The organism is Methylocella tundrae (assembly GCF_901905185.1).
Taxonomy (GTDB): domain Bacteria; phylum Pseudomonadota; class Alphaproteobacteria; order Rhizobiales; family Beijerinckiaceae; genus Methylocapsa; species Methylocapsa tundrae.
This window is the reverse complement of sequence record NZ_CABFMQ020000109.1, coordinates 1-57,159: the sequence shown is the minus strand read 5'-3', so window position 1 is coordinate 57,159 and position 57,159 is coordinate 1. Positions and strand designations below refer to the sequence as shown.

Annotated in this window: 49 protein-coding genes, 3 tRNA genes and 3 pseudogenes (1 of these 55 only partly in view); 28 read left to right on the top strand and 27 right to left on the bottom strand. The window is 61.8% G+C overall.

The window, feature by feature from the left end; all coding sequences use genetic code 11:
- The 3 genes from MPC4_RS16550 to MPC4_RS16540 all read left to right on the top strand — a co-directional run.
- A protein-coding gene (locus tag MPC4_RS16550; RefSeq protein WP_174513483.1) for a competence/damage-inducible protein A crosses the window boundary here: on the top strand, nt 1-145 show its end. It extends 602 nt beyond the left edge of the window; only the last 145 of its 747 coding nucleotides appear in the window; the start codon falls outside the window, past its left edge; its stop codon occupies nt 143-145.
- A 6-nt stretch (nt 146-151) separates the two neighbouring features.
- Nucleotides 152-661 carry a xanthine phosphoribosyltransferase gene (gpt, locus tag MPC4_RS16545; RefSeq protein WP_244629067.1) on the top strand — a complete coding sequence of 170 codons (510 nt, stop codon included), beginning with the start codon at nt 152-154 and terminating at the stop codon, nt 659-661.
- A 64-nt stretch (nt 662-725) separates the two neighbouring features.
- A tRNA-Leu gene (locus MPC4_RS16540) sits at nt 726-810 on the top strand.
- A gap of 139 nt (nt 811-949) precedes the next feature.
- On the opposite strand, the pseudogene MPC4_RS16535 reads toward MPC4_RS16540, so the two are convergent.
- From MPC4_RS16535 to MPC4_RS16525, 3 genes and pseudogenes are all read right to left on the bottom strand, one after another.
- Nucleotides 950-1,090 (bottom strand): annotated as a pseudogene (locus MPC4_RS16535) (transposase domain-containing protein); the annotation flags it as partial.
- A 177-nt stretch (nt 1,091-1,267) separates the two neighbouring features.
- Complete coding sequence (locus MPC4_RS16530; RefSeq protein WP_174513482.1) at nt 1,268-1,594, bottom strand: hypothetical protein; 327 nt, start codon at nt 1,592-1,594, stop codon at nt 1,268-1,270.
- A gap of 130 nt (nt 1,595-1,724) precedes the next feature.
- Entirely contained in the window at nt 1,725-2,960 is a 1,236-nt protein-coding gene (locus tag MPC4_RS16525) for an alpha/beta hydrolase family protein (RefSeq protein ID WP_174513481.1), read from the bottom strand.
- Nucleotides 2,961-3,276: 316 nt separating this feature from the next.
- On the opposite strand from MPC4_RS16525, the pseudogene MPC4_RS21375 reads away from it, so the two are divergent.
- Nucleotides 3,277-3,514 (top strand): annotated as a pseudogene (locus tag MPC4_RS21375) (IS6 family transposase); the annotation flags it as partial.
- Nucleotides 3,515-3,862: 348 nt separating this feature from the next.
- Here the strand turns inward: MPC4_RS21375 and MPC4_RS16520 are convergent.
- Nucleotides 3,863-4,264, bottom strand: a complete 402-nt coding sequence (locus MPC4_RS16520; protein ID WP_174513480.1) for a hypothetical protein — start codon at nt 4,262-4,264, stop codon at nt 3,863-3,865.
- Between the two features lie 785 nt (nt 4,265-5,049).
- Here MPC4_RS16520 and MPC4_RS16515 point away from each other — a divergent pair.
- The 8 genes from MPC4_RS16515 to MPC4_RS16480 all read left to right on the top strand — a co-directional run bounded on the left by MPC4_RS16515 (nt 5,050) and on the right by MPC4_RS16480 (nt 16,107).
- Nucleotides 5,050-7,812: a right-handed parallel beta-helix repeat-containing protein gene (locus MPC4_RS16515; RefSeq protein WP_174513479.1), complete on the top strand. Its 2,763-nt coding sequence runs from the start codon at nt 5,050-5,052 to the stop codon at nt 7,810-7,812.
- A 117-nt stretch (nt 7,813-7,929) separates the two neighbouring features.
- Nucleotides 7,930-8,685, top strand: a complete 756-nt coding sequence (locus MPC4_RS16510; protein ID WP_174513478.1) for an acetoacetate decarboxylase — start codon at nt 7,930-7,932, stop codon at nt 8,683-8,685.
- An 868-nt stretch (nt 8,686-9,553) separates the two neighbouring features.
- Nucleotides 9,554-10,066, top strand: a complete 513-nt coding sequence (ldtR, locus tag MPC4_RS16505; RefSeq protein ID WP_134489050.1) for a transcriptional regulator LdtR — start codon at nt 9,554-9,556, stop codon at nt 10,064-10,066.
- A 723-nt stretch (nt 10,067-10,789) separates the two neighbouring features.
- Complete coding sequence (locus MPC4_RS16500) at nt 10,790-12,085, top strand: L,D-transpeptidase family protein (protein ID WP_244629077.1); 1,296 nt, start codon at nt 10,790-10,792, stop codon at nt 12,083-12,085.
- Nucleotides 12,086-12,485: 400 nt separating this feature from the next.
- Entirely contained in the window at nt 12,486-13,787 is a 1,302-nt protein-coding gene (gene glyA, locus MPC4_RS16495; protein ID WP_134489048.1) for a serine hydroxymethyltransferase, read from the top strand.
- Nucleotides 13,788-13,799: 12 nt separating this feature from the next.
- Nucleotides 13,800-14,348 (top strand): transcriptional regulator NrdR, encoded by a 549-nt coding sequence (nrdR, locus tag MPC4_RS16490; protein ID WP_174513477.1) that lies wholly within the window; start codon nt 13,800-13,802, stop codon nt 14,346-14,348.
- On the top strand, nt 14,345-15,460 hold the full coding sequence (gene ribD / locus MPC4_RS16485; protein WP_174513476.1) for a bifunctional diaminohydroxyphosphoribosylaminopyrimidine deaminase/5-amino-6-(5-phosphoribosylamino)uracil reductase RibD: 1,116 nt from the start codon (nt 14,345-14,347) through the stop codon (nt 15,458-15,460). The genes nrdR and ribD overlap by 4 nt, the downstream gene beginning before the upstream one ends.
- A 2-nt stretch (nt 15,461-15,462) precedes the next feature.
- Nucleotides 15,463-16,107 carry a riboflavin synthase gene (locus tag MPC4_RS16480; RefSeq protein ID WP_174513475.1) on the top strand — a complete coding sequence of 215 codons (645 nt, stop codon included), beginning with the start codon at nt 15,463-15,465 and terminating at the stop codon, nt 16,105-16,107.
- Nucleotides 16,108-16,227: 120 nt separating this feature from the next.
- Here the strand turns inward: MPC4_RS16480 and MPC4_RS16475 are convergent, their stop codons facing one another.
- Nucleotides 16,228-16,512 (bottom strand): hypothetical protein, encoded by a 285-nt coding sequence (locus tag MPC4_RS16475; protein ID WP_174513474.1) that lies wholly within the window; start codon nt 16,510-16,512, stop codon nt 16,228-16,230.
- Between the two features lie 380 nt (nt 16,513-16,892).
- Between MPC4_RS16475 and MPC4_RS16470 the strand changes: the two genes are divergently transcribed.
- Nucleotides 16,893-19,034 (top strand): TonB-dependent receptor, encoded by a 2,142-nt coding sequence (locus MPC4_RS16470; RefSeq protein WP_174513473.1) that lies wholly within the window; start codon nt 16,893-16,895, stop codon nt 19,032-19,034.
- Nucleotides 19,035-19,058: 24 nt separating this feature from the next.
- Here the strand turns inward: MPC4_RS16470 and MPC4_RS16465 are convergent, their stop codons facing one another.
- The 6 genes from MPC4_RS16465 to MPC4_RS16440 form a co-directional block, all read right to left on the bottom strand.
- Nucleotides 19,059-19,568, bottom strand: a complete 510-nt coding sequence (locus MPC4_RS16465; RefSeq protein WP_174513472.1) for a copper chaperone PCu(A)C — start codon at nt 19,566-19,568, stop codon at nt 19,059-19,061.
- Between the two features lie 66 nt (nt 19,569-19,634).
- The gene (locus tag MPC4_RS16460; protein ID WP_174513471.1) at nt 19,635-20,021 is read right to left on the bottom strand and encodes a DUF2946 family protein; all 387 of its coding nucleotides are present in this window, start codon (nt 20,019-20,021) and stop codon (nt 19,635-19,637) included.
- Nucleotides 20,022-20,086: 65 nt separating this feature from the next.
- Entirely contained in the window at nt 20,087-20,920 is an 834-nt protein-coding gene (locus tag MPC4_RS16455; protein ID WP_174513470.1) for an ATP12 family chaperone protein, read from the bottom strand.
- A complete protein-coding gene (locus MPC4_RS16450) occupies nt 20,904-21,563 on the bottom strand; it encodes an HAD-IA family hydrolase (RefSeq protein WP_174513469.1) in 660 nt (219 codons plus the stop codon). The genes MPC4_RS16455 and MPC4_RS16450 overlap by 17 nt, the downstream gene beginning before the upstream one ends.
- Nucleotides 21,564-21,696: 133 nt before the next feature.
- On the bottom strand, nt 21,697-22,680 hold the full coding sequence (locus MPC4_RS16445; protein WP_174513468.1) for a catalase family peroxidase: 984 nt from the start codon (nt 22,678-22,680) through the stop codon (nt 21,697-21,699).
- Nucleotides 22,681-22,802: 122 nt separating this feature from the next.
- Nucleotides 22,803-23,138 carry a hypothetical protein gene (locus tag MPC4_RS16440; RefSeq protein WP_174513467.1) on the bottom strand — a complete coding sequence of 112 codons (336 nt, stop codon included), beginning with the start codon at nt 23,136-23,138 and terminating at the stop codon, nt 22,803-22,805.
- Nucleotides 23,139-23,356: 218 nt separating this feature from the next.
- Here MPC4_RS16440 and MPC4_RS16435 point away from each other — a divergent pair, with 218 nt between their 5' ends.
- On the top strand, nt 23,357-24,274 hold the full coding sequence (locus MPC4_RS16435) for a 50S ribosomal protein L11 methyltransferase (protein WP_174513466.1): 918 nt from the start codon (nt 23,357-23,359) through the stop codon (nt 24,272-24,274).
- A gap of 15 nt (nt 24,275-24,289) precedes the next feature.
- Here MPC4_RS16435 and MPC4_RS16430 read toward each other — a convergent pair whose 3' ends face one another.
- Nucleotides 24,290-25,729 carry a lipopolysaccharide biosynthesis protein gene (locus MPC4_RS16430; protein WP_174513465.1) on the bottom strand — a complete coding sequence of 480 codons (1,440 nt, stop codon included), beginning with the start codon at nt 25,727-25,729 and terminating at the stop codon, nt 24,290-24,292.
- Nucleotides 25,730-26,106: 377 nt separating this feature from the next.
- Between MPC4_RS16430 and MPC4_RS16425 the strand changes: the two genes are divergently transcribed.
- Nucleotides 26,107-26,838: a cytochrome c biogenesis CcdA family protein gene (locus MPC4_RS16425; protein ID WP_174513464.1), complete on the top strand. Its 732-nt coding sequence runs from the start codon at nt 26,107-26,109 to the stop codon at nt 26,836-26,838.
- Nucleotides 26,839-26,864: 26 nt separating this feature from the next.
- On the opposite strand, the gene MPC4_RS16420 is transcribed toward MPC4_RS16425, so the two are convergent.
- The 6 genes from MPC4_RS16420 to MPC4_RS16395 are packed head-to-tail and all read right to left on the bottom strand — an operon-like array spanning nt 26,865 to nt 32,312.
- Nucleotides 26,865-28,019 carry a branched-chain amino acid ABC transporter substrate-binding protein gene (locus tag MPC4_RS16420; protein WP_244629066.1) on the bottom strand — a complete coding sequence of 385 codons (1,155 nt, stop codon included), beginning with the start codon at nt 28,017-28,019 and terminating at the stop codon, nt 26,865-26,867.
- Nucleotides 28,016-28,381, bottom strand: a complete 366-nt coding sequence (locus MPC4_RS16415; RefSeq protein ID WP_174513463.1) for a DUF6867 family protein — start codon at nt 28,379-28,381, stop codon at nt 28,016-28,018. Before MPC4_RS16415 ends, MPC4_RS16420 begins: the two co-directional genes overlap by 4 nt.
- A complete protein-coding gene (locus MPC4_RS16410; protein WP_174513462.1) occupies nt 28,378-29,112 on the bottom strand; it encodes an ABC transporter ATP-binding protein in 735 nt (244 codons plus the stop codon). Before MPC4_RS16410 ends, MPC4_RS16415 begins: the two co-directional genes overlap by 4 nt.
- On the bottom strand, nt 29,109-30,008 hold the full coding sequence (locus MPC4_RS16405; protein WP_280514826.1) for an ABC transporter ATP-binding protein: 900 nt from the start codon (nt 30,006-30,008) through the stop codon (nt 29,109-29,111). Before MPC4_RS16405 ends, MPC4_RS16410 begins: the two co-directional genes overlap by 4 nt.
- Nucleotides 30,008-31,387, bottom strand: a complete 1,380-nt coding sequence (livM, locus tag MPC4_RS16400) for a high-affinity branched-chain amino acid ABC transporter permease LivM (protein ID WP_174513461.1) — start codon at nt 31,385-31,387, stop codon at nt 30,008-30,010. Before livM ends, MPC4_RS16405 begins: the two co-directional genes overlap by 1 nt.
- 7 nt (nt 31,388-31,394) lie before the next feature.
- Nucleotides 31,395-32,312: a branched-chain amino acid ABC transporter permease gene (locus MPC4_RS16395; RefSeq protein WP_174513460.1), complete on the bottom strand. Its 918-nt coding sequence runs from the start codon at nt 32,310-32,312 to the stop codon at nt 31,395-31,397.
- Nucleotides 32,313-32,643: 331 nt separating this feature from the next.
- On the opposite strand from MPC4_RS16395, the gene MPC4_RS16390 reads away from it, so the two are divergent.
- A complete protein-coding gene (locus MPC4_RS16390; RefSeq protein ID WP_134489012.1) occupies nt 32,644-33,174 on the top strand; it encodes a flavin reductase family protein in 531 nt (176 codons plus the stop codon).
- Nucleotides 33,175-33,189: 15 nt separating this feature from the next.
- Here the strand turns inward: MPC4_RS16390 and MPC4_RS16385 are convergent, their stop codons facing one another.
- Nucleotides 33,190-34,473, bottom strand: a complete 1,284-nt coding sequence (locus tag MPC4_RS16385; protein WP_174513459.1) for an alpha/beta fold hydrolase — start codon at nt 34,471-34,473, stop codon at nt 33,190-33,192.
- Between the two features lie 286 nt (nt 34,474-34,759).
- Here MPC4_RS16385 and MPC4_RS16380 point away from each other — a divergent pair, with 286 nt between their 5' ends.
- Nucleotides 34,760-35,056, top strand: a complete 297-nt coding sequence (locus tag MPC4_RS16380; RefSeq protein ID WP_174513458.1) for an usg protein — start codon at nt 34,760-34,762, stop codon at nt 35,054-35,056.
- A 9-nt stretch (nt 35,057-35,065) separates the two neighbouring features.
- Here MPC4_RS16380 and radC read toward each other — a convergent pair whose 3' ends face one another.
- A complete protein-coding gene (gene radC / locus MPC4_RS16375) occupies nt 35,066-35,788 on the bottom strand; it encodes a RadC family protein (protein WP_174513457.1) in 723 nt (240 codons plus the stop codon).
- The gene (gene map / locus MPC4_RS16370; RefSeq protein WP_174513456.1) at nt 35,785-36,627 is read right to left on the bottom strand and encodes a type I methionyl aminopeptidase; all 843 of its coding nucleotides are present in this window, start codon (nt 36,625-36,627) and stop codon (nt 35,785-35,787) included. The genes radC and map overlap by 4 nt, the downstream gene beginning before the upstream one ends.
- A gap of 431 nt (nt 36,628-37,058) precedes the next feature.
- Between map and MPC4_RS16365 the strand changes: the two genes are divergently transcribed.
- The 6 genes from MPC4_RS16365 (at nt 37,059) to MPC4_RS16340 (ending at nt 42,866) form a co-directional block, all read left to right on the top strand.
- Nucleotides 37,059-38,366, top strand: coding sequence for a homoserine dehydrogenase (locus MPC4_RS16365; RefSeq protein WP_174513455.1), 1,308 nt, complete (start codon nt 37,059-37,061; stop codon nt 38,364-38,366).
- 66 nt (nt 38,367-38,432) lie between these two features.
- Nucleotides 38,433-38,930 (top strand): hypothetical protein, encoded by a 498-nt coding sequence (locus tag MPC4_RS16360; RefSeq protein WP_174513454.1) that lies wholly within the window; start codon nt 38,433-38,435, stop codon nt 38,928-38,930.
- A 112-nt stretch (nt 38,931-39,042) separates the two neighbouring features.
- Nucleotides 39,043-39,117: transfer RNA gene (locus MPC4_RS16355), tRNA-Gln, on the top strand.
- 662 nt (nt 39,118-39,779) lie between these two features.
- Complete coding sequence (locus MPC4_RS16350; protein ID WP_174513453.1) at nt 39,780-40,805, top strand: helix-turn-helix transcriptional regulator; 1,026 nt, start codon at nt 39,780-39,782, stop codon at nt 40,803-40,805.
- Nucleotides 40,806-41,088: 283 nt separating this feature from the next.
- A complete protein-coding gene (locus MPC4_RS16345) occupies nt 41,089-42,015 on the top strand; it encodes an ADP-ribosylglycohydrolase family protein (RefSeq protein ID WP_244629065.1) in 927 nt (308 codons plus the stop codon).
- Nucleotides 42,016-42,620: 605 nt separating this feature from the next.
- On the top strand, nt 42,621-42,866 hold the full coding sequence (locus MPC4_RS16340) for a hypothetical protein (RefSeq protein ID WP_174513452.1): 246 nt from the start codon (nt 42,621-42,623) through the stop codon (nt 42,864-42,866).
- Nucleotides 42,867-43,070: 204 nt separating this feature from the next.
- Here MPC4_RS16340 and MPC4_RS16335 read toward each other — a convergent pair whose 3' ends face one another.
- A complete protein-coding gene (locus tag MPC4_RS16335; protein WP_174513451.1) occupies nt 43,071-44,078 on the bottom strand; it encodes a zinc-dependent alcohol dehydrogenase family protein in 1,008 nt (335 codons plus the stop codon).
- Nucleotides 44,079-44,680: 602 nt separating this feature from the next.
- Here MPC4_RS16335 and fdnG point away from each other — a divergent pair.
- The 4 genes from fdnG to fdhE are packed head-to-tail and all read left to right on the top strand — an operon-like array spanning nt 44,681 to nt 50,289.
- A complete protein-coding gene (gene fdnG / locus MPC4_RS16330) occupies nt 44,681-47,752 on the top strand; it encodes a formate dehydrogenase-N subunit alpha (protein WP_174513450.1) in 3,072 nt (1,023 codons plus the stop codon).
- 14 nt (nt 47,753-47,766) lie between these two features.
- Nucleotides 47,767-48,678: a formate dehydrogenase subunit beta gene (gene fdxH, locus MPC4_RS16325; RefSeq protein WP_174513449.1), complete on the top strand. Its 912-nt coding sequence runs from the start codon at nt 47,767-47,769 to the stop codon at nt 48,676-48,678.
- Nucleotides 48,675-49,346, top strand: a complete 672-nt coding sequence (locus MPC4_RS16320; RefSeq protein WP_174513448.1) for a formate dehydrogenase subunit gamma — start codon at nt 48,675-48,677, stop codon at nt 49,344-49,346. The genes fdxH and MPC4_RS16320 overlap by 4 nt, the downstream gene beginning before the upstream one ends.
- A 19-nt stretch (nt 49,347-49,365) precedes the next feature.
- On the top strand, nt 49,366-50,289 hold the full coding sequence (gene fdhE, locus MPC4_RS16315; RefSeq protein ID WP_174513447.1) for a formate dehydrogenase accessory protein FdhE: 924 nt from the start codon (nt 49,366-49,368) through the stop codon (nt 50,287-50,289).
- Nucleotides 50,290-50,299: 10 nt separating this feature from the next.
- On the opposite strand, the gene MPC4_RS16310 is transcribed toward fdhE, so the two are convergent.
- On the bottom strand, nt 50,300-51,352 hold the full coding sequence (locus MPC4_RS16310; RefSeq protein ID WP_174513446.1) for a permease: 1,053 nt from the start codon (nt 51,350-51,352) through the stop codon (nt 50,300-50,302).
- 290 nt (nt 51,353-51,642) lie between these two features.
- Here MPC4_RS16310 and selD point away from each other — a divergent pair, with 290 nt between their 5' ends.
- Nucleotides 51,643-52,689 carry a selenide, water dikinase SelD gene (gene selD / locus MPC4_RS16305; protein WP_174513445.1) on the top strand — a complete coding sequence of 349 codons (1,047 nt, stop codon included), beginning with the start codon at nt 51,643-51,645 and terminating at the stop codon, nt 52,687-52,689.
- Nucleotides 52,690-52,759: 70 nt separating this feature from the next.
- On the opposite strand, the gene MPC4_RS16300 is transcribed toward selD, so the two are convergent.
- The 4 genes and pseudogenes from MPC4_RS16300 to selA form a co-directional block, all read right to left on the bottom strand.
- On the bottom strand, nt 52,760-53,140 hold the full coding sequence (locus MPC4_RS16300) for a hypothetical protein (RefSeq protein ID WP_174513444.1): 381 nt from the start codon (nt 53,138-53,140) through the stop codon (nt 52,760-52,762).
- Between the two features lie 26 nt (nt 53,141-53,166).
- Nucleotides 53,167-53,259 (bottom strand) — tRNA-Sec (locus tag MPC4_RS16295).
- Between the two features lie 120 nt (nt 53,260-53,379).
- Nucleotides 53,380-55,209: pseudogene (gene selB / locus MPC4_RS16290) on the bottom strand (selenocysteine-specific translation elongation factor); the annotation flags it as partial.
- Between the two features lie 105 nt (nt 55,210-55,314).
- Nucleotides 55,315-56,724, bottom strand: a complete 1,410-nt coding sequence (gene selA, locus MPC4_RS16285; protein ID WP_174513443.1) for an L-seryl-tRNA(Sec) selenium transferase — start codon at nt 56,722-56,724, stop codon at nt 55,315-55,317.
- Nucleotides 56,725-57,159 lie beyond the last annotated feature (435 nt).

Here is a 57,159-nt window from a genome sequence, read left to right as displayed (position 1 = left end):
GCTTTCGATCGGCTCTTATCCATCCTTCCAGGACGGCGCCTTCCGCAACGAGATCGTCGTGCGCGGCAAGGATACCGGGAAGGTCGCGGCCGCCGCCGCCGCCATCGAAGCCCTGGTGGCGCGCCTCATTAACGAGCAGGTCTGAGTCTCGATGCCCGATTCGCCGCAGCCCAATATGCGCAAGGCCTTTCATGTGTCATGGGACCAGTTTCATCGCGATGCGCGCGCGCTTGCCTGGCGGCTCAGCGCCAGCGGCCCGTTCTACGGCATGGTGGCGGTGACGCGGGGCGGCCTGGTGCCGGCGGCGATCGTCGCCCGCGAACTGAACCTTCGCCTCATCGACACTTTCTGCGTGACGAGCTACGTGGACGAGAATGTTCGGGGCCAGGTCAAGGTGCTGAAAGGGGTCTCGCCGGACATCGGCCGCGATGAGGGAAGCGGCGTTCTCGTGGTCGATGATCTTGCCGACACTGGAGCGACCGTCAAAATCGTCCGGGCGCTGCTGCCGAAAGCCCATATAGCGACGGTTTACGCAAAGCCGCTCGGCGGTCCGCTCGTTGACACTTATATCACGGAAGTCTCGCAGGACACCTGGATCTATTTTCCCTGGGATCTTGGCCTCAGCTTTCAGGCGCCGATTTCCGAGACCGGGCGGGTCTGAAGGCGAGATCCGATCTGGCGCCTTGTCTGCGCCTCCGGCAGCGCGTAAAGCGGTCGAGGCGAAGGCGGACGTGGCGAAATTGGTAGACGCAAGGGACTTAAAATCCCTCGACCTTGGTCATACGGGTTCGATTCCCGTCGTCCGCACCATTTCAAAAAAAATGGTTCTATTTCAAAAGCTTAATATGTCCTCGCGCTTGGTTTTGTAGCACTGGGCGGGGCTTTTATTGTAGCATTTTTTTCGAGAAGTGCCTTCGGGCTCGATTCCGGGTGCAATCAGCACAATAGTTCAGCCATCCTGAACGGAGATCTCGGGCAGCCTCCAGTTCCATGGCAGCAGCTCATCGATACGGTTTATGGGATGATCGGCGATGCGCGCGATGACGTCGGTTAGGCAGGCTTCGGAATCGATGTCGTTCATCTTGGCAATCGATGAGCGTATACATGAGCACCGCCACCGCCCGCCGCAGAGCAAGCGGACGGGTCGCGCGCGACGTCGAATGGCGCCGGCGAACGTGCTTTTGCCGCTGATCCTGGCGAGCGTTGTGTCGAGGAACGTCTTCAGTTCCGCGAGGATCGGCGCCTCGCTTACAAATAATCCGACGCTCTAGTCTCCGTGCTTTCCATCCATTGCTTTTGTTTCGAAGTCCTCTAGCGGAGCCTCGTACCCTGGCGGTTCGATCTGCTCGTTCACCCGCAGTATGGAATCGTCGGCGGCGTCAATCGAACCCTGGACCTGCGTGCCCTTCAAGATCGCAACGCATTCCCCGTAGAGTTGCTTCTCCGTCAAGGCTGCATCAAGCGCTTTCTCGTCGGAGCGAACCTTTTGCAGTTGAGAGACGGCTTCGATCGAAGTGCAGCCAAAGGTCGTGACCTTAGCCTCGTAATAGGTCATCTGCGACGCAACAAGAGCTATAGCAAGGATCGTTTTCACGATCTCCTCCATAATCATCTATCCGAGATTGAAGAACCGGCGGCTTTATTGAAAACCTCCCCGCCACGTTGGCGGGGAGGCCTCTGCACCGTGATGCACGTCACGATTGTCACCGTGCTCACTGATCCCGTTACAGTCCACGTGAAGACAGCCAATCGATGATGATTTGGGCGATCTGTAGGTTGTTGGTGTCCAGCATCACCATGTGTTCGTTGCCGGTAATGGGGCCAGGTGATCTCCTATAAAGGGAATTAGGCTTCAGAGCTGGCAGCCAGGCGAACTTAATGTCGCCGCCCGCGGCAGTGATCTGTTGAATCTCCGTTGGGCAGGGAGCCGCCGGCTGCGGAACGGCGGAGAAATCGCCGTACTCGATGAGGATCGGGATATGCGCGAGGGTATTGATCTCAGCCGGTGTAAGATTCGCGAAACAACCCGTCTCAAGCTGGACGATTGCTTTAACCTTGCAAGCTGCTGCCGTCGTCCAGGGGTAGCAGCCCGAAGCGGGCTGAAGCGCCGCCCGGGTCGGGAACGATGATGATTCGGAGTGACCCATCAAGATAGCGCCGCCTAATTCTCTCGCGAGTTCCGCCATTTGGGCGGGAGTATTATAAAAGCCCGCAGGGTCAGCCGGACTTGGGGCCCCAGATAGAGTCGCATTATTCAAGTCAGGGATCACCATGTTGTAGAATTGCAGGTTCGATCCCGTACCCACCCCTACGGTTTGCATCGGGAACCGAATGCCGGGATGAGGAGTGGTATTGGTGGAGCATGGGGAGGTCGTACAAGGAGCGGTTCCCCAGCGGAAGACATTCCAGGCAAACTGGTCACTGGCTATCAGGATGTTGGGGCTTTGTGGGCATTGAACGGTTGCGGTAGGAATGCAGTGCGTAATACCGGTGTTCAATGAGTTGTAAACTGTGGCATCGAAGCCAGAACGTGCGCGGCCGACCTGATCGATCATATAGGTGTCAAACTTTTGACGGACGAAGTACTCGTCCCAACCCATCCGTCCATCGGGCGTGGTCTGCCACGATTTTGTGCTCAAGCAGCAACCATGCACAATGGCGATTGGCCAATGCATTTTTCTTGCTTCTTTGACGGGCTTCATGAACTGCACGTACATCTGATTAATCATATGCAGCCCCGGGTTAGTGGTCCCGGCGCACACACTGGCATTGGTGGCCGGCGGCGGCGGCGTAGGGCACGTGGCCAGATTTCCTGGGATAAAGAAATTGCCATACCCACCCAAAACCAGAGTTCCGTTGGCATTGACCGCAGAGTAGTCTTGCGCCGCGGCTATATTAGACATCAGCCCAAGTGCAATAAGAGCTGCAGCCGCCATCATCGCATGTTTTATCCCTTTCATTGAATTCCTCCCCCTACTTTCACGCAATGGTTTTCCCATTTGCGGACACATCATAGTGATGATTGCCGGCGCGGGGTCTTCCATGAAATTCCGCTTCGTATCATGATTTGGATTTTCAATAGCGATTTAGCTGCAAAGATCACCGATGCAAACGCCAGCGTAAGCGCTGAGGCAAATGCGGTTTCTGCTAGGAAAATGTCCGTTATGCTATGGCTGCATGCTATGGCTGCGCGTTCCTTTAGTTGCGAAAAAGCGAAAGTTGTTTCCGCGTACCGCTCCGTTGCCAAGCTCGAGTTATGACGCTTATTCTCCAACGATGACCAAAACCAGTTACGGCGACTACCGCTTTTCTCAGAAATCACCCAGCAGGCGATCTGGCTTTATGGCCGGTTCGCTCTGAGCTTCCGCGACATCGAGGATTTGTTGGCCGAGCGCCGGATCATTGTCTCTTTTGAGACGGGACGGCGCTGGGTGAACCATTTCGGACCGAGAATCGCCGCCGAGCTGCGGCGACGCCGACCAGGCCGCATAGGACCCGGAATCTGGACGAAGTCTCGAAGTCAGCCGCCCAAAACATTTTCTACGTCCAGCGTCCTTCTCACCTCAGCAAGAAGGCGCCAAATCTTTAGGGCTTCCGCATTGCCGTCGCTGCCGCCTGAAAATGGGAGAAGTTGGATTTTTTTTCGGGGCTTTCTTCGGCAATTTGACAGCGCCGCTATAGTTGATCTTGGTCATAGGGAGTGGTTAGGGCTGAAGCCAATGAACGGCAAGCGGCCGGCGACGTGACAATGCCCTGAGCATTGTTGTTCGCTGCGAGGCCATACAGTTCAGACGTGGCAGAGGTCAACGGCGGTCCCGCAATCACGTGAATCGGTCGGCCCTCGCGAATCGTTCGATGCGCCCTACTGGTCCAGCGCCAAGGCAGCCTCGGTCGGAGACGGCGTCGCTGCGGCAATCCCGGTGTTGCGCGCCGGCAATTCGAGTTTTACTTGCTGCTTTGCTTTTTCGAGGGTCGCCGCCCTTGCGTCGAGATCGTGCACAATCCATCCGCGGACCGACTGGCCGACCCGAAGCCTCATCAGCGACTTGTCTGTTTCGTCCAGGAAAACCGCTATGTCGATGAGAGGTCCATGCACCACGCCAACCAGAGCGACTTGGGGCTTTTCTGGCTCCGACGGCTTCGGGGCGGACACGGGTTCGCTTACTTTCGCCCCCTCGGTGACGACCGGAGGAGGCGGACGGCGGGTCGCTGAGAAAAGAGGGCGCTCGCGAGTCGCGCGCAAGGATTCCAAGGGAATGGTCAAGAGCGGATTGCCTTGGCCGGGCTGTGGCCGCTGGAGCGCAACAGGCTCGGCCGCGATCCTCCCCTGATCGTTGACTGATCCGCCAGCCCCCACGCTCTGGCTCGGGGCCTGTCCAAAGGCTATCCCGTTCGCCCAAAAAGCTCCCAGCGCCGAAAGCAGAATGGCTGATCCAAATGATTGCACTTTCCAACCCGCAATTGACCGGCGCGTCGAATTCAAGGGTTTTAAGCATAATAATACGACACGTTTGACCATAAGACAAAGCATTCGGCGACCTGGCCAAGCAGCTTGAGGTGATCGCCGGCTCCTTGTAAATTAGCGGTGAATGATGTGCCGGAAACCAGGTCATTCGATTGAGGCAAGAGACCAACGCAGCCGACTGGAAATCGAAGAGTAATACGATGTGGGCTTTGCCATAGAAAGTCAGTAACAAAGTCCAATAAAACAATGTCAGACGAGCGCCCTAAATCCCTCGACCTTGGTCATACGGGTTGGAGTCCCGTCGTCCGCACCAGTCCGCGCCCGGCGAGCCATGCCGTCAGCAAAATCTCGTGAACGGGTCGGCGTTTTCCAGACCGCTTTTGCGCTTTTTCGAGGTGCTTTCGCCACGCCGCGCCATCGGCAAACCGCCGTGGGCGGCCCTTGCCTTTTAGGCCGCTTATTGATTTTACTGCACTGCAACCTTGGCCTGCTCCCCTGCTTTTTTACCTGGGGAGGCCCTCCGGCCGCGCTCAGGCCGCGCCTCATTTGGCGCAATGTATGCGCGCGATGTTATGGAGTCGTCGATGATCAAGCACATCTTCTGGGGGCTTGCGATGCTCGCTCTCGCGCTGGCCCAGGGCGCCCGCGCCGCCGAGCCGCCTGTCGCCGCTGATGTGTTTGTTTCACCCGGGGGCGACGACGTCGCGGGCGAAGGTAGTTTCGACAAGCCCTATGCGACCGTCGATCGCGCGCGGGCGGCCCTCAGAACGAAACTGACGGGGGCGGGCGAGAGCCGCAACTGGACGGTGCTGTTTCGCGGCGGGACCTATTTCCTGCCGGAGACGGTGACCTTCACGCCAGACGACGGCGCAGGCGCAGGTCACGTCGTCACCTACGCGGCCTATCCCGGCGAGACGGTCGTCTGGAGCGGGGGAACCGACATTACGGAGCTCTTGCATCCGGCCGATCTTCCGGCGCTCGGGCTTTCAAACGTCTGTCAGGCGGAGATCCCGGGGCCAAGGCCATTTACGCAAGTCAATGCGAATTACTACTTCGGAGAAATCTGGGTCAATGGCGTGCGCGCGTCCGAACCCATCCGGCCGCGCAGGGGCAGCGACTGGTTTCACATGCGCGAGGGCGGTTCGGCCGTTCCGACGACTCAGATCGCAACTTTTACGGAAGGTTCGAAAACGATCCGCTTGACGAGCGCGGCGGCGCTTCCCGGCGGCGTCGGCAGCGCCATAGCGTTCAACAAGGCCGGCTTTGGCTTCCGCGCAAACCGGTCCTACTGGATCTTGTCGATGTCGGACAATGATGTCGAACTCGGCGCTTCGCCGGGGGGAGCGGCGCTGCTGGCGCAGGCGAGCGGAGCGCTGCCCCTTCAGGACAATGTGCAATCGGTCAATGCGGCAGACCGCGTGAGCACGGCCGTGAGACCGTCCCTGAACCGATTTGGCTTTAACGCCGGCGCCGATCCGGAGCTGTCAAGCTCATGGACCAACGTAACCGACATCAAGATCCAGATTCCGACCGGCGGCGCGAGCTCGGACATCATTCCTGTACAGTCGATCGACGATAAGGGCCAGACCGTGACTCTAAACAGCCACGTCATGATCCCGGCCAAGCTCTACCCCGGGCATGCCTGGCGGCGGTGGAATCGTTTTGAAGACATTGGCCCCGGCGAGATGTATCTCAACAGACAGACTGGCGTCCTGACTTACGTTCCGCGCCCGGGCGAGACATGCTCCAACATCAAGGTCATCGCGCCGCGTCTTCTGCAATTGATGCTCATTTCGAACAGCCGTGCGGCGGGCGGACCGACGGGCGTTCCCGCCGGCAACATCGCGTTTTCCGGAATCACCTTTTCACATACCCAGTCAACGCTTTATTCCGGCGCATTCGACCTCGCCGGCAATACCGGCGGCATCATGGGCGTCGAGAGCAACCATTTCAATACGCTGAGTTCGGGGATCGTCACGGTCGGCGCTGAAAACGTCCTTTTCGATCATGACGCCTTCACGCATTTCGGCGAGAGCGGCATTCTGACGAGCTTCGGATCGAACCATGTGACAATCCGCAACAGCTCCTTTTCCGATCTCGGCGGCGCCCCGATCATCGCCGGCGGCTATATGGCGGGCCGCCTCGCGGGTTACAAATATTCTTCGAGAACCGATTACACTGGCTTCAATTTTGACGGGCCGACAACGCCGGATTCGCCCTTCGACGCAAGCAATTGCTGTCTCAGCGTGATAAATAGCACAATGGACGACTTTGGCCTTCTGAGCACAGGGGTTGCGGGAATCGCCATCACGCATGCGCAATCGTTCACGATATCCCACAATACCATCCGCAACAGCCCGTCGTTCGGCATCGCCGTGGGCAGCGATTGGGACCATGCGCTGCCCGCCAACAGAAATAGTCTCTATAGCATCGGTAGCTTCGGGACGACGATCGCCTATAATGACATTTCCAACTGCGGCTATGAAAAGAACCCGGCAGGCGTTCCTGTGCCCGGCGGATCGATGGCCAATGATTTTGGGTGTCTTTATGTGCGTGGGCCCCAGGACGGAGACGGTGCGAAGCCACGTATGTCGATCATCGGCAACACCGTCCATGACGTCAGTTCGGGCGCGTGGCTGACGTTTGATGGGAAGACGCCAACTCGGCGCGCCCACGGCTTCGACGGGGTGCTCGACTATCACGACGGCAATGAAGCCTCCGGAATCAATGAAAGCAACAATCTCTTCTATAATCTGAACAGCCTCGACCCGGTTCATCCGGGATATCCGAACAGGCTGATGCAACATACCGGCAACATGCGCGACGATTACTGGAATAATATATATTACGGCTTCGTTCCGGCCGGCTTCAAATATCCGAAAGATTTTGCCGCGCAGGCTTTTTATGGCGCCGGAGACCCAAATAGTCCGTGGGCGATACCGATCGAAGGGCCGCAACCGTTTTTGCGTTTCACCCGGAACATCATCGTCATTGATCAGCCCGGCGGCCCGGCGGCGCCTTTTCAGCACAACCTTGACGTGCGCAAACGAAATCAGTTCTATAAAAATGATTACAACATGTATTTCGAGCGCGGCAAAACGATCGTCGATTATGTAGATCACGGCGGCAAAATGTCGATTGACGAGTGGCGATCGCCTCCCTTTTCGCAAGACGTGCATTCGCTGTTTAACGTCGATCCGAATTTCAAGGATCCGGCGCACGGCGATTTCACATTTAAATCGACGGGAGAGGGCGCTCCGTGCGCTGGAGCGGGGGGCGTCAGTCCCGCCTGCGGGTTTGCCGAACCGTTCATCCCATGGGACTATACGGCGGCGGGCGCGCACTAAGTCTTCAGCGCCCGCTGCGCGTTTCGACCATTGGGCGCAAACGCTCCAATGCTCGATTGCCGCGTGGAACTGACAAAGAGAGACTTATATAACGCCGCTTCGAGAAAGAGCGACCCCATGAAACTTGCCGACGTTCGTCAAAAAGCTTTCGCGATGCCGTTGAACGACCCCGCCTATCCGCGCGGGCCGTATAAATTCTACAATCGCGAATTTATCGTCATCAGCTACCGGACCGATCCAGACGCGTTGCGTGAAGTTGTTCCCGAACCGCTCGATGTCATTGGCGACACCGTCAATTATGAGTTCATTCGCATGCCGGATTCGACGGGTTTTGGCGATTACACCGAGACGGGGCAGGTCATCCCCGTGCGGTTCACAGGCGCGGACGGCGTGGTTCAGGAAGGCGGCTATGTCCACGCCATGTATCTCGACGATAATTCGCCGATCGCGGGCGGCCGCGAGATCTGGGGCTTCCCCAAGAAATTGGCGAACCCCAAAATCTCTCATGAGAGCGAGACGCTGGTCGCGACCCTGCATTACGGATCGGTGCTCTGCGTTTCCGCCACCATGGGCTACAAGCATCGCGAGATCGACACGGCGCCGCTGTTGAAAAGCCTCGCCAAGCCGAATTTCATGATCAAGATCATTCCACATGTCGATTGCACGCCGCGCATCTGCGAGCTCGTGCGCTATTACTGTGAGGACGTCACGGTGAAAGGCGCCTGGTCTGGCCCCGCGGCCATAGAACTGTTTGAACATGCGATGTGCGATGTCGCGCGACTGCCGGTGCGGGGCGTCGTTTCGGCGACGCACTTTATTACCGATTTGACGCTCGGGCTTGGCGAAGTGGTCTATGATTATCTGAAGGCGTGATCCCACGCCCGCATCGGGAAGACGAAATCGGCGCTCGGGCGCTCCGTGGCCGCCGGTTTCGTTTAAGCGCATTGATGGCGCTGACGCTTATGAGCGGACCCCGACCGATGTTGCGGGCGGCTGCCGCGGGCAAAAGCGGCTGTTCAAATCCAAATCGTGCTTGCGCAATGTTTCGGAGAGCCCGCTGTGGCCTCTGGAGGGCCCCAGCTGTTGCGACGCGGCGGGCCGCGATCTGCGCCCGGTCTCCTTCAAAAGCGTCGCGACTGCTTTCGGAACCAGCGCGGCTCGATAGCATATGCGTTGATCACCTCGGGCGGCGTTCAAGCCGGCGACCTTGGTCAGCGAGAATCTTACGCCTGCGCGGCACAACAATGAGCATGCGCCAATTGCCGCTGGCGAGCGTCTTTTTGTGGGGAACCGGGCGGTCAGGCATCGCGCGGGCTGGTGCGTTGAAATGATCAGCTCTGCGAAGGCTCCAGTTCCGCGCAAGGCGAAGCAGCGACAAGCTTAAAAAGGCTAAAGTTAATCGATTCTGTTCCTGTTGTTTTTCCTGTCGTTTTTCAGAGCTTTTTCAGATTTTGTTGCTAAATGTTGTAGTAGACTGTGTAGTTCATAACAAATAGTGTGCTTAATATATTGTGGATAAATTCGCATAAATAAATATTATGTATAAGTAATAAAGCGACATGAGGGGTTTTTAATAATTATATTTGTAGGCATATTCTAACTAAAAGGCATTTTTCGGGATACTGTAAACTTATGAGTTATTTTGTTATTTAAGCAGCTCTTCACGAGTGAGGCAGTATACTTGGCGGCATGGTGCGCCGACCGCATTGGCGCCGCAGTAGCTTAGAGGCGAGGACATGTCATGGGTAATGCTCTAAAGAGCGAAGCGATGCAGACGCGCACCGAACAATCAGCGGAAGTTCGGCCGTTCTATCTCGAATCGCTGACGCTCGTCGAGCGCCTGCATCGGCGCCTTCTCGATGTGATCAAGGATGAATTCGACCGCCGCGGACGCAGCGATGTGAACTCGGTGCAAGCGCTTCTTTTGTACAATATCGGCGACAAGGAGCTGACTGCGGGTGAATTACGCACGCGCGGTTATTACCTCGGCTCGAACGTATCCTATAATGTCAAAAAGCTCGTCGAGACCGGCTACCTTCATCATGCCCGCTCACGCATCGACCGTCGCGCGGTGCGCATTAGCCTGACCGAGAAGGGCCGCGACGTTCATGACGTCGTCGGCGGACTTTACGATAAGCATGTCACCACGGTGGAGCAGATCGGCGGCATCAGCTCGGAGGAATTCAAACGACTCAATCAATCGCTGGTGCGGCTCGAACGGTTCTGGACGGATCAGATCAGATACCGGCTTTAGGGCACAATGCGTTTGAACGGAATCGCAATCGCATTCCGCTCTTTAAGCCTTTGTTGTAACGCATGATGTGGGTCCGAAAAGTCTGCAGCTTTTCGGCGTCATGATCGAGGGCAGTGGGCGGAAACGCCTCTGCATCGCGGGGCAATGCGCCGGGCTCGCGGCGCTTTGGGCTTGCGCCCGGACCGGCGCCGCCTCGCGGAGCGCGGGGCTTGCGCATCGGGCGAGCGCTTTGCGTCCGATTGCAGCAATGCTTCAGATTGGGGCAGGGCCGCGCGAAGAAATTCACCGTGCTCCGCAAGCTCGCCGGCAAATGCCGGCCATTCCTTTTCCCTTTGTTCTTGCAACGTTTGCGGAAGCGTTCGGGCCCCGTCTTCCGGCGCGCGCGCAAGCTTGCCTCTGCCTTACAATTGCCGCCCTATTTGTGTCTTATTAACCATCGAGATGCTAAGGAAATGCATCAAATCCGAGAGGCGGACTTTCACGTCCCTTTGTTTTGCATCCGCCTCTGAAGCATGATGAGCAGCGTTTGTTCAGCTTTGGCCTATCCTTTTCGGGAAAGGGCGGCGTTTCGGCCATGGCGCCATATTGCGGCGCTTCGCCACGGCGGCGGCGAAAGCAGGGGAAACGAGATTGCGGATCCGAAGGTTGGAGTTCAAATTGATAACAGATTTGCTTGACGCCTCGCGTCCCATCTTGCGGCGGGGACCGGCCGTCGCCGCCTTGCTGGCCGGCTTTTGGCTATATCCTCCCCTTGGCGCCTTCGCCGGCCCGGCTTTCGGCGATCAGGCCGAATGGGCGCAGCGCTACGACGCCGATCCCCGATTGGCGATCACGCGCTCCAACACGCCTGTGCTTTCGCCGCAAACCTTGGCCGCGACCGAACAGGCGATTGAAATTTATCAGCAAATCGTCGCCAAGGGTGGATGGGAGCCGGTCAACGCGACGCGTGTGCTGAAGCTCGGCGTCAGCGGCCCCACTGTCATCGCTCTGCGCAAACGCCTCGCGGCGTCCGGCGATCTTGACGTCTCCGTCGGCGCCGCGCCGATTTTTGATTCTTTCGTCGAGGCTGGCGTCAAACATTTCCAGGCTCGGCACGGTCTGCTCCAGACCGGCATTGTTTCGAAGGAAACGTTCGACGCGCTCAATATTCCGGCGGACTTCCGGCTGCATCAGCTGGAGATCAATCTGGTTCGTCTGCGCTCCTATTCCGGCAATCTCGGCGAGCGCTTCGTCATGGCGAATATTCCCGCTATGGCTGTCGAAACGGTGGAGAATGGCGTGGTCGCGACGCATCACGCCGCCGGCGTCGGCAAGATCGACCGCCAGTCTCCGGTCATGATGACCAAGGCGATCGACATCAATTTCAATCCCTATTGGACCGTGCCCGCCTCGATCATCCGCAAGGATCTCATCCCGCGCATGCAGAAGAACCCAGATTATCTGACCGAACACAAGATTCGGATCTTCAATAAGGATAATCAGGAAGTTCAGCCGAGCGAGATCGACTGGAACACCCTCGATGCGACGAATTATCGTTACCGGCAGGATCCCGGCGGCGACATCAATTCCCTCGGCGTCGTCCGTATCAACATTAACAACCCATATGGGGTTTACATGCATGACACGCCGGAGAAAGGCGTGTTCGGCGATGATGTCCGCTTCGTCTCTTCGGGCTGCATCCGCGTTCAGAACGTGCGCGATTACGTGACCTGGCTGTTGAAGGATACGCCCGGCTGGGATCGCGAACATATCGATGAAGCGATCCGTTCGGGACAGCGCATCGACGCCAAGATCGCAACACCCGTTCCGGTTTATTGGGTCTACATAACAGCCTGGGGCACGCCGGAGGGCGTCGTTCAGTTCCGCGAGGACATTTATCAGCGGGATGGTTTTGGACCTGTCGCGACCAATGCTGCGTCGGCTCCGCTTCCGCAAGCCATCCAGCCCGATGCGCAGCGTCCCGTCAGCGCCGTCAGCACCAAGACGCTCGAACCTTTAAGCGATGACGACCAACAATAATTTAGGGCTTACAAAGAATAATTTGGGTATCCGATCGTAAAAAAATGCGCTGGCCATGATGTGGCGCATGTCGGACGTTTTGTCGCATTTATCGCCAGGCGCAGCGTCCATTTGGCGTCCTGGCGCGATGGCCGTTCCCGGGGCGCGGCCCCGTCAGGCTTTTGCCACAATGACTTAGCCGCAACGTCTTAGTCCGAAAGGCGTAATTGCAAAGCCGGCGCATGCGGATTTCCGCGGCGCCGCGGGCGATGCGCTGGCCGAATTGAACCGACTGGTCGAGCCTTCACTCGGGCGAGATGACATGCTATTGCCAATTCATGGAGACTTCGCGCCGCGCGAAACTGGCGGCTCTCCAACTCATCGCTTTCTTTGCTTTTCCGTCTAAATAAGGAGCTCTCCAATGAGCCAGGCCAATGCCGAAAAGGGAGGCCCCGCTTCCAATTCGTTCTTCGCGGCGGATCTCAAGGACGCCGATCCGGAAATCGCTCAGGCGATCGAACTGGAGCTTGGCCGTCAGCGGCACGAAATCGAGCTGATCGCTTCAGAGAACATCGTCTCCAAGGCCGTCCTTGAGGCGCAGGGTTCGATCCTCACCAATAAATACGCGGAAGGCTATCCGGGGCGCCGCTATTATGGCGGCTGTCAGTTCGTCGACATCGCCGAAACCCTCGCGATCGAGCGCGTCACCCGACTGTTCGACTGCAAATTCGCCAATGTGCAGCCGAATTCCGGAAGCCAGGCCAATCAGGCGGTGTTTCTCGCGCTGATGCAACCGGGCGACGCCTTCATGGGCCTCGATCTCGCCGCCGGCGGGCATCTGACGCATGGATCGCCGGTCAATTTGTCCGGCAAATGGTTCAAGCCGGTTCCCTATGGCGTGCGCCGCGACGACCATCGCATCGACATGGAGGCCGTCGCCCGCCTTGCCGAGGAGCACAAGCCAAAGATCATCATCGCCGGCGGTTCCGGCTATCCGAGGCACTGGGATTTCGCAGCCTTCCGCGCCATCGCCGATTCGGTTGGAGCCTATTTCTTCGTCGACATGGCGCATTTCGCCGGCCTAGTCGCAGGCGGCGTGCATCCCTCGCCGTTCCCGCATGCGCATGTCGTCACGTCCACGACGCATAAGACGCTGCGCGGCCCGCGCGGCGGCCTGATCCTGACGAATGACGCCGACATTGCGAAGAAGATCAACTCGGCGGTGTTCCCAGGTCTTCAGGGCGGCCCCCTGATGCATGTCATCGCCGCCAAAGCCGTGGCGTTTGGAGAGGCCTTGCGGCCTGACTTCAAGGTCTATGCGCGCCAGGTCGTCGACAACGCGCGGGCTCTCGCCTCTACGCTCAAGGACGCAGGCTTCGATCTCGCCTCGGGCGGCACCGACAATCATCTGATGCTCGTCGATCTGCGGCCGAAGAACCTGACCGGCAAGGCAGCGGAGGCTTCTCTCGGACGCGCCTCGATCACCTGCAACAAGAACGGCGTGCCCTTCGACACGGCGAGCCCGATGGTCACCTCGGGCATCCGTCTCGGCGCTCCGGCGGCGACGTCGCGCGGGTTTGGCGTCGCCGAATTCAAGAAGATCGGCGAATTGATCGCCGAAACGCTTGACGGCCTCTCGACCAATGGCGACGCGAACGCAGACGTCGAGGCCAAGGTCAAAGCGGCTGTTTTGGAACTGACAGGACGTTTCCCGATCTACTGAGGTTGCGCCGCGATGCGGTGTCCTTACTGCGGCAGTCTTGAAACCCAGGTGAAAGACTCGCGGCCAACAGATGACGCCTCCGCCATTCGGCGGAGGCGCGTCTGTCCTGACTGCGGCGGCAGATTCACGACCTTCGAGCGCGTCCAGCTACGCGAACTCACCGTCCTTAAAAAATCCGGACGACGGGCGCCGTTCGAGCGCGAAAAACTGATGCGCTCGCTTGAAATCGCCCTGCGCAAGCGCCCCGTGGAGCCGGAGCGCGTCGAGCGCATGGTCAATGGCATCGTGCGCCAGCTCGAAAGCCAGGGCGAAAGCGAAATCCAGAGCGAACAGATCGGCGAATTGGTCATGGAAGGGCTTCGCGCCCTCGACAGCGTCGCTTATGTGCGCTTCGCCTCCGTCTACCGCAACTTTCGCGAGGCGCGCGACTTCAACGCCTTGATCGATGAACTCGACGGCGCCGTTGACGCCGATGATGTTGCGATCGACGGCCGGCCGGCGCCGGCGGATGAGCATCACGCCGGTCCACCGCCAAAGACGCGATCCCCGAGCCGGGCATGATCGACGCCGCGACCGATGATGCGCGCCTCATGGCCGCTGCGATCGCGCTGGCGAGGCGCGGCCTCGGGCTCTGCGCGCCAAACCCCGCCGTCGGAGCGCTCATCGTCAAGGACGGAGTCATTCTCGCCCGTGGCTGGACGAAGCCCGGAGGACGCCCGCACGCCGAGACGGAAGCATTGCGCGAGGCGGGCGAGCGCAGCCGCGGCGCGACGCTTTATGTCACCCTCGAGCCTTGCAGCCATCATGGCGCGACGCCGCCTTGCGCCGAGGCCATCGTCAGGGGGGGCATCGCTCGTGTCGTCGCCGCCGTCGGCGATCCTGACTTGCGCGTCGCCGGACGCGGCTACCGGATGCTGACGGACGCCGGCGTCGAAGTGACAACGAATGTCTGCGCCGAGGCGGCGCTCCGCGCCAATCTCGGACATGTCCTTCGCGTCACAAAAAATCGCCCGATGATCACGTTAAAGCTCGCCTTGACCGCTGATGGCTTCGCCGCGGCTCTTCACGGGGAGCCCCGTCTTGCCATTACAGGCGCGCCCGCCAATGGCTATGTGCATATTCTTCGCTCCCTGCATGACGGCATTCTCGTCGGTTCGCGGACGGCTCTGGAGGATGATCCTCTGCTTACCGTGCGGCTTCCAGGGCTTGAGGCGCGAAAGCCTTTGCGGATCGTGCTCGACAGCGATCTCGCGTTGCCGCCCGATTCGCGTCTGGCCGAAACGGCCCGCGGCCATCCAACACTCGTCATATCCGGGGAGGGGGCCTCGGCGGCGCGAGCGTCGCAGCTTCGGGCAAAGGGCGTCGAAATTGCCCGCGTGCGCCGCGACGAAGCTGGCCGCGCCGACATTGGCGCGGCGCTCGAGTTCCTTGCCGGACGGGGAATGACGCGGCTGTTCTGTGAAGGCGGCCCGACACTGGCGAATGCGCTGATCGCGCGCGGCCTCGCCGACGACGTGATTGTGCTAAGGAGCGCGGCGCCGCTGGCGCGGCCTGGCCGCGCTGGATTGAACGCCGAAAGTCTGGCGGCGCTCGGTGACCCGGCACGCTACAGGAGCGTTGAGAAGCGCCTGGTTGGCGATGACGCCCTGACCCGCAGCGAAAGGATTTTATAAACATGTTCACCGGTCTCGTCAGCGATGTCGGCGAAGTGTCGAGCGTCGAGCCGCGCGGAGCTTTAAGGCGCGTGCGCGTGCTTTGTTCCTATCCTTCGGAGTCGATCGCGCTTGGCGCTTCGATCGCTTGCGGAGGTCCTTGCCTGACCGTGGTCGGGTCTGGGATCGCGCACGGCAAGAGCTGGTTTGACGTGGATATCGCCGCCGAAACGCTGGCGCGCACCACCGCCGTGACCTGGAAGCCGGGGGAACAAATCAATCTTGAGCGCTCTCTCAAGATCGGTGATGAACTCGGAGGCCATATCGTCACCGGCCATATCGATGGAATCGCCGAAATTCTGTCGATTGAGGATTTTGACGGGATGAAGCGCTTCTGGATCCGCGCGCCCCATGGCTTGTCGCGCTTCATCGCGGAAAAGGGCTCGGTTTCACTCGATGGAACATCGCTGACCGTCAATGGCGTCAAGGGCGATGCGTTCTCAATTCTGCTGATACCTCATACGCTGCATGTCACGACCTGGGGCGGGAAACGCGCCGGCGACGCGGTCAATCTCGAAGTCGATCTGATGGCGCGTTACGCCGCACGGCTCAGCGAAACGGCGCCTGCGAAGGTCACGGCTGAAGCAGCCGCGCCATCTTATCCCTGATCGCATCCACTGCGAGGACGATGCGGAAGCGCGGAAAGCCTAGCGCCCTCGGCGGCCCGTCTTCATTCAAAACGCCTGCGCCTTTTCGGCCGATATGGGAGCGCAGAAGAACCCGCGGCGTCAGCTGTCCGCCAGCGCGGCCGCGACCAGCTCCTTGCAGCGCAAGAGGCGCGCGTATTCAGCGGCGTCGACGAGAATTTGCTCGCGCCCGGACTCGCTCGGCCGCGCGGTCGCAGCCGCCTGCGCGCTGCGCAGCGCCGCCTCAAGTTTCGCAATGCGCGCATTGGCGAACTCGAGATGGATCTGAGCGTTGCCTGTCACTTTGACGGTGTGGGCATCCGCGGGCTTACCGAACTTCTTGTCGGCCGGGCGCTCCTTCTTGCCGAAATCATATTCAATGATCATGGCTTCTCCAATGGTGGCGGAGAGTTTCGCCCTTTTGGGCCTCGTAGCCCCCGTCAAGCTTTCAGAATGGCTCTCTCCGCGCCGACGCGCAAGCTGGATTTGTGAATATCCAGCCGCCTCTTGAGGCCTTGCGGCGGCGCTCTGCTTTTTGCACGTCGGCGGTCCGCGAGAAGCGCCCCGTCTGAAACCTGTGGCGCAAGCGTCAGACTGCGAAACGAGGATCGCCCCCGCTTCCCTCTATCTCCTCTCTCCTCAATCCTTGGCTGCGCCATTGGCGCGAGCCGAGCCGTTGCTCTGGACGCGGGTAATGAAACATTATAACGTTTCATACCTAAGCTCAGCTTGAGTTTCGAGGGATGGCTATGTCGATACGTCAAACAATGTTGCTTGTAGCACTGGCGATTGCCGCGCGGCCGGCCGCCGCGGGCGCGCTCCCGCCGGGACCAGACGCTTCGCCCGTGGCGGCCGGCGGCGACCAGATCACACTCGATTCCATCGAGATTATTTCGCAGCAACTCGATGCGGCGCGTCTGCAAATCCAGCCGAGCCTCGGCGCCAGCGCCTATAGTTTCAACCAGCAGGCTCTTCAGGCGATCCCGCAGGGCGAAAATGCGCCCTTGAATCAGGTGTTGCTACAGGCCCCCGGCGTCGCGCAGGATAGTTTCGGCCAGGTGCATGTGCGCGGCGACCACGCCAATGTGCAATATCGGATCAATGGCGTGCAATTGCCCGAAGGGCTTTCCGTTTTCGGTCAGGCGCTCGAAACGCGCTTTGCCCGCAGCATATCGCTGATCACTGGGGCGCTGCCGGCGCAATATGGCTTCCAGACTGCCGGCGTGCTCGACATCCAGACCAAGACGGGCCTCACCAATCCGGGCCTTGGCCTTACCGCCTATGGCGGGACCTTCGCCTGGGCGCAGCCGAGCTTTGAATATGGCGGACGCTATGACAAGGTCGACTGGTTCATCACGGGCGATTATCTGCAAAACGCGCGCGGCATCGAAAACCCCGCTCCGAGCTTCAATGCGCTTCACGATAATACCGAGCAATGGCACGGCTTTTCCATCATGAACGCCATTATCGATCCGGACACGCGGGTCAGCGTCTTCGGCGGCGCCTTCAATGGACAGTTTCAGATCCCGAACAATCCGGGCCAGGCGCCGCAACTCGGGCTCACAGTCAAAGGCGCCAGCACGTTCAACAGCGGCGTTCTCAACGAGAACCAGAGTGAGAACACGCAGTTCGGCGTGATCTCACTGCAAAAACATATCGGGTCGGCGGATGTGCAGATCTCAGCCTTTGTGCGCAACAGCAATCTCTCCTATGCGCCGGATCCGTTGGGCGACCTTCTGTTCAACGGCATCGCCCAGAGCGCGCAGCGCTCCAATCTCGCAGGCGGAATGCAGGCCGACGGCAGCTGGCGCCTCAATGACAGCCACACGCTGCGCGCCGGCTTCCTCGCTCAGCTTGAGCACACGAGCTACAACACATTTTCCAACGTTCTGCCTGTCGACAGCACGGGCGCCCAAACGTTGGATCAGCCGATCGGCGTGGTTGACATTGGCGGCAAGACCGGCGGCCTCTATGGCGTCTATCTGCAGGACGAATGGCGCATCCTGCCGGTTCTGACGCTGAACTATGGCCTGCGTTTCGATGGGGTCAATGAATATACCAATGAGACGCAGGTCAGCCCGCGCATCAATGCGGTATGGAAGGCGACCGAAACGACGACGATCCACGCCGGCTATTCGCGCTATTTCGTTCCGCCGCCATTCGAGCTCGTCGCGCCAACGAGCATCGGCCTTTTCGCCAATACGACAGCAGCTCCCTCAGTCACGCGGGACGATTCGGTCAAAGCGGAGCGCTCGCATTATTTCGACCTCGGCGTCACCCAGCTTGTCGTTCCTGGCTTCACGGTCGGCGTCGACGGATATTACAAGCTGGCGACCAATTTGATCGACGAAGGCCAGTTCGGCGCTCCGATCATCCTGTCGGCCTTCAACTATGCGAGCGCGCGGGTCGGCGGCGTCGAATTCACAGCGAGCTACGACGTGGGGCCTTGGTCGATCTATGGCAACGCCGCTTATTCACGCGCGATGGGGATCAACATCATTTCCTCTCAGTTCAATTTCGCACCGGACGAACTCGCCTACATTCAGCAAAACTACATCCATCTCGATCACGACCAGACGTGGACGGCGTCGGCTGGCGCCGCCTACACCTTCAATCAGGGGACCAAATTCGCAACGCGCGTTTCCGTCGATCTCGTGGCGCAAAGCGGCCTTCGCGCCAGCACTGCGACTGTTCCAAATGGCGCGTCGTTGCCTGAATATGCGGCCGTCAACGCCAGCATCGTGCAAAAGCTCGATCTCGGCTTCGGCGCCGGCACGGAGCTTCGTCTTGACGTGCTGAACCTCAACGACGCCCAATATCAAATCCGCGACGGCAGCGGCGTTGGGGTTGGCGCGCCGCAATTTGGCCTGCGGCGCACGCTTCTCGCAGGCGTCACGCAGCGGTTCTGAGCTGCTGGCGCCCGGCGATCACGCTCAATGCATGTCGCCGTGGGATTGACCCTCATGGGCTGGCGCGGTCGCCCCCATCCCCTCGACGGAATAGGTCACGCTGACTGTTCCCGCCTTCTCGAAGGTCAAGGTTCCAGAAAAGCTCTCGCCCTGTTTCAAGGGACGCTTCAGATCCTCGAACATCAGATGATAGGAACCGGGCTTCAGAACGACCTCGCTCCTGGCCGGAATGGCGAGGCCGTCTTTCAAAGCGCGCATGCTCATGACGCCGCCGCTCATCGTCATTTCGTGAACCGCAGCGCGATCCGCGATTTCGGCGGTGGCGGAAACGAGCCGGTCAGCGGTCTCGCCCCCATTCTTGATGACGAGCCAGCCGCCCGCAGCTTTCGCGCTGGAGGGCGTCGCGCGCGACCAGGGCTGGATAATTTCAAGGTCGCCGAGCTTGAAGTCTTTGGCGAAAGCGCTTTCGCCGAAAACCAGCAAAGCGGACATGGCGAGGGCGCCGGCGAAAGCGCGACAGTTGAAGATGGACATGGGATGTCTCCACGCAAGATGGCTGCGCCGGATTGGCGCGAGGTCCCGGAATGAACCGGCTGGGAATCAGACAAATCTCGAACCATTTAGCGGCGGCGCGCGGGGAGAATGCGGATTTCGCCTTTGTGGCGGGACGAAGCTCTCCTCACCCGCACCGCCTGACGCTATGACCTCGATCGGCTGGCGCGCTATGAGGCTGGGGGAGGCTGGCGTCAGGGCGCCGCCTTGGGCGAACATGCAGCACCCTGCGAGGCAGCAATGCGGCGGCGCTCCGTGATTGAGGGGATCGCGCGGGCCTTTTGGAGCGCCTTGCGCCTGCGCGCCGCAAATGATCGCTTCCGGCCCGGTCCTCCCGGAAGCCAAAGCCTGCGCGCCGAGGAAACTCTGGGCGGCGAGCAGATAGGCCGCCGCGAGGGCGACCCAAAAGCTCCATTGGCTACGCATTGCTGTCACGGCTGTGGAGCCTCGCGCTTGAGCCGGCGCGATGGCGCGGCCCGCTGGACTAAATGCGATCTTGCCTATGTTCGGCGCACGGTCTCGAGCAGCCGCGCCGCGGCCTCCATTTCCGCCCAGCGCCGCTCCCGCCGCGCCATCGCCTGTTCGTCGACGCCCCAGACCTTCATCTGGAAATCTTCATCGACATGCGCCGCTGTCCAGGCTTCTTCCGGCGTCAAGGCGCCATGCGCCACCGCCAAAGCGAGCAGCGCCGATCCCGTCAGCGTCGTCATCACATGCAGCGCCGCGAGTGCAAACGGGCCGGACGCCTCATCCCCGGCAATTTTCTCGACGGCTTCGAGAATTGCGCGCCGCGCCGGCTCCGGCTGTTCGGCGAAATTGATCCCTTCCACGCAGATCAGCCGCGCGCCGAGGTTTTCGCGCGCGAAATCCAGCACCTTGTCCCAGCTGGCCGCCTGCGCCCGGGCAAGATCCTCAGTCTCTCCCGCGCGATAGCAGATGAGATCGGAGGCGCCATATTTCGCGACATCCGCCGCCGTCGCCGCCATCTCGCGCGCAACGCCGTCGATTGCGGAATTCGCGATCCTCGTCAGCGGCATGGAGCCCGGATCGATAAACTCCTCCTGCCGCGCCCATTCCGCCGCCAGCTCCCGCGCGGCGGCAAGCGTCGGCAGGGCGAGGGCGTTCCTGGCGGGCGTTTTGGCCGGACGTCCATCGAGCAGCAGCGCGAAGGCGCCGTCCCGCGCTTCCGCCGTCGCTTCTTTATAGAAGCGCTTCGGCAAGGTCTTGCGCAAATCGCGCCGCGCCATCGCGACGGGATCGATCGGGATGATTTCGCCCGGCGTGGGGGCGAGATCGTCGCGGATGGTTTTGTTCGGCTTATCGTCCTGGTTCATCTGCGATGAAATGCAGCAATTCAGCAAAATCCGCAACGATCCGTTCAGCGCCCGCGTCCTCGAGCTCGGCCCGGCTGTGATAGCCCCAGCCGACGCCGATCGGGTGAACGCCGGCGGCCGCGGCCATCTTCATGTCAAAGCTGGCGTCGCCGATCATATAGGTTGCGGAAGGCTCCACGCCGGTCTCCGTCATGGCCGCGAGGATCATGTCCGGCGCTGGCTTCGAGGGGTGATCGTCGGCGGTCTGCACAGTGTCGAACCAGTCGCGCCAGCCGGCGCGCTCCAGCAGATGCGCGACGCCTCGCCGCGCCTTTCCCGTAGCGATCCCGAGCGCGACGTCATCCATGCCGGCGAACGTCGCGATGATCTCCTGGGCGCCGGGAAAAAGCGGTTCGTCATAGGCGGGATCGGCTCTGATCTCCGTCCAGGCCTCGCGATAGGCTTCCGAGAGGCTCTCGACCGGGGCTTGCGCCCCGGCGAGAACCGTAAAGGCTTCACTCAGCGAAAGCCCGACGATGGAAAGCGACGCCGCGCGGCTCGGCGGTGCGATCTTATGGGCCGAAAATGCCCGCCGCTGCGCCTCGATGATGTAATCCTGGCTGTCGACCAAAGTGCCGTCTATGTCGAAAATCACCAGTTTCACGCGCTTAATCCTTTGGTTCGATCGAGGCGATCTGCTTGCGGCCGAGCGTAACGGCCCTCGGCCTACAGGATAAGAGCGGCGTCGCGCGCCTTCAGACCTTGCCTCGATCGCCCGGCGGCGTCCCTTTCGCCCGTCAGGGGTTGCGGCGCGAAAAAGAGACCGCATAGGCGCCGTCGCGGGTATCGACGAGCGGATCATCCGATTGTTCGATGCCGTCGGTCAGCGCGCCGGGAAGGAACAGCAGTTTCTTTTGCGCCTCGAGACTGTCGGGGACCGCCTTGTCGATCGTCAACACGCCAAGGTCCACGACCTTTCGGTCGGCGGGCCAGGGTTTCGAGCCGTCCTTCGTCTGATCGCCCGGCGCCGCCAGCTGCGCCTTCAGATGAAAAGTGACGGGGCCGGCCTTGAGGCGGCTTGGCAACTCGTCGATGAGAAAATCAGGCTTCTTGTCGGCGGCTGCCTTGGGATCGAGATAGACGAGTTTTTCCGGCGTGATCTGATAGCGCACGGCCTGTTTCGCGCCTGCCTTGTTCACGAAGATAAATGCGTTGACGCCGAAATATTCCTCATCCGCGAAACTGTCCGGCGTATGCACAGTCGCCAAAGCGGCCGCAACTGTCGGATGGCTCTCCTTGAATTTGTCGAGCGCCGTTGGCTGTGCGGCGTCTTTCGGGCTTTGCGAAATAGCCGTCAGAAGATCGCGAAACTGCTCGCCCGTGGCGACGGGGAAGAAATGCAGCGAGTTCGTGACCATATCCGTTTCGCTGCCGTCGGGCAGGTGATATTTGATCGCGATGCCATGCGGGTTCGCTTGCGGGCTGCCGTCTGCGATGTTCGGAACGCCCGTCGAATCGGAGAATCGTACGGTGACCGGGATCTTGGCGCCGGTAAAGATCGCCGCGCGGCTCAGTCCGGCTGCTTCGGGCGTCGCGGTGAAGCTGCCTTCGACGACGACGCCTTTGGCGTGATTGGCGCGAAAGCCGGGATGAACGCCGAAGACTTTGTTCATCACGTCGACAATCTGCGTCGCGACATCCGGCTCCTCGGCTCTTGCGGGAAGGGAGCCCGAAAGAATGGTCAATGCGGCCATGAATATTGGCAGCTTCGTCTTGGTCATTTACTTTCTCCCGGAAAGCGACATTGCGTAGGCGCGGCGAAACCGCAGAACTTCATTTTCGTATTCGCGCCGCGTTTCAGTATCATGTCTAAGAAATTGGCGGCAAGCCAGAGCGTGACTGGCTAGCGGCTTCGTTTCGCCTCGCAGACAAGCTCGCGCGGCTGGCAAGCGATGCCGGGGGTCGAACACGTTATTTTGACAAGTCCGCGGCGCGACCATGGATGATTTGCCCGCGCTTGCCGAGGCTCCAGACGGCGGCAGACGGCGCAACCATTGGTCCATTCGAGGCAATCGGGGTTTAGGCGGCCGAAGTTTTGCAGCGTCAGCTCGGGTTTTGGCAGGGGCGAGACGCGCGGCTCATCCGCCAGCGCCGGCAATGCGAGCGCGACGCCAAACGCCAACGCGGCGCCAAAAGCGGACGCCGCGCATCGTGTGACATGGGGAGCGGTGATCGGCATGTACCAAGCTTGGCGAGAGGGTTTCACCCGGGCAAATGGCGGCGGGGCAAATGCGAAAGCGTCGGCAAGGACAAAGGCAAACACAAAGAAAATGAAAACGCGCGGCTGCGATGTTAGCGCATTTTCGCATCAGGTCGAGCCTTGCGCCGCCCTTTGTCCCGTCTCCTCCACGGGCGCAGACCGATTGCCGTTTCCGGCGCAGCGTGCTAGGCGCGGCCATGCTTGAAGGTTTGCCTCCCAATAACGCCGCTCACGTCATGCGCCTCTCCTGCGACGAGCCGATGGCGCGCAGGGTCTCGGACGTCATTATCGAGACGTTCGATCCGGCCGATGTCGCGGTCTCCGCTTTTGAAGAAGCGCCGACGACAAATGACTGGAAGAGCGGCGCCTGGATTGTCGAAGCCTATTTCGGCCTGCCTCCGGACGAGGCGAACATCCGGGCGCTCATCGCTGCGGTTGCGGGCGAAGCGACCGCGGAGCGCCTCAGCTTTGGCCGCGTCGAGACGCGCGATTGGGTCGCCTCATCGCTCGAGGGGTTGAAGCCCGTGCGCGCCGGCCGGTTCGTCGTGCATGGCGCGCACAGCCGCGCGGATGTGCGCGACAATGACATCGCCATTGAAGTCGAGGCGGCGCTCGCCTTCGGCACGGGGCACCACGGGACGACGCGGGGCTGCCTTTTGATGCTGGACCGCATCGCGCGACGGCGCCGGCCGCGCTCCATTCTCGACATCGGCACAGGCACAGGCGTGCTCGCCATAGCGGCCGCCAAACTGTTCAAGCGGCCTATTCATTCGGGAGATATCGATCCGGTTTCCGTTGCGGCCGCGGCCAGCAACGCGAGGCGCAACGGCGTCGGCGCCTTCGTCGATCCGGTGCAGGCGCGCGGCGCGGCGCACAACGCTTTGCGCAAAGCCGCGCCTTACGATCTCGTCTTCGCCAATATCCTCGCGCGGCCCCTGCGCGAACTCGCGCCGGACATTGCGCAGCTGACGCAAATGGGCTCCGACATTGTTCTTTCAGGCCTCATCGCCCGCGACGTCCCCGGCGTTCTCGCCGCCTATCGCGCGCAGAAAATGGTGCTCGCCCGCCGCCTCGATATCGACGGCTGGGCGACGCTTCTCATGCAAAAGCGCTGACCTGGAAGGATCGGCTCACGAGAGCGTTTTGGTGCGCGCGAAAGAGAGGCGTAGCCGCGCGAGCGTGATGGCGCGCAGCCCGGCGATATCCGCGCTCATCACAATCAAGGCGTAGACGGCGACGCCGAGGGTGATCTGAACGATGAGCGTCGCAACGCCCGGATCGCGATCGCGCATCGGCAGCAGCGCCGCCGCCATGACCGCGTTGCCGAGAATGATCGCGCCAATGTCCCGCATGCGCGGCCATTTCGGCTTGGCGGCGCTTGCAAATCCAATAAGCGTGATGAGGGATGCGAGGAGGGCTCCCGCCTGCGCAATCGCGAGGCTTGAGGCGTCGGCGTCGCGCGGCAGGGCGATGATGAGCAGCGGATCAACGAGGCAGGCAACGATCGCGGCGACGATCAAGGGGCCGGTCCTCTTCTCGATCTGGAAGATCGGAGCGATCGCATATTGAATGATCGCCATGCAGAAAAGCCCGGTCATCATCAGCGGCAGCAACAGACCGAAATGGCCGCGAAACTGTTCCGGCACGATGAGCAATTCGATCGACGGCAGCGTCAGCCAGATCCCCGTGCAGGCCGGCAGCACCATGGCGAAGACGATCGTCATGTTGCGCCCGATCTGACGCCTCGCCTGTTTTGGTCCGCGCAGCTCATGCGTCGCCACGGCGATCTGGAACAGCACGATATCGAGCGCCGAGCCGATCGCCTGAATGGCCTTGGATCCGAAATCATAGGCGAGCGAAAACTGGCCGGTTTCGGAGAAGCCATAAAGCACGGCGACGATCGACCGGTTGGCAAGAGGAATCGACAGATAGAGCAGATTCGCGGCGACGATCGGCAGGCTGTAGCGCATCAGCTCCTCCGCGATCGGCAATCGCGCGAGCCGGACGTCGGAGGACGGGTCGAGGAGCGCGGCGCGGGCGGTGACGACCGAGCCGCCGAGGCTGATGATCCCGCCGATCAGCGTCATTTTGGCAGAGCCGAACCAGAACGCCCCGCCGCCCATGAGCGCGAAGGTCAGGATATTCTTGACGAGGACGAGCCGCGCGAAAAGCCGGTCATGGAAGCGGGCGCGAACGAGGGCCGTGTAATAATCGAACAGGCCGTTGGTGATGGCGACGCCCAGCGCCAGAAGGATCAGGCTGTCGGATAGCGTAAACGTCACGCCGGACAAAAGAAGAAAACAGGCGCCCGCCGTGAGCGCCACGGCGATGACGGCGAAGCCGAAATCGAGTGTCGCGCGCAAGGCCGGATCTTCGCTGCGGATGCGCTCCGAATAGAAGCGGGTGGCGCCGAGCCGGATCCAGTCGAAGAAGGCGGTCTGCACCGCGATCGCGGTCGCATGGGCGAGGGCGAAGCGGCCATATTCCTCGGGTCCGAGAAATTTGGCGACGAGCAGGCCGACTGCGAAATTGAACAGAATGTTGCAGAAAAAGGCGAAAAATACCGTCATCGCGGCGTTCGGCCCGGACCGTGCCGGTTTTTTGCGCCGAACTCGGCGCCGCCTGCGAGCGATGCGGGCTCAAAGCGCAACGAGTGGGCAATAACGGGAAAGCGCATGGAGATCGCGGCGATCCTTTCCAATTCCAAAGCCCGCCGAAGCAAACGGCGGGCCTGCCTATGGCTTTGCGATGGTTGACGTTTTAGAGCATTTTTTGCCGACGTCGAATCGCACGCATTTTATGCACGCTGTTTTGATCCGCGGGGCCTCAGATCGCACTCAGGCAGGTATTGAGCCTATCACACGAAGTTTACGAAAATCGTCAACTGTTGTCCTTCGATCAGCGGCTTGCCGCTTCCGCCCATTCCTCGAACCCGCTAAAAGCGCTTATGTCGCATGATGTCACCCTTCCCGCCGCCGCGCTCGCCGGGCTTTTGTCCTTTCTCAGTCCCTGCGTCCTGCCTCTGGTTCCGCCCTATCTGACCTTTATCGCCGGGACGACCATCGAGGAGGTGGCGACGCAGCGGGAGGGCCGGGCGAGACGGGACATATTGATCGCCGCCGCGCTCTTCGTCTGCGGCTTTTCGACAGTCTTCGTCGGGCTTGGCGCCACCGCTTCCGTCGTCGGACAGGTCTTGCGCGAGCATCTGAGGCTGTTGTCGGTGCTCGCCGGCGGCACCATCATCCTGATGGGACTGCATTTCATAGGCGTGTTCCGCTTCGCCGTTCTCTATCGCGAGGCGCGGGTCGAGGTGCAAAGGCCGGTCGGGAGCTGGGGCGCCTATGTCATGGGGCTCGCCTTTGCATTGGGCTGGACGCCCTGCATCGGTCCGATCCTCGCCGCGATCCTAGCCGTCGCCGCTTCGGAGGAGACAGCCGGCAAGGGAGCGACGCTCCTTGCCGCCTATTCCCTGGGCCTCGGCATTCCATTCTTTCTGGCGGCGCTGGCGATCGAGCCGTTCATTCGCGGGATAAAAAGGTTCAAGCGCTACTTCGGCGTGCTGGAGCGAACCGTCGGCGTCCTGCTCGTTCTGACCGGCGTCGCCTTCCTCACCGGCTCGGTTCAGGATGTTTCCTTCTGGCTGTTGCAGACGTTTCCGGGCCTTGCCACAATCGGGTGACGGCCTCGACGAAACGCGGCGCATCCTTACTGTTTGAGCTGGTAATAGCTGATGCGTCCGTCTGGACCTTTCTTCCACACGAACACGACATAATCGGCGCGCGTCACATCGCCTTTCTTGTCGAATTTGATGTCGCCTATGACGGTCTTGAACGTCATGCCGGAATGAATGGTCTTGGCGACTTCTAAAGGATCCAGCGATTTCGCCGCTTCCGCCGCCTGCTTCAGAACCTCGACGGCGGCGTAGGAATAGAGCGTATAGGTCTCCGGGTTGAAGTTTTTCGCTTTGAATTCTTCGACCACCCTGACGGCTTCCGGCCGGTCGCGAGGATCAGGCGGAAAGGTCATGAACGTTCCCTCGACGCCGGGTCCTGCAATGGCGGCGAATTCGTCGGATGCAATGCCATCGCCGCTCATCATCACGGCGTTGACGCCCTGGTCGCGCATCTGGCGCAACAGAAGGCCGCCCTCTGTATGGACGCCGCCCCAATAGACGATGTCGGCGCCCGATTCCTTGAGCTTAGAGACGATCGCCGAATAATCCTTTTCCCCTTTGTTGACGCCCTCATAGAGCACTTCCGTGACGCCGAGCGCGTTGAGGCTCTTCTTGGTTTCGTCCGCGAGGCCTTTGCCATAGGTCGTCTTGTCGTGAAGAATGGCGATCTTCTTCGGTCCGAGACCGGCCAGGAATTTCGCTGCGACCGCTGCCTGTTGATCGTCGCGGCCGCAGGTCCGAAAGAGCGTCTCGATGCCCCGGTCTGTGATTTTCGGATTGGTCGAACCGGGCGTGATCTCCAAAATCCCGTTCTCGGCATAGACGTCGGAAGCCGGCATGGTGACGCCCGAATTGAAATGGCCGATAACGAAGGCGACCTGATCGCCGACGAATTTATTGGCGACGGAGACGCCCTGCTTGGGATCCGCCGCGTCGTCGCCGGTTTCGATGCTGACTTTCTGGCCGAGAATGCCGCCAGCCGCGTTAATGTCGGCGACCGCCTGCTCGGCGCCCATTTTCAATTGCGCGCCGAATGTCGCGTCCGGGCCTGTGATCGGCGCCCCCACCGCCATTCTGACGTCCGCCCGCGCCGCGCGGCCGGGGCCGATCGCGACGAGGATGCTTAGCGCGAGCGTCGCAAGGACGTTCTGACGGCGCTTCATAGCCAGCTGCGTCAATCGGTTCATGAAGGCTTCCCTGTGCTTGCTGACGATCCTCGCGGCGCGTCCTCGCGCGCGAAGATCGGACCATATTGCTGTTTCATCTGGCGCCGCCGCGTCAGCTTGAATCCGCTGAGAACGAATCCGAACGCCGCGGCGAAATCGAGGCCGTATCGGGCGAGCGCCACGAGCGGCTCGCCGAACAGGGCATAATGGAGAAAACGCGCGGCGGCGGCGATGAGCAGCGCGGCGACGGCGCCATGCCAGATCGGACGCCAGCGCAGCGCGAGCGCGCGCCCGGCGCTGTAGGAGGCCGCGCCACTGAGGATGACGCTGAGGCCGAGAAAGATCAGAACGGAGCGGTTATCGAAGGCGAATAAGGGCGTCAATGTCCACCCTCAAGATAAGCGGCGCGAATTTCAGGACGCGCCAATAATTCGCGGCCCTTGCCGGACAAGGTGATCGCTCCATTGACCATGACGTGGCCGCGATGGGCGAGCGTCAAGGCATGAAAGGCGTTTTGCTCGACGAGGAAAACGGTGAGGCCTTCCGTCCGGTTCAAATCCTTGATGACTTCGAAGATCTGCTTGACGATGAGCGGGGCGAGGCCGAGCGAGGGCTCATCCAGCATCAGAAGGCGCGGCCGGCTCATCAAGGCGCGCGCGATCGCCAGCATCTGCTGTTCACCGCCCGACAATGTGCCGCCACGCTGGTTCGCGCGTTCTTTGAGACGCGGAAAAATCACGAAGACCCGTTCGAGGTCCGCGGCGAAATGGCGATCGCCGCTGAGTTGCGCGCCGATTTGCAGATTTTCATAGACGCTCATGCGCGGAAAAATCCGCCGTCCCTCGGGCGATTGCGCAAGGCCAAGGCGCGCTATGTCATGCGTTTGCATGGCGGTGATGTCACGCCCGGCGAAATGGATCGCTCCCTCGCGCGCGCGGGGATTGCCGAAGATGGTCATCATGAGCGTCGTCTTGCCGGCGCCATTGGCGCCGATCATCGTTATGATCTCGCCTTCATGAATATCGAGATCGACGCCTTTGAGGGCGATGATGTTGCCGTAGTAGGTTTTTACGCCCCGCATCGACAACAAGGGGCCAGATCCTGCGCCGCTCATGCCCTGACCGCCGCCGCGACTTCGTCCTCGTGCTCGACGCCGAGGTAGGCCTTGATCACTTTCGGGTTCTGACGAATCTCGGCGGGGAGCCCGTCGGCGATCTTCACGCCATAATCCAGAACGACGATATGATCCGAAATCTCCATGACGACGGACATGTCATGCTCGATGAGAAGGATCGAGGTTCGATGTTCGCCGCGAAGGCTTAAGAGAAGCGCGTTGAGCTCGTGCGATTCACGCGGGTTCAAGCCTGCGGCGGGTTCGTCGAGGCAGAGCAGCACCGGCGCCGTCGACATGGCTCGTGCGATCTCGAGCCGGCGCTGCGCGCCATAGGGCAGGGAGCCGGCCGCATCGTCGGCGCGGTCCAGAAGGCCGATCCTGTCGAGCCAATAGCGCGCGGATTCGATCGCGGCCTTTTCGCGCGCGGCGGAGGCGCCAAAGCCCAAGAGGCCGGAGAAGCCGAAGGCCGCTCCGATGAGCTGATTATGCTGCGCGACAATGAGATTTTCGAGCAGCGTCATGCCGGCGAAGAGGCGGATGTTCTGGAATGTGCGCGCGATGCCGGCGTGCTTTGCGATCTCGAAATCGGCCATGCGCTCCAGAAGGAAAATTTCGCCGGAAGCCATTTTGGCGTGGCGGCGTCCGGTTTCCGTCAGCGCGCGCACATCCTGCGGCGCGGCGCAGCCGGTGCGCGCGAGGGCCATGCGGCCGCCGCAACTGCGGTAAAAGCCCGTGATGCAATTGAAGACAGTGGTCTTGCCGGCGCCGTTCGGCCCGATGAGGGCGGTGATGTCGCCGCGCCCAACGGTGAAATCCAGCCCCTCCACGGCGCACAGGCCGCCAAAGCGCATCGTCAGCTGTTCGACCGCGAGCAGGGGCGCGGAAATCCAGCGCATCAGCCGTGGCCCTCTTGCGCCAGTACGCCGACCACGGACTTTGGCTTGACGAGGAAAATCGAAGGCTTGCGCAGGGCGATGAGGCCGCGCGGCTTCCAGTTCATCATCGCGACCATGGCGACGCCGACGATCAGCATGCGATATTGAGTGGGATCAAAGCCGTCGCCAAAAATAACCTTCAGTCCGTCGAGTTCGCGCAAAAGCTCCGAGCCGCCGATGATCCCCACAGCGGCGAGCGCGACCCCAAGTTGCGAGCCGCCGCCGCCGAGAACGACCAGCGCGAGAATGGTCGCCGATTCCATGAAGGTGAAGCTTGTCGGCGACACGAAATTCTGCCGCGCCGCGAACAGGGCTCCGGCCATGCCGGCGATCATGGCGCCGAGGGCGAAGGCCGTGAGTTTCGTCGCCACAGTGTCGATGCCGAGCGAGCGGCAGGCGATCTCATCCTCGCGCAGCGCCTCGAAAGCGCGCCCGATCGGCAGGCGCCTGAGGCGCAGGCTCAGGAAATTGACCAGAAGCGCCATGGCGAGAACGAGATAGAAAAGAAAGATCACCCGGTGCACCGGTGCGAATTTCAGCCCGAACAAAGCGGCGAATCCGTGCGGGCCTGGAACGAAAGGCCAGCCGAAGAAGGTGATGCGGGGAATCGAGCTGATGCCGGCGTCGCCATTGGTCAGCGCGGTCCAGTTGGTCAGCACGATGCGAATGATCTCGCCGAAAGCCATCGTCACGATGGCCAGATAATCGCCGCGCAGACGCAGCACAGGCAGACCGAGCGCAATGCCCCATAGAGCGGCAAAAAGGCCCGCGATAGGCAGACAGACCCAGAACGACCAGCCCCATGTCGTCGATAGCAGGGCATAGGCATAGGCGCCGACCGCGTAGAAAGCGACATAGCCGAGGTCGAGCAGGCCGGCGAGGCCGACGACAATGTTAAGGCCCCAGCCCAGCAACACATAGAGCAGGATCTGGATGCCGAAATTGTCGATCCATTTTTGCGCTCCGGCTGGACCCGAAATGGCGAGCGTCGCGATCGGGAAAGCCACCAGAGCGGCAACGCCAGCGCTCGAGGCGAAGCGCGCCAGGACGAGAAGAGCGCCGTAGCGCGCCGGTCCGTTGTTTAGCTTGGCGGCCCTTTGCGGGCGCCGGGGCGCGAGGAGGACCAAAAATCTGAGGATAAAGGCCGCAGCGACCGCCACGGCGACGGCGGGCCAGCGGCTTTGCAGGTAGAGCTCGTTGGAGAAGTTCAGATCGGTGCGATAGGCGAGGATCGGAAAGGCGAGGCCGAACATCAGGACGGCGGCTTTTGCCGCCCCGATCAGGGCAGCGCGCACGGGCGACGGGGAATCGGAGCGAGGCAGCGCGTCGGACCCTGCCATCTTGCGCCTATACCTTCTCGACATCGGGTCGGCCGAACAGGCCGGAGGGCATGAAAATCAACGTGATCGCAAGAATCGAAAAAGCCGCGACATCCTTGTAGTCGCTGGAAAAATAGGCCGCCCAGAACGTTTCGATCAGGCCGATGAGAAGGCCGCCCAGGACGGCTCCGGGCAGCGAGCCGACGCCGCCGAGAACGGCGGCCGTGAAGGCCTTGACGCCTGGCACGAAACCGTCGCCTGAATTGATAACGCCGTAGTAAATAATATAAAAAACGCCAGCGACCGCGGCGAGCGCCGCGCCGATGACGAAGGTCAGCGAAATCGTCCGATCGACGTCGATGCCAAGGAGCGCCGCCATGCGGCTATCCTGTTCGCAGGCCCGCTGGGCGCGCCCGAAGGATGTCTTTTGCACAAGAAACCAGAAGCCGGCCAGAAGCGCGGCGGTGACGCCGACGATGAGAATTTGCTTCAGCGACAGCGTGACGGCGTAGCCGTCGCCCTTGGTCAGCGTGATGACGTCGTGGAACAAAGGCGGCAGGGCCTTGTTGCGCGGCCCTTGCAGCACATAAACGAGATTTGAGAGAAAGATCGACATGCCGATCGCCGAAATGAGCGGCGCGAGGCGGAATGAGCCGCGCAGGCGCCGATAGGCGATGCGCTCGATCATGTAGCTCCACAGAGATGTCAGAGCCATTCCGGCGATGAGGACAATGACGAAGGCGAAAGCCAGCGATGTGACGCCAAGCATCTGCGTCAGGGCGAGAAATACGATGAGCGCGATGAAGGCGGAGAGCATGAACACGTCGCCATGCGCGAAATTGACCATGCCGATGATGCCGAACACCATGGTGTAGCCGATGGCGATCAGGCCATAAATCGACCCCAGCGTCACGCCGTTGATCAACTGCTGCAGGAAGATCTCCATGGGCGTCCTCGCGGCTCCTTTGGCGGGCTGAGGTGGTTTTCGAGAGAAGCGGATCGGCGTCCGCGTAGAGAAAATGCGCTAAAATGGAAAAACAAGCGAATTTTTGCGGCTCCTCCGGAGTTCAGTGCATGCGCCGATACGACGCCGGGGCATTTTCCTCGTGGCGGACATTGCTTTGGTCCCGGTCCGGCGTGCAATTGCGGCGCCGTTTCGAACGCTCCGGCGTGGGTCGGCAGCCTTTGTTGATCGGCTTGTTTTTGCTATGAAAGGCGGTCGCTTGGCTCCGGCCGTTCGGGCGCATGAAACGAGAAGCAGGAGCTTCAGCACGAATATGGCCGAATTGACTGTTGGCGGCGCCGACCTTGCCGCCCCCCTTGGCTTCGGCCCTGATTCGATCCATTTTCGCAACGCGATGAGCCGCATTGCCGCTGCCGTTCATATCGTCACGACGAACGGCCCAGCCGGCCTTGGCGGCATCACTGTCACGTCCGTGACGTCGATCACGCTTGATCCGGCGATGATGCTTTTTTGCATCAACAAAGCCTCCGCGTCCGTCGACCGCATCGTGGAGAACGGGGTCTTCTGCATCAACGCGCTCACCCCGGCGCATCAGGTCCTCGCCGATATTTTCGCGGGCCGCACCGATCAGCGCCTTGAGGAGCGTTTCGCGGGCGCCGATTGGACGAAGCTCGCGACCGGCTCGCCCGCGCTGCGCGAAGCGGCGGCGTCTTTCGACTGCCGGCTCGTCGAGGCAAAGGAAGTCGGCACACATCTGATCATGATCGGTCTTGTCGAGGCGGTCGTCTATGGCCCTGAAGGCGAGAGCCTTGTCTATGCTCATCGCCGCTACAGAACGCTTTGACTTTTTGGGTTTCGTTCATCGGCCACGCCGCGGCTTTTTGAGCGCGGCCTTTTTCTGAACGGCCTTTTTCTGAACGGCCTTGGCCGCGGTGGCGCGCCCTTTTTTTGCGACGCTTTTGCTTGGCGCGCTTTTGGCCGGCGCCGTCCGGACCGGCGCCTTCTTCACGGCGCCTTTCTTGGCAGCAACTTTCTTCGCAGCAACTTTCTTCGCAGCAGCTTTCTTGGCAGCGGCCTTGTTCACCGGAACCTTCTTCGGCGCGGCTTTCTTGACCGCCGATTTCTTGGCCGGCGCCTTTTTCGCCGCGCTCTTTTTCACTACCGCCTTTTTTGCAGGCGCTTTCTTCACCGCGGCCTTTTGCGCAGCGGCTTTCTTTGGCGCAGCCTTCTTCGTCGCGGCCTTTTTTGGCGGGGCTTTCTTGGCCACGGCCTTCTTCGCTGGGGCGCGGCTCGCGAGACCCTGCCGGGCCGGCGTGCGCCTCGCTATCTTTCGCGGCGGGGCGACCTTGCGCAGGGGACTGTCAACCGCCGTCAGGAAATCGACAGCGGCCTCCATAAAGCCCTCCTGATCCTCAATGGCCGAAATATGCGAGGATTCCAAAGTCACGAGCTTGGCGCCTTCGATGACGCTTGCGACGAAGGCGCCGAGGGAGGCCGGAGCCGAGGGGTCATGCCGCCCGACGAGCACAAGCACTTTGTTGCGAATCGATCTGACCGTTTCGCGCTGGTCGACGTCGCGCAGCGCAGCGCAGGCGGCCGCATAGCCCACGGCGGGAGTGGCGCGGAAAATATCGATGACGAATCTCACCAGGTCCGGCTCGGCCGCGCGGAAATCTTCCGTGAACCACCGCTCGGCGGTGCTTTGCGCCAGATGGTCCATGCCGAGGCTCCGCGCGGCCAGGATGCGGGCGTTCCAGATCTCCGGCGCGCCGATCTGCGCCGCCGTATTGGCGAGCACGGCGCGGCCGATCCTGTCCGGTGCCTGAAGCAGCACGGCCTGCCCGACGATGGCGCCCATGGAAAGGCCGAGCCAATGCGCTTTTTCGATGCGGAGGGCATCGAGAATGCCGATGGCGTCCTGAGCCAGTTTTGCGACCGAGTAGGGTCCTTCGTTGGCGACGCTTGCGCCATGTCCGCGCGAATCATAGCGCAGCACCCGGAAATGCTCGAGCAGAGCCGGCATCAAGGGCTCCCAAAGCTCGAGACTGCCGCCGAGATGATGGGCCAGGGCCAAAACCTCTTTGGTCTCGTCGCCCTCAAGGCGAACGTTGAATGTCTCGCCCGCAACTGTGATCTCGGACATGCTTTTTTCTCTCCCCAGCCGGCGTTTTTCGCATATGGGCGCCGCCTGATTCGCATTATCGCGTCAGACTAGCAACCTGCGTCAGTCCGGCAAAGCGATCGCACCGGGGCCAGAACCTCGTTCCGGCGAGATTCAAGCGTGGCACAAGCTTTGCTCGGCAAAATTTGGACGCAAACGTAACATTAAGATGACGGGCGTTGAATGGAGGCGCGCGCAGGGGCGCTAAGACTGTCGAAACCGCGCAACGCAATTTGCTTTTCGGCGTTGCTGGCTCGGAGGTTCCGCAATGATTAAAGCTGAACACGTCGAAACCAGAGTTTCCGAAGACTTCCTCAAGCAACTGGCCGGCTACGGCCTCGCTACGGCCGAAATACTCTACCGCTTGCCAGACCATCCACGCTTATTACAAAGCTATATCTGGCAGGACTATGATATTGCGCCGAACTTTCCAACCTTGCTGAAATTCCTCAATTTCTGGACGCAAAAGCTCGAAGGTCCGCTGCATAGCGTCCGCGTCGGCCACTCGAAACTGATCAAGCCGGCGGAAATCAGGACGATCGATGGAGAGTTCAGACTGAACTGACGATGCTTTTCAGATGAGGCGCATCGACTTGAGGCTCGCGTGGCCGTGCTTGCCGATGATCAAATGGTCGTGCACGGCGATGTTGAGCGGCTTGGCGATGGCGATGATCTGATGGGTCATGTAGATGTCCTCGGTCGAGGGTTCCGGATCGCCAGAGGGATGATTATGGACCAGGATCAGGGCCGACGCGCTAAGCTCGAGCGCGCGCCGCATGATCTCGCGCGGGTAGACCGGCGCCTGATCGATCGTGCCGACGCCTTGCACCTCGTCGGCGATAAGGAAATTTTTCTTGTCAAGGAAGAGGATGCGGAATTCCTCCCGGTCAAGGAAGGCCATGGCGGTGCGGCAGTAGTCGATGACGGCGGCAAAGCTCGACATCGACGACCGTTTCTGGATCGATGATTTGGCGAGGCATCGGGCCGCCGCCTCGACGATCTTGATTTCCACGATGGCCGCTTCGCCGAGGCCTTCAATCTCGGCAAGGCGCTCGGGCCGCGCCGAGACAGTCTCTGCGAAGGAGCCAAACCGGGCGATCAGCGCCTTGGCGAGCGGCTTGACGTCGCGCCGAGGCATCGCGCGAAACAGGATCAGCTCCAGCAATTCATAGTCTGCGAGCCCCTCCGCGCCTGCCTTGCGGAAGCGATCACGCAGCCGCTCCCTGTGGCCATGATAATGCGGCGTTTCCGCGCTTGCCGGAGGCGCGTCTTCGCGCCTCGCCTCGGACCGGGTCACGCAGCGTCCGCCGACCCGAGATCGTAGGGCGGATGATGGAGCCCCTTTGGCGACAGCGTAAAGATCTCGCAGCCGGTCTCGGTGACGCCGATCGAATGTTCGAATTGCGCCGACAGCGAGCGGTCGCGCGTCACGGCCGTCCAGCCGTCCGAAAGAATTTTGACCTGCGGACGGCCGAGATTGATCATCGGCTCGATCGTGAAGAACATGCCAGGCCGCAGCATCACGCCTTCGCCGCGACGGCCATAGTGCAGAATATTGGGCTCGTCGTGGAAGAGCCGGCCGAGTCCGTGGCCGCAGAAATCGCGTACGACGGAACAGCGCTCTCCTTCCGCGTAATCCTGGATGGCGGCGCCGATATCGCCTGTTGTGGCGCCGGGGCGCACCACCGCTATGCCGCGCATCAGTGATTCATAGGTGACCTCGATGAGGCGCTGAGCCCGTCGCGGCACGTCGCCAATGAGATACATGCGGCTTGAATCGCCGTGCCAGCCGTCGACGATGAGGGTCACGTCAATATTGACGATGTCCCCTTCCTTCAACAGCTTGCGGTCCGGCATGCCATGGCAGACGACATGATTGATCGAAGTGCAGATCGATTTGCGATAGCCGCGATAATCGAGCGGCGCGGGATAGGCCCCATGCGACATCGCAAAATCAAAGATCAGCGAATCGAGGAACTCGGTTGTAACGCCCGGCTGCACATGCTCGGTCAAAAGATCCAGCGCTTCGGCCGTGAGCCGCCCCGCCTTCCGCATGGCGGCAAAGGCCTCCTCGCCGTGCAATTTGATATGGCCCGCCTTGCGGCCCGCGATTTCCACAGCGTCGACGAAAGTCATTTTCCTGTCCACCCGGCAGACTCTCGCGCCGCCGATCTGTCGTCAATTTAGGCATTTGTCGCGGCGAAGCAAGGCCGGCGCGCCGTTCCGATTTGCCCCCCGCAGCCAAATCGAGCGCCGTTCGGCCATTTTGAACAGTAAACGAACCGGGTTCGGCGGCCCCACGCGTGTTCTCAGCGTCAATTCGGGGTCCGTGTCAGCAGCTGCGGCTTGATTGGCGCAACGAAACAAGGCAAGGTCCGCTTCCGTCCGGAGCCGTTGGAGCGCAAGGTCGAACAGGTCCGGATTCACCCTCATTCCTTGAGCACTCGAGCTTCAGCCGCGGGCGATCATTGTCGAAGCGCGCTCTAAGGAGCGCATGTTGAAGACGGCGTCTTCAAAGCTCCGCGCGGCGATAAGGCTCTCCAACCTTTTTCCAGGCTTTCTTCTTCATGTTGCCTCCTTTACGCATTGGACTCGCTGGTCTTGGCACCGTCGGCGCCGCCGTGCTCCGGCTTCTCGAACGGCAGGCCGAGGTTTTGACGCGACGCACAGGGCGCAAGATCCTCGTTGTCGCGGTTTCCGCGCGAGATGCGGCGAAACAGCGCGGCGTCGATCTTTCCCGCTTCAAATGGTTCGATGATCCCGCCGATCTCGCAAAGTACGGCGAGATCGACCTTTTCGTCGAACTCATCGGCGGCGCCGACGGCGTGGCTCTCGCCTGCGTCGAGGCGGCGCTCGGCGCCGGCAAATCCTGCGTCACGGCGAATAAGGCGCTGCTCGCCAAGCACGGCATGCGGCTGGCCCGGCTCGCCGAGGAAAAAGCCGTCGCGCTCTCCTTTGAAGCGTCGGTCGCCGGCGGCATCCCGATCGTGAAAACTCTGCGCGAAGGGCTCGCGGGCAATTCGATCGAGAGAGTCTATGGCATCCTGAACGGCACCTGCAATTACATCCTGAGCCGCATGGAGACAGAGGGCTTGAGCTTCGAGCAATGTCTCAGCGAGGCGCAAAAGCTCGGCTACGCCGAAGCTGACCCGACCTTCGACATCGGCGGCTTCGACACCGCGCATAAGCTCGCCATTTTGACCTCGCTGGCTTTCGGCACGGTCATCGACGCCAGCGCCATCGCGATCGAAGGCATCGAATCGATCAGCCTCGCTGATCTTGAGGCGGCGTCCGAGCTTGGCTACCGCGTCAAGCTCCTCGGCGTCGCGCGGCGCACGCCCGATGGCATCGAGCAAAGGGTGCATCCGACGATGGTGCCGAAATCCTCGGCGATCGCGCAAGTCATGGGGGTCACCAATGCGGTGACGATCGACGCCGACGCCGTGCATGAACTGACGCTCGTCGGGCCTGGGGCGGGCGGCGAGGCGACGGCCTCGGCGATCGTCGCCGACATCGCCGACATCGCCCGCGGCGTTCGCTCGCCGCCGTTCGGCCTGCCGGTCGCGACGCTCAGCGAAGCCGAGAACGCGCCGATGCAATTGCATCGCGGCGGCTATTATGTGCGGCTGTCCGTATTCGATCGACCCGGCGCGGCGGCGGCGATCGCGACGCGTTTCGCGGAGCGGGACATTTCGCTCGAAAGCATCGTGCAGCGCCGCCGCCCGGGCGCGGGTGACGAGACGCCGGGGGCGGTTCCTGTCATTCTCATCACCTATGCGACGCATGAGAAAATCATTCGTGAGGCGCTCGACGCGGTGGTCGATGATGGGTTTTTGGCGGCAAAGCCCCAGTTTATTCGCATCGAGCGCGAATAATCTCCGCCGCGCGGCAGACCCGGCGGCCGGTCTGGCGCGGCGGCGCGAACGCACGGGAAAGCCGCGATGAACGGGATTCGCCGGGCGCTTGTGGTGAGTCTTGGCCTGTTGGTCGCCATCGCAGCCGGGCTGATCCTGCTGCCGGTCATAGCCGTGCTCGACCCGGCCGCGCGAGAGGCGGGCGCCGCCTTCGCACAGTTCGTGTTTCTGTATCTGGCCCGATCGGGTCTTGAGGGATCTTCGGCTTTCGCCGGCGCTGAACTGGCGCGCTTCGTCTGGACCGCGGCCATCGCGGTTTGCGTCGCCCCTCTCATTATAACCGTGCTGATCGGTGAAAGCGCGCGTGTGCGATCCTCCATCTGGTATGTGGGCGCGACCGGGGTCATCGCCGCCGCGACGCCCTGGGTCGCGCGCGCGGCGTTCCGCACGACGCGGGCGATCAGCGCGACGCCGGAGGAATTGCGCTTTGCATTCGTCTTTTTCCTGACCGGCGCCGTTTCGGGGCTGATTTATTGGATGATCGCCGGTCGCCCGGCGAGCGACCGCTCGGCGGCGCCCGACTGAACGTTATTTCAAAATCATCCTTTTTTGGCTGAATTCCCACCTCCCACCGGGTTGCGGCGCGGGGCGCCTCGCACTATGGTCCAGCCGCCGCAGCGGCTTGCCGAGCGGATTTTGGGGCGTCGCCAAGCGGTAAGGCAGCGGATTTTGATTCCGCCACGCGGAGGTTCGAATCCTCCCGCCCCAGCCACGCATTCCCGCGATTCCGGAACGGGCGCAGTCTCAGCGAAAAGGCCCGCGGTTTCGGGATCTTGGTGCGGCGGCCGGCGTCCCGGAGACTCTCATGCAGCGGAATCCGCCCGCTCCTCGGCGCTTTTCAGGCCCCGGTCCCTGGGGCGTTTTCCAATGTGCGGGATTTCGGAATTACGGGCGCCAGAGACCGGTTCGATTCTCGCGCAGGGCGGTTCGATTTGGCCTTGTGCGGGGGATGGACCGAGACAAGTGCGACCCGCTTCGGTCGGGTCACATCGAGCTTGGGGTGAGCGGCGGGAGCGCTTGGAAGACTCGTCCCAGCTAAGGCGAGCATTTGCTCGTGGGTCGCCGAGGCGTTGGGCAGGCCTGGGGAAGGCGACAGACCGTTCGCGCCATTCTTGATGGCGTGGCTCTGGCTCCTCGGATTGCCGCGATCGAGGATCGGTTAATGCTCGCCACTGTGTGTCTCACCACGATAGACGACTTCGCCGATATGGAAGCGGTTCTTCAGTATGTGGGCGAGCGGCCGACTTCAGCACATTGGGAGATAGCGACGTATCATCCATCGTGCATAGGGGCGCTTGACGACCTCGGCTTGACAGAAAACGAAGATACGGGATTGCTACGTCATCTTCGGACGTTCAGCAGAGGCGGCGCATCATGCGCTTCGAAAAATCGGTAGGCGTATTGAGACTTGCGCGCGCGCTCGCAGCTAGCGCGGAAGGTCTGACGATTGAGGAAATGGCGGAGACCGCAGGCGTCAGCCGTCGCACGGCGGAACGGATGCGCGATGCTGTTGAGGCCATATTCGGCTTGCTTGAGCGCGTGGAAGACGGCCGCAAGATTCGCTTTCGCATCGCCGCGCGCGGCCTCGGCAATTTCGCCGTGGCGCCGACGGCGCTCGAATTGACCGAACTGGAAAACGCGGCGCGCGCCCTTGAGACAGGCCGGGATCTCGGCCGCGCGATAACCTTGCGTTCACTGGATCAGAAGATCCGCGCCAGCCTGCGCGAGGCTGATCGCCGGCGGCTCGACATTGATGTCGAAGATCAGATTCGCGCGGAGGCCTTCGCGCGGCAGGTGGGGCCACGTCCGCTCGCCGACCCGGCCGTGCTCAAAGCGCTGAGAGAGGCCCTGCTCGCCGGCAGGATCATAAGGTTTCGTTATGAAAGCAATCACGGCGACGCCACGCGTCGACACACGGTGGTTCCCTATGGGATCCTGTTCGCGCCCCGCTATTACCTCGTCGCCAGCGTCAAGCGAAAGCCGGAACTGGCGCTTTTCCGTCTCGACCGCATCCACGACGTTGAGGTCACCGACGAACCAGGCGCGCCGCCGGACGGATTTGATCTCGCCGCTTATGCTTCGCGCTCGTTCGGCGTATTTCAGGAGGAGCCCGAGGATATCGTACTGCGCTTTGATGCATCCGCGGCCGCTGACGCCCGCACCTATCTGTTTCATCCAACCCAACAGATGGCGGATGAAAATGACGGGTCGGTGACGGTCAGCTTTCGAGCGGGAGGCCTGCTCCAGATTGTGCATCATTTGATGACCTGGGGACCGACGGTGACGATCCTCGCGTCCGAGCGGCTCAAACAACTCATGTGGGACCAGGTCGCGGCGCTTCACGTGCATCACCGCTTATCGAAAAGCAGAGCCCGTGCAAGCAAGACGGCAACGTCATGATTGATTTGTCCGGAGGCGAAGATCGCCGTGCGCAGGACGATGCGGCGCGCTGGAAGCAGATTCGTTTCAGCCGATAAAATCATAATTGGGAGGTCCCTTATCGGGAGCGTCCGAGTCTGACGTAGTTGCTCATTATAAATTTCATAACCCATTTTCGAGGAACGATTTTTCTTTAGGATCAAACACGATCAGCGAGTCCTTTTTTGACGACGACCTTCAAGACCGCGGCAGAACTGGCGTTTCCAGCGACCGCGAGATCAATCTCGACCGCGCTCTTGGCGCCTTGCTTGGCCTCGCCGTCGGGGATGCGCTCGGTGCGGCGCTCGAATTCTCAAAGCGGGATAGCCAACCGGAGGTGCGCGACATCATCGGTGGAGGCCCGTTTAACCTGAAACCCGGCGAATGGACCGACGACACCAGTATGGCGCTGTGTCTGGCCGACTCTCTTATTGCGCGGCGCACTTTTGATCCGCTCGACCTCATGCGCCGATTTGTCCTTTGGTGGCGCGAGGGGGAAAACAGCGTCACCGGCCGCTGTTTCGATATCGGCGTCGCGACGCGGGAAGCGCTCACTGATTTCCATCGGACAGGCAAGCTCGCCGGGGTAGGGCGAGGAGACCCGAACCGGGCCGGCAATGGCTCACTGATGCGGCTTGCGCCGGTCGCATTGTTTGCCGCGCCCGATCCAGATGTAGCGGCGACTCTTGCGGAGTTGCAAAGCAAGACAACCCATCCGGCGGTCGTATGCCAGGCGGCCTGCGCTTTTTTTGCGCGGCTTCTTGTCGAAGCCATTGCCGGAGGCGACAAGGAGGAGGTTTTGCGCGATCGAAAATTGGGCGAAAGGGGCGTCGTCGGCGCCATCGCCGCTGGGGCGTGGAAAACCAAAACCCGCGAGACGATTTCCTCTTCCGGATATGTCGTCTCAACGCTTGAGGCGGCGATCTGGGCCGTCGGGCGCAGCGACTGTTTCGAGGAGGCGCTGATCCTCGCCGTCAATCTCGGGGGCGACGCCGACACCGTTGGGGCCGTTGCGGGCCAATTGGCGGGCGCAATCTGGGGGCGCCGCGGGATCCCGCCGCGCTGGCTCGAAAAGATCGCCTGGCGTGAACGTATCGAGGAAAGGGCGATGGCGCTGTTGGAAGCCGGAAAAAGACCGTCGCGCGCGACCCCGATCGGTTTGATTTCAAGTTCTGGACATCGGGAGCGATAATGCGCCGAACGATCATCGTCCACACCCGATTGTCCAGCACATGGCGCGCGTCGGCGCGGCGCGTCGAGCGCGTCGCGCGCGGTCTCCATTAGACCATGCGGCCAATGGCCTATTCTACAAGTGCTATCAACCTTGCTCGACACGCCAGAGCGCCCGAAAGAAGGGCGCGAGAAAAGCTGGAGGCGCTGGAAAATGCCGCAACCCACCAGGGGCGCCGCTCGGGCGTGCTACGCGTCAACACCGTATGTTCGGCTCGCGCCCGACATCGGTCCCGCGCCTCTCCGATCTTGCTTTCGACCTTGGCGTGTTCTGCGACAGATTCTGGCGCAATAGCGTTCGACTCATTCGCTGATACGAGTTCTTCCGCGTTCTGGCCCCTGAAACGTTCCGTTTCAATGGGCGTGTTGGCGGCAGGATAAACGCGGCATAGGTCAGCTGGGTCTACCGCATAGGCGCCCTGATCGGTTCTCCTGGCCGAAAGCCGTCCGGACCGGATGGCCCGGAGGATAGTGCTCTTGCTCTTGCCCGACAGTCGCGCGGCTCTACGCACGCTGAGGAAGGCATAATACCCTCGTATTGTGTTTATTATTTTAAAGGAGATTATTATGAAGACGTTTTGGGTTATCTTTGCTTGGGTCGCTTTTGGTATAGTGGCCACTATCTATCAACACGGAAATTGGAACGCTCCAGCAAACGAACTTTTTCAAATTTGGTTTTGGGTTGGCATATTCGCTTCCCCTTGGATTGGGCTTATTCTCATGTTTAAGTTTTACAAAATGTTTTGGGGCGGACTTACTCGGTACACTTCAAGGGAATGGCATCGTGGATATTATATGGATGATGAGCTTTGACGAAAATCTATGTGGTGAAATACGTCAAGGCTGTTGCTTTCGAAAGCTGTGGGGTGTGTCTTAAAAAGACGACGTTTGGCTGGTTGGAAGAGCCTGACAACGTTGGCGCGTAGAGGCGGGCCCCTCGATAAAGAAGCCCGCCTCGGGCGCAAATATTTATACGCCTCTTCCTGCGGCGGGGGCTGTCGGGCGGCGCCGCGCTGGTCAGAAGCTCAAGCAGATCTTGCCGTAGTGCTTGTTGCTTTCCTGATGGCGGAAAGCTTCCACGATGTCCTCGAGCGGAAACTCGCTGTCGATCACAGGTTTCATGCCGGTTGCGTCGATAGCGCGGATCATGTCCATCTGATGCTTGCGGCTGCCGACAAGAACGCCTTGCAAGCGCAACTGCCGCACGAGCGCCGGCACGAGGGGAAGAGGGCCGGCGACGCCGGTCAGGATGCCGATGACCGAGATGTGGCCGCCGACACGGGCGGCGGTCATGGATTGTTCGAGGGTCGCGGGGCCGCCGACCTCGATCACATGGTCGACGCCGCGGTTGCCGGTAAGGCGGCGGGCGGTCTCTCCCCATGCGGCGTCGGTCTTGTAGTTGATGACATGGTCTGCCCCCATCGCCTTGAGCCGCTCGAGCTTTTCGCCGCTTGATGAGGTTGCAATGACGGTAGCGCCGGCCATTTTCGCAAATTGCAACGCAAAGATCGAAACTCCGCCCGTTCCCTGAACCAGAACGACGTCGCCAGCCTTGAGAGCATCGTCGACATGCAGCGCCCGCCATGCCGTCAGGGCCGCGGTCGTCAGCGTCGCCGCCTCGACGTGGCTGTAGCCTTGTGGCGCATGGGTGAAGGCGGTCGCTGGACGGGTTACGATCGCACGGGCATAGCCGTCGACGCCGTCGCCGGGAACGGTCGCAAAACTGTCAACAGCAGGAGCGTCGGCGAGCCAGGTCGGGAAGAAAGTGCTGACGACATGATCGCCGACGGCGAACTCGGTCACCTCCGGGCCGACGGCGCAGACTTCGCCCGCGCCATCCGACATCGGAATGCGCCGCTCGCTCGGTCCCCACATGCCGCTCACCACCGCATAATCATGATAGTTGAGCGAGCTTGCGTGAAGTCTCACGGTTATTTCGCCGCGCTGCGGCTCCGGCGCCTCGCTCACGCCGACGACCACGCGCTCGAATCCTCCGCCGGCCTCTACGAATATGGCTTTCGGCATTTGTCTTAGGTCCTCCTGCTTTTGGTGAGCGCGGAATTCAGTCTCGGCGAGGTTCCAAGGCAATAACCCTGGCGCCGGCGGCGCAGCTTTCTGCGCCGTGCTACAAAAGGATTCTGGCGAGCCGCCAGAGCCGGCAAATCAACCCCGCGCAATGATCGCGCTTAGCGGATGGTCTGCGTATCTTAACGCCTAACGCCTGAGCGCGAGCATGACAAGCGCGAACGGAGAGCCGCCAAACTCCTTTCGTCAATCTTCTCTCTCGGACCGGGCGGCGCCAAATCCAACGCGCGCCCGGCGCCAATCCGCGAAGACAGAGGCCAGGTCGCCCGAAGCCGCCCTGATCGGCGCCGTTTCGAGTAGGCGCCTCGAAAGCAACGAACCGCGCCTGCTTCGTCTCGCCCGACGCCATCCTCATGATGCGTGCGCCGGCGTCAGTGCGGTCTCGACCCTCGCGCCCGGATCGCGGAGGTATGATGTCGCGTCGTCCAGGCGGGCGGCGACTTTTCCTTGTGACGCGGGCCATATCGTCTATATTTATGCGTTGATTGGACTGCCCTAGAGTGTCTGTTGGCTATGGCCAAGATCCGCGGGAGCGTGCGCTCATGAAACTCAGTCGGCGTGGATTCATCAAGCTCACCGGCGCCAGCTTGGCGGTATCGAGTCTTGGCGCTCTCGGGTTCGGCCTTTCCGGCGAAGCTTTGGCTGCGTCCGTCCGGCCGTTCAAGCTCACGGCGACGACAGAGACCCGCAACACCTGCACCTATTGCTCCGTCGCCTGCGGGATCTTGATCTACAGCATGGGGGACCGCGCGATGAACGCAAGGTCCGACATTATCCACATCGAGGGTGATCCCGACCATCCGGTCAACCGCGGCACGCTGTGTCCGAAGGGCTCGGCGCTTCTCGACATCGTACATGCGCCGACGCGGCTGCAGTCCCCGAAATATCGGGCGCCTGGCGGCGGCGAACTCAAAGAGGTTTCGTGGGATTTCGCGCTCGGCCGCATCGCGACCCTGATGAAACAGGATCGCGACGCGAATTTCATCGCGAAGAACGCTGCCGGGGCCACGGTGAACCGATGGCTGAGCACCGGGATGCTCGCGGCGTCCGCGTCATCGAGCGAGACCGCTTATCTTACGTGGAAGATCGCCCGCTCCTTCGGGATGTTGGTCTTCGACAATCAGGCCCGCGTCTGACACGCGCCGACGGTGGCCAGTTTGGCCCCATCATTCGGTCGCGGCGCAATGACCAACACCTGGCAGGACATCAAGAACGCCAATGTCGTGCTGGTCATGGGCGGCAACGCGGCCGAGGCGCACCCCTGCGGCTTCAAATGGGTGATCGAAGCGAAGATCGAGAACAACGCCAAGCTCGTGGTGGTCGATCCGCGCTTTACCCGCACGGCGTCGGTCGCGGACGTTTATGTCCCGATCCGGCCCGGGACCGACATCGCCTTCCTTAATGGCGTCATCCGTTACCTTCTGGAGCAGGACGCCATCCAGAAGGAATATGTGCGCGCCTACACCAACGCCAGCCTGATCGTGAAGGACGGCTTTGCTTTCGAGGACGGGCTGTTCTCTGGCTATAAGGAGGACACGCACAGCTACGACAAGTCGAGCTGGAACTACGCGCTTGATGACGAAGGCTATGCCAAGGCGGACGATACATGGGCGGACGCGCGCTGCGTCATCAATCTGCTGCGCGCCCATGTCGATCGCTACACGCCGGAGATGGTGTCGCGCATCTGCGGCACGCCGCAGGATAAATTCCTCAACGTCTGTCGGCTCTTCGCTACGACATCCGCGCCCGACAAGGCGCTGACGAGCCTGTTCGCCCTCGGCTGGACGCAACACTCGATCGGTTCCCAGAACATCCGTGCGATGGCGATGGTTCAGCTTCTGCTCGGCAACATCGGCGTCGCAGGCGGCGGCATGAACGCTTTGCGCGGCCATTCCAACATTCAGGGCCTTACCGACGTCGGACTCCTCTGGAATTTGATGCCGGGCTATATGGTGCTGCCGACCGAGACAGAACCGACCTTCCAGAAATATATGGAAAAGAGGCAATTCAAGCCGCTGCGGCGTGGCCAGATCAGCTATTGGCGCAACTATGGCAAGTTCTTTGTCAGTTTCCAGAAGGCGATCTATGGCGACGCGGCGCGCGCGGACAATGATTGGGCCTATGACTTCCTGCCGAAGTCGGACGCCGGCAGCTATGACATCATCCGCGCCTTCGAGATGATGAACCATGGCGAACTCAACGGCTACATATGCCAGGGCTTCAATCCGCTGCAGGCCTTCCCGGACAAAGGCAAGATCCGCCGCGGCCTCGGCAAGCTGAAGTATCTCGTCGTGATGGATCCGCTCGACACCGAGACTTCACGTTTCTGGGAGAATTTCGGGCCGCAGAATCCGTCCGACCCGGCCTCGATCCAGACCGAGGTGTTCCAGCTGCCGACGACATGCTTTGCCGAAGAGGACGGCTCTCTCGTCAATTCGGCGCGCTGGCTGCAATGGCACTGGAAAGCGGCGCCGCCCCCTGGCGACGCCAAGTCCGACATCTGGATCATGGCGCAAATTTTCCACCGCATGCGCGAGATGTACCGCAAAGACGGCGGCGTGTTTGCGGATCCGATCCTCAACCTGACTTGGGCCTATACCGATCCGACCGAGCCCGATCCTGAGGAATTGGCCAAGGAAATGAACGGCAAGGCTCTCGCGGATCTCAAGGACGATACGGGCGCGGTGACGACGAAAGCCGGGCGCCTGCTCGACGGTTTTGCGCAGTTGCGCGACGACGGCTCGACTGCGAGCGGCTGCTGGATCTTCTCCGGCTGCTACACCGAAAAGGGCAATCAGATGGCGCGGCGCGATGCGACCGACCCGCGCGAACAGGGCATCGCGCCGAACTGGGCCTGGGCGTGGCCGGCCAACAGGCGCATTCTTTACAATCGCGCCAGCGCCAACCCTGCGGGAAAGGCCTGGAATCCGGACAAGCCGATCATCGAATGGAACGGCAGCCAATGGACGGGCATAGACGTGCCCGACTACGCGCCCGCCGCGAAGCCGGCGGACGATATCGGGCCGTTCATCATGAACGACGAGGGTCTTGGACGCTTGTTCGCAAGAGACCAGATGACTGAGGGGCCGTTCCCTGAACATTATGAACCATTCGAATCGCCGTCTCAGAACGTGCTGCACCCAAAGGTGCGCACCAATCCCGCGGCCCGCGTCTTCGCTGACGATCGCGCGGCGTTCGGGACCCCCGCGGATTTCCCCTATGTCGCGACGACCTACCGGCTGACCGAGCATTTCCACTACTGGACCAAGCATGCTCTGATCAATTCGATCCTGCAGCCGGAGGAGTTCGTCGAAATCGGCGAGCAGCTGGCCAAGGAAAAAGGCGTCCTTCAGGGAGGCTGGGTGCGCGTCGCCTCCAAGCGCGGCGCGATCGTCTGCAAGGCCTATGTGACGAAGCGGATAAAGCCTATGCTGGTCGACGGCAAGACAACGCACGTGATCGGCGTGCCGATCCACTGGGGGGTCACCGGCATGGCCCGCAAAGGCTACGGCGCCAACACCCTGACGCCGTCGGTCGGCGACGCCAACACGCAAACGCCTGAATTCAAGGCCTTTCTCGTCAATCTCGAGAAGGTTGGCGCCCCCGTCGCCTGAAGGAGCCCGAACTGATGGCAGACCTGCAGTCCCAGGACCTTATCCGGCGCTCAGCTTCGACCCTGACGCCACCTTCGGTGCGCAACCACGAACAGGAAGTCGCAAAGCTCATCGACGTCAGCCGCTGCATCGGCTGCAAGGCGTGCCAGGCCGCCTGCATGGAGTGGAACAATCTGCGGCCGGAGATCGGAAGCTTTGAAGGGTCCTACGACAACCCGAGCGATCTTGAGCCCGCCGTCTGGACGCTCATGCGCTTCACCGAGTGGGACAATGACAAGGGCGATCTCGAATGGCTGATCCGCAAGGACGGCTGCATGCACTGCGAGGATCCCGGCTGCCTGAAGGCGTGCCCGGCGCCTGGCGCGATCGTCCAATACGCCAATGGCATCGTCGATTTCATCAGCGAAAATTGCATCGGCTGCGGCTATTGCGTCAAAGGATGTCCCTTCAACATCCCCCGGATCAGCAAGCAGGATCATAAATCCTATAAATGCACGCTCTGCTCCGACAGGGTTTCGGTCGGCCTCGAACCCGCCTGCGTCAAGGCGTGTCCGACCGGCTCGATCATGTTCGGCTCGAAGGAGGATATGAGCCATTGGGCCGGTGAGCGCGTTGAAGAACTCAAATCGCGCGGCTTCGCCAACGCCGGCCTTTATGATCCGCCGGGCGTCGGCGGCACGCATGTCATGTATGTCCTGCATCATGCCGACCGCCCGTCGATCTACGCGGGACTGCCCGACAATCCCCGCATCAGCCCATTGGTGTCGGCCTGGAAGGGACTGCTCAAGCCCCTCGCGCTCGCCGGCATGGCTTTCGCGGCCATCGCGGGATTCGCGCATTGGGTCGTGGTCGGGCCAAACGAAGTCGAACCCGCCGATGAGGCGAACGCGAAACGCCTGTTCCACGCTGCGGATGACGCATCATGAGCTATCCGAGAGGGACGCTGATCCGCAACACCACAGGCGAGCGGATCAATCACTGGATCACCGCAGGCTGCTTCGTCCTTTTGCTGCTGTCTGGCCTCTCCATGTTCCACCCCATGCTGTTCTTCCTGTCAGGGCTGTTCGGCGGCGGCCAGTGGGCGCGCGCGGTCCATCCGTGGATCGGTGTGGCGCTTCTCGTCAGCTATGCGGGAATGTTCATACAATTCTGGCGCGACAATCTCTGGAACGCGGACGATCTCGCATGGCTCAAGGCCGGCGCGCACGTCCTCAAGAACGAAGAGGAGGAGATTCCCGAAATCGGACGATTGAACGCCGGTCAGAAAGGTGTGTTCTGGTCGATGACCCTGTTGGTGCCGACGTTGTTCGTCAGCGGCATTTTGATCTGGGACGTTTATTTTTCGGGCCTGACGACGATCGAGACGCAGCGCGTCGCGGCGCTCGTGCACTCCCTTGCGGCGATCGCCGCGATCATCGTTTGGATCATCCATGTCTATGCGGCGTTCTGGGTCAAAGGCTCGATGCGGGCGATGACGCAAGGCTGGGTTACGCCGGGCTGGGCTTGGCGGCATCACCGCAAGTGGCTGCGGCGCCTGGCGGCGACCGACTCCAGGGGGCCAAACCCGCGAGCCGGCGGCGAGCCGCCGCGCTGATGGGGAAGACGAGGCGCCCATGAGACAAGGTGAAGTGGCGCCCAAGGGGGCCTGGATCGGTGATCCGCTCGGCGGCGTCAAGGCGCCGGAGCCGCTGATCCTGCCTGACCCCGCGAGAAGATTCACCAATACCGCAAGCCGATTGGAGGCTTTGTCGGGCGGCCATCCGATGATGGAATGGCTGCGGTTCATGGCGCGGCTCGCGAGCGCTCAACACGCCGTCGCGGCGAAGCTGGGGCCTCTCTCGCCTCCGGCGCAAGCCGCGGTGGAGTTCGCTGTGGAAGCGCGCATGCCGCCGCTCGCAGCGGATGGGCGCCGGCGAGATCCAGCGTGGCGCGACGGCCTCGCTATGCTGCTCGACAGTTTCGACGCCGAAATTCTCCGGGCGCCTGCGGTCGTGACGGGATTGCGCGATCGGAACGCCGAAGCGCTCGAGGCCCTCGCTGATGGTTTCCTCCATGGCGATCTGGACGTCGCCGACGCAGGCGCCGTGCTTTACGTGGCGGCCGCGCTGCAGGTCTATTTCACCTGCCTCGCCGCGGCTTTACCCGCGTCATCCTTGCGATTGCTGCCGCAGCGCGGACTATGCCCCTGCTGCGGCTCGACGCCGGTCGCGGGCGTCGTGACCGCATCGGGCCCGACGCCGGGAACACGTTATCTTTATTGTTCGCTCTGCTCCACGGCGTGGAACTATGTGCGCGCCGTGTGCGTCACCTGCGGCGACTCGCGTGCGCTCGCCCTCAAAGGAATCGAGGGCGATGCGGGGTTGGCCAAGGCTGAGACCTGCGACACGTGCCACACTTACGCGAAGATGCTATACCAGGCCCGGGACATGCAGCTCGATCCCTTCGCGGACGACCTTGCGACGCTGGGGCTGGATATTCTGGTTAGCGAGGCGGGTTGGGCCCGCCATGCGCCGAACCCGCTGCTGCTCGTCGGATAGGGCGTCCGTTCTAGAATCGCAACGCCACGGCCAGCAAACCGCCGATCACGCCGAACGCCACGACCGACGCCGTCACGAGCGCAAGCACCCGCGGCGGGAACGAGCGTGCGAGCATCGCAACAGACGGCGCGCTGATCGGCGGAAGCGTCATCAGCAATGCGCCGGCCGGTCCAACGCCCATGCCGAGCGAAAGCATCGCCTGGATGATCGGCACTTCGCCCGCGGTAGGGATCACGAAAATCGTTCCCGCAACCGCGAGCGCGACAATCCAGATGAGGTGATTGTCAATCTGCGGGTCGATTTGCGGGAACAACCAGGCCCGCGCGGCGCCGAGCAGCAGAACCAGCACGATATATTCGGGCACGAGCCGCACGCTCATGCGCCACAGAATCCGCATCCAGCGCGTGAAGGCGCCGGAGGTCGGCGTATTCCCGACCAGTGTGGCGAGGCGCGCTTCCGCCTCTTCCGCTTCCTTCGGCGTCACGATCCGGTTCACCAGGTAGCCGAGCCCGAACACCATCAAAAGCCCCAGCGCGAGACGCAGCGCGCTCCAGTTCCAGCCGAGAACGAAGCCCATGAACACCAGCGTCGCCGGGTTTAATACTGTGTTGCCAAGCCAGAATGCGATGGCTCCGCCAGCCGAAGCCTGGCGCTCGCGCAACCCAACGACGATGGGCGCGGCGCAGCAAGTGCACATCATGCCGGGGATCGACAGCAAGCCGCCCGCGGCCACGCTTCCAAATTCCGTGCGGCCCAGCGCCTTCGCCACCCAATTGACCGGCAGCAAGGCCTGGGCCGCTGAGCCGAGCAAGAGGCCGAGAACCATCGCCTGCCAGATCGCTTTGCCGTAGACCCAGGCATAATCGAGCGCCGCGCTGATTGAAGGGGACGGCGGACTTGCCGCCTTGCCCATCAGAATAGACTGACCGATGGAATGAGTCGCCGCCGCCACAAACGCCCTATTGTAGTAAGGGAGCCATTTTACGTAGAATAGACCGGCCGCCGCGATCAAAAAGAACGTGATCCATCCCATTGCGGGATTATTCTGTCGCGTTGTATTCATCGCTTTTCCAGTGGCTTGCTTGTTAGCGGAAGCCTGTCTGCCATTTCGTGGCAAAAGGGGCTGGTCTAGGCGAACAAAATATGACTTCAATGGCTTGTCGAGATAGGACTGGATGATCAGCCCCGTCTCGACCCCGATCGACTTGCCCAGCGTAACTGCACGCGCCCGCGCTGTCGATGGAAACGATCCCGATCGATGAGGCGGAGTACCGGCTCGCCGGCTGTCGCGGATAGGCTCGAACGATCCTTGCCGCCAGGGCGCGGGCGGCGCTTTTTGAAGAAGGCCTGTCGATGTCGACCTCTCCCGTCCGTCTGACCAGCCTTGCTCATGGCGGTGGCTGCGGCTGCAAGTTGGCGCCGTCCGTGCTGCAGCGGCTTCTCGCCGGCCAGCCGCAGCCAGGCCCCTTCGCGCAACTCCTCGTCGGCACGGAAACGGGCGACGACGCGGCGGTGTGGCAGATCGACGACCAGCAATGCGTCATCGCCACCACCGATTTCTTCATGCCCATGGTGGATGATCCGCGCGATTTCGGGCGCATCGCCGCGGCCAACGCACTATCCGATATCTACGCCATGGGCGGAAAGCCGATCATGGCGCTGGCGATACTCGGCATGCCGCTCGACAAGCTGCCGATCGAAACCGTGCGCGCGATCCTGCAAGGGGGCGCCTCGATCTGCGCCGAGGCGGGCATCGCCGTCGCCGGCGGCCATTCGATCGACGCCCCGGAGCCGATCTACGGCCTTGCTGTCATCGGGTTGTGCAGTCCGGGCCATATCCGTCGGAATTCCGGCGCACGGCCCGGCGATGCGCTGATCCTGACCAAGGGCATCGGCGTCGGCGTTTATTCCGCGGCGTTCAAGAAGGAAAAGCTGACGCAGGACAGCTATGCCGAGTTGATCGCCTCGACGACCCTGCTGAACCGGGTCGGTCCTGCGCTGGCTGAGGACGCGGACGTGCACGCCATAACCGACGTGACGGGCTTCGGCCTGCTCGGCCATGGCCTCGAAATGGCGCGGGGGGCCGGCGTCGGCCTCGACATCGACTTCGGGCGGGTCCCGCTTCTGGCGCAGGCGGAGGCGCTGGCCGAGGCTGGATACGCAACCGGCGCCTCCGGGCGCAACTGGGCGAGCTATGGAGAAGGAGTCGTTCTGCCGTCCGGTCTGCCGGATTGGCGGCGCACGCTGCTGACCGATCCGCAAACCTCCGGCGGCCTGCTGATCGCCTGCGCCGCGGGCCGCGCCTCGTCCATTCGCGCCGCCATCGAGGCTGCGGGCTATCCGCGCGCAAGCATCATCGGGTCGGTCACCTCAGGAGACCCGGTTATTCGCGTCGCATAGCGCGGGACGCGTCATGATGTGGGTCTGAAAAGTCTGCAACTTTTCGGTATCATGCGCCAACGCTTCTCCTTCAGCGCGCGACGATCTCTTCGACATTCAGGCGTAACCCGCGAGCGTCGAAAAACGCGCCTTCGTTGAGGATCGAGCGATCCTTTTCGAGATGGCGCGTCAGCGACGTGAGCCGCTGCCTTGCGACAGCGTCGGTGACCAGCCCGGCTTGATCGGCTTCGAAGAAGGCCGCGCCGTTCCAGGCTGCGCCGGAGCCGTCGAACAGCCGCGTCATGTCCGTCCAGCGCGTCTCGTCGGCGATGACATGAAGATACGAGGAGCACAACAGGGCGACCGAGGTTTCGTCGATCTCGACCAGCACGATCAGCACCGAAAAGGCGCCGACCCGGCCGAATGTCTGGACCAGCCAGTCGTCGAAATCGGTAGCGCGCGCCGCAGTCATCTCGAACCGTCCCGGGACAGTGCCGGCGGAAGAGAGCGGGAGTCGAACCCACCCGGGACAGGCTCGCCGCCCCATTCGGATTTGAAGTCCGAACGCCCCACCGGGGACGATTCTCCTCCATCGGAGCCGCCGGACGAAAGCACGAAGGGTCCGAACATGTCCAGCCGGCGCTTGTTGATGCGCCGGATGTCGGCATGATTCACCGTGACGCCATGCCGGTCAAAGAATTCAAGGATCTGGATCGCGACCTTGCGGCCGTTGGAGAGCTTGTCGCGAAACTGCGCCGCAGTGAAAGCGCCGCCCTCCGCCTGAGCCGCGACGTCCGCGGCGACGCCTGCCATTTCGTGAACGGTTGGACGCAGGAAGAAATGGTCATGCGCGATCTCATCGGCCCAGCCCATCCGTCCCGCCAGCTTGAGCAGCTTGCGGACTTCAGCCTCAGGCCGCCCCGTTGATCCGGCGATGTCGCGCACGCGGGGCGGGCGGAATCGCGCCGCGCCGCCGAGCAAGGGCGCGATCTTGGCCCAGACCTCTTCGTCCTTGGCTGAGAGACGCGCTTCATGCGAGGCAAGACGGACAAAAGCGCCGTCGAGAACGACCTCGCCATTCAAGGCCGCCTTCTGCAGGGCGATGACGAACGCTGGCGCCGGCAGGCGCGGTTGCAGCGCGAGCCGCAGTCTTTCCCGGCCAATGCCCTGAAGGTCGGGATTTTCGGCATGAAAGATTGCAAGCCGCTCCAGCAGGCTCGACGTGAAAATCCGCCAGCGTTCTGGCGCGATGGCGATCTTTGATGCGCCCGCGTCCAGAATAACCAGATCCAGCGCCTTGACCAGCCGATCCGTTTGGGCGGCGGACAGGGTGCGATCGCGCGCGAAGACCGCAATATCCGCCGCATGGGGGGGCGCGGCAAGCAGGGCGGAGAACGAGGCCCCCGGGTCGGAAAATTCCAGCGCCGCGCGTTGCGCCGCCCGCTCTGGCGTTCGCCGTCGCCGGGCTGGCGGACGAAGATCGATGAAACGGCCGCCGCCGATCGTTCGCTGGGCCGAGGCGTCCCGGATGACATAGCGATCCAGCGCAGCGGCGGCGATCGGCCGGTCGAGCACCAGTTGGACGCCGCCCGAGGCGCCGGGCCGAATTGGGTCATCGCCGAGCAGGACGACGCGCGCTCCAACTTCGGCCGAGGCGTGATGCAGTCGCGCCGGAAACCATTGGCCGATCGGCTTCGGTTCGCCGGGCAGCACGCGCAACACTGCGTCGATTCGGTCTGTCGGCGCATGCAATTCGGGATCGAGCGCCATATCGCCGCGCTGGATCGCGTCTTTGGAGACGTCCGGGCCGGCTAAATTCAGCGCGCAACGCTCACCCGCGCGCCCGGTCTGCGCTGATCTGTTCTGCGCGTGCAGCGAGCGCACCCGCGCCGGCAGACCGGACGGGCTGATGAAGACCCGGTCGCCTACGCGCACCGCCCCGGACAAGACGGAGCCGGTGACGACGACGCCGACGCCGGACAGCGTGAAGGCGCGGTCGACCGCAAGGCGAAAGCGGCCCTCCGCCGAGCAATCCACGCTTTCGGCGGCGGCCGCGGCAAGCCGGGCGCGCAACTCAGCGACGCCCTTTCCAGTCAGCGCCGAAACCGGCAGGATATCGGCGCCCTCAAGCCCCGTTCCGGCGATCGCGGCCCTTATCTCGCCCGTCATCTGGGCCAAACGCTCAGGCGCGGCAATATCGGCCTTGGTCAGCGCCACGAGACCGCGCCTGACGCCCATCAGATCGACGATCGCCAGATGCTCCAGCGTCTGCGGCTTGACGCCGTCGTCGGCGGCGACGACGAGCAGGGCAAAATCAATTCCGCTCGCGCCGGCCAGCATGGTGTGCACGAAACGCTCATGGCCGGGCACGTCCACGAAGCCGAGAATCGCGCCATCTTCCAGCGGAAGATAGGCGAAGCCGAGATCGATGGTGATGCCGCGCGCCTTCTCCTCCTTAAGGCGGTCGCCGTCGATCCCGGTCAGCGCTTTGACCAGAGCGGTCTTGCCGTGATCGATATGGCCGGCGGTCCCGATGATCATGACGCCGTGTCCGGCTGGGGCTGCGCGCCGCGGCCGCCGTTCCCGGCCGCGGCTCTTGCTTCGGCCAGCGCATCGCGGCGCGGCGCGTGCGGCTCCTTCAACCGCTCAAGCCAGCGCATCGCGGTCCAACGCCGAGAGAGTCGACACAAAGGCCGCTTCATCGGTCAAACATCGCATATCGAGCGTCAGGGCGCCATCCTCGATCCGCCCGATCACCGGCCGGGGCAGGTTGCGCAGAGCGGCCGCCAGCCGCTCCAGCGCGCGGCCTCCCGCGCCTGAACGAATGACGAGGCCGGCGCTGGCGATCGTATCGAGCGGCAGCGCGCCAGACCCGATCTGGCTGCGACATTCGCCTATCGTCACGGCAAAAGCGGCGCCGACCGCCTGCGCCACTTCCGGCTGCAGCCGGCGCGCCTGCGCTTCGATCTCCGCTTGAGTTCGCGTCAGCAGCCGCAGTGTGGGCAGACGCTCTGCAAGACGATCGGGGTCGCGGTAAAGCTTCAGCGTGGCCTCGATGGCCGCCAGCCGGATCTTGTCGATTCGCAATGCGCGTTTCATCGGGTTGCGATTGATGGCGGCGATAAGCGCGCGCCGGCCGACGATGAAGCCAGCTTGCGGTCCGCCGAGCAGCTTGTCTCCAGAAAACGTCACCACCCCGGCGCCCTCCGCCACCGCCTCGCGCACGGTCGGCTCTTTTTGCATCCCGTAGCGCGAAAGATCGATCAGCGTGCCGGACCCGAGGTCGTTCATCAAAGGCGCATTCGCCTCGCCGGCGATCTGCGCCAGCTCAGCCCCGCCGACCTCGGCGGTGAACCCCTGAATACGGTAATTGGAGGTGTGCACCTTGAGAATGACTCCGGTCTCCGTGCTGAGCGCCGCGCGGTAGTCCCTGGCATGAGTTCGATTCGTCGTCCCCACCTCGACCAGCCTCGCGCCCGCTCGCGCCATGATGTCCGGCATGCGGAAGGCGCCGCCGATCTCGATCAATTCTCCGCGCGACACGATCGCCTCGCGGCCATTCGCCAGCGTGTTGAGGGAGATCAGCACCGCCGCCGCATTATTGTTGACCACCGTCGCATCCTCCGCGCCGGTCAGGGCGCAAAGGAGCGCCCGCACATGATCGTCGCGTTCGCCTCGCCGGCCCGTCTCGAGGTCGAACTCCAGCGCCACGGGTTCGCGCATCGCCGCCATCGCGGCCTCGACCGCCGCCTCGGGCAGCGCCGCCCGGCCGAGATTGGTGTGCAGAACCGTGCCGGTGAGGTTGAACAGCGGGCGCAGACCGGAGCGGTCTTCTTGGTCGAGCCTCGCGAGCGCAAGGAGCGCAACATCCTGCGCGCTGGGGACGGACGGCGCGCCAGCCCTTAACGCCCTGCGCGCATCGCCCAGAACCGCCCGAACCGCATCTGTCGACGCAATGCGGCCAAAGCGCTCCAGCAGCGCCGGAGCCGCGGCGGCGCTCAGAACCGCGCTAACGGATGGCAGATCGCGAAGAGGCAACGCTCGCGAACCTTCCATGCGTCTCAACCGCCAGCTTGGCGCGGACAGGCCTTGCGACTCGCCGCGCGGAATGATGATGTTTGATCAGATATTGTCCCCATTACCGGCGATCATAGCGAATTTCTTTTAGCCTCGTTCACATCCCTTATCAAAAACTTCGCCAGCTGCTTGACCGCAGTGTCACGGACCTGGATCAAGAAGGTGGTCGAACGGCCAGCCGGGCTCTTTGCGGCTGAGGCTCGTCCGAAGCCACCAATTGCGCGAAATTCGGAGATAAAAAAGTGACGGTCCGGGGACCGTCACTTCGCCGCATCGGCTATAGATTGGACTAGGTCATAGACCCATTATCGGGATTCCCGAATCGGCTGTGGCGTGATTCAACCTTCGGATCATGGAGGCTGAGATGGCGCGGTTTGATTTGACGGATTTCGAATGGTCGGTGATTGAGCCGTT

Coding starts and splice junctions, on each gene's coding strand:
- gpt (WP_244629067.1), top strand. CDS start 152: ATGCCCGATTCGCCGCAGCCCAATATGCGCAAGGCCTTTCATGTGTCA.
- MPC4_RS16525 (WP_174513481.1), bottom strand. CDS start 2,960: ATGAAAGGGATAAAACATGCGATGATGGCGGCTGCAGCTCTTATTGCA.
- MPC4_RS16515 (WP_174513479.1), top strand. CDS start 5,050: ATGATCAAGCACATCTTCTGGGGGCTTGCGATGCTCGCTCTCGCGCTG.
- MPC4_RS16510 (WP_174513478.1), top strand. CDS start 7,930: ATGAAACTTGCCGACGTTCGTCAAAAAGCTTTCGCGATGCCGTTGAAC.
- ldtR (WP_134489050.1), top strand. CDS start 9,554: ATGGGTAATGCTCTAAAGAGCGAAGCGATGCAGACGCGCACCGAACAA.
- glyA (WP_134489048.1), top strand. CDS start 12,486: ATGAGCCAGGCCAATGCCGAAAAGGGAGGCCCCGCTTCCAATTCGTTC.
- nrdR (WP_174513477.1), top strand. CDS start 13,800: ATGCGGTGTCCTTACTGCGGCAGTCTTGAAACCCAGGTGAAAGACTCG.
- ribD (WP_174513476.1), top strand. CDS start 14,345: ATGATCGACGCCGCGACCGATGATGCGCGCCTCATGGCCGCTGCGATC.
- MPC4_RS16480 (WP_174513475.1), top strand. CDS start 15,463: ATGTTCACCGGTCTCGTCAGCGATGTCGGCGAAGTGTCGAGCGTCGAG.
- MPC4_RS16475 (WP_174513474.1), bottom strand. CDS start 16,512: ATGATCATTGAATATGATTTCGGCAAGAAGGAGCGCCCGGCCGACAAG.
- MPC4_RS16470 (WP_174513473.1), top strand. CDS start 16,893: ATGTTGCTTGTAGCACTGGCGATTGCCGCGCGGCCGGCCGCCGCGGGC.
- MPC4_RS16465 (WP_174513472.1), bottom strand. CDS start 19,568: ATGTCCATCTTCAACTGTCGCGCTTTCGCCGGCGCCCTCGCCATGTCC.
- MPC4_RS16455 (WP_174513470.1), bottom strand. CDS start 20,920: ATGAACCAGGACGATAAGCCGAACAAAACCATCCGCGACGATCTCGCC.
- MPC4_RS16445 (WP_174513468.1), bottom strand. CDS start 22,680: ATGACCAAGACGAAGCTGCCAATATTCATGGCCGCATTGACCATTCTT.
- MPC4_RS16440 (WP_174513467.1), bottom strand. CDS start 23,138: ATGCCGATCACCGCTCCCCATGTCACACGATGCGCGGCGTCCGCTTTT.
- MPC4_RS16435 (WP_174513466.1), top strand. CDS start 23,357: ATGCTTGAAGGTTTGCCTCCCAATAACGCCGCTCACGTCATGCGCCTC.
- MPC4_RS16430 (WP_174513465.1), bottom strand. CDS start 25,729: ATGACGGTATTTTTCGCCTTTTTCTGCAACATTCTGTTCAATTTCGCA.
- MPC4_RS16425 (WP_174513464.1), top strand. CDS start 26,107: ATGTCGCATGATGTCACCCTTCCCGCCGCCGCGCTCGCCGGGCTTTTG.
- MPC4_RS16420 (WP_244629066.1), bottom strand. CDS start 28,019: ATGAACCGATTGACGCAGCTGGCTATGAAGCGCCGTCAGAACGTCCTT.
- MPC4_RS16410 (WP_174513462.1), bottom strand. CDS start 29,112: ATGAGCGGCGCAGGATCTGGCCCCTTGTTGTCGATGCGGGGCGTAAAA.
- MPC4_RS16405 (WP_280514826.1), bottom strand. CDS start 30,008: ATGCGCTGGATTTCCGCGCCCCTGCTCGCGGTCGAACAGCTGACGATG.
- livM (WP_174513461.1), bottom strand. CDS start 31,387: ATGGCAGGGTCCGACGCGCTGCCTCGCTCCGATTCCCCGTCGCCCGTG.
- MPC4_RS16395 (WP_174513460.1), bottom strand. CDS start 32,312: ATGGAGATCTTCCTGCAGCAGTTGATCAACGGCGTGACGCTGGGGTCG.
- MPC4_RS16390 (WP_134489012.1), top strand. CDS start 32,644: ATGGCCGAATTGACTGTTGGCGGCGCCGACCTTGCCGCCCCCCTTGGC.
- MPC4_RS16385 (WP_174513459.1), bottom strand. CDS start 34,473: ATGTCCGAGATCACAGTTGCGGGCGAGACATTCAACGTTCGCCTTGAG.
- MPC4_RS16380 (WP_174513458.1), top strand. CDS start 34,760: ATGATTAAAGCTGAACACGTCGAAACCAGAGTTTCCGAAGACTTCCTC.
- map (WP_174513456.1), bottom strand. CDS start 36,627: ATGACTTTCGTCGACGCTGTGGAAATCGCGGGCCGCAAGGCGGGCCAT.
- MPC4_RS16365 (WP_174513455.1), top strand. CDS start 37,059: ATGTTGCCTCCTTTACGCATTGGACTCGCTGGTCTTGGCACCGTCGGC.
- MPC4_RS16360 (WP_174513454.1), top strand. CDS start 38,433: ATGAACGGGATTCGCCGGGCGCTTGTGGTGAGTCTTGGCCTGTTGGTC.
- MPC4_RS16350 (WP_174513453.1), top strand. CDS start 39,780: ATGCGCTTCGAAAAATCGGTAGGCGTATTGAGACTTGCGCGCGCGCTC.
- MPC4_RS16340 (WP_174513452.1), top strand. CDS start 42,621: ATGAAGACGTTTTGGGTTATCTTTGCTTGGGTCGCTTTTGGTATAGTG.
- MPC4_RS16335 (WP_174513451.1), bottom strand. CDS start 44,078: ATGCCGAAAGCCATATTCGTAGAGGCCGGCGGAGGATTCGAGCGCGTG.
- fdxH (WP_174513449.1), top strand. CDS start 47,767: ATGGCAGACCTGCAGTCCCAGGACCTTATCCGGCGCTCAGCTTCGACC.
- MPC4_RS16320 (WP_174513448.1), top strand. CDS start 48,675: ATGAGCTATCCGAGAGGGACGCTGATCCGCAACACCACAGGCGAGCGG.
- fdhE (WP_174513447.1), top strand. CDS start 49,366: ATGAGACAAGGTGAAGTGGCGCCCAAGGGGGCCTGGATCGGTGATCCG.
- MPC4_RS16310 (WP_174513446.1), bottom strand. CDS start 51,352: ATGAATACAACGCGACAGAATAATCCCGCAATGGGATGGATCACGTTC.
- selD (WP_174513445.1), top strand. CDS start 51,643: ATGTCGACCTCTCCCGTCCGTCTGACCAGCCTTGCTCATGGCGGTGGC.
- MPC4_RS16300 (WP_174513444.1), bottom strand. CDS start 53,140: ATGACTGCGGCGCGCGCTACCGATTTCGACGACTGGCTGGTCCAGACA.
- selA (WP_174513443.1), bottom strand. CDS start 56,724: ATGGAAGGTTCGCGAGCGTTGCCTCTTCGCGATCTGCCATCCGTTAGC.